This is a genomic window from Shewanella sp. AC91-MNA-CIBAN-0169 (genome assembly GCF_040310165.1).
Classification (GTDB): domain Bacteria; phylum Pseudomonadota; class Gammaproteobacteria; order Enterobacterales; family Shewanellaceae; genus Shewanella.
On sequence record NZ_JBEOPM010000017.1, the window covers coordinates 1 to 57671 of the forward strand.

48 protein-coding genes and 1 pseudogene (1 of these 49 running past the window's edge) are annotated in these 57671 nt (G+C 38.0%); 41 read left to right on the plus strand and 8 right to left on the minus strand.

Going from position 1 to position 57671, the window contains the following annotated elements; translation table 11 throughout:
• Nucleotides 1-84 precede the first annotated feature (84 nt).
• The 4 genes and pseudogenes from AAEY98_RS14675 to AAEY98_RS14690 form a co-directional block, all read right to left on the minus strand.
• Nucleotides 85-393 carry a hypothetical protein gene (locus AAEY98_RS14675; RefSeq protein WP_351017818.1) on the minus strand — a complete coding sequence of 103 codons (309 nt, stop codon included), beginning with the start codon at nucleotides 391-393 and terminating at the stop codon, nucleotides 85-87.
• 148 nt (nucleotides 394-541) lie between these two features.
• Complete coding sequence (locus AAEY98_RS14680) at nucleotides 542-1012, minus strand: diguanylate cyclase domain-containing protein (protein WP_351017938.1); 471 nt, start codon at nucleotides 1010-1012, stop codon at nucleotides 542-544.
• Nucleotides 1013-1191: 179 nt separating this feature from the next.
• Nucleotides 1192-1823: pseudogene (locus AAEY98_RS14685) on the minus strand (ISAs1 family transposase); the annotation flags it as partial.
• Nucleotides 1824-3102: 1279 nt separating this feature from the next.
• A complete protein-coding gene (locus AAEY98_RS14690) occupies nucleotides 3103-4113 on the minus strand; it encodes an acyltransferase family protein (RefSeq protein WP_351017821.1) in 1011 nt (336 codons plus the stop codon).
• Between the two features lie 94 nt (nucleotides 4114-4207).
• On the opposite strand from AAEY98_RS14690, the gene AAEY98_RS14695 reads away from it, so the two are divergent.
• From AAEY98_RS14695 to AAEY98_RS14790, 20 genes are all read left to right on the plus strand, one after another.
• The gene (locus AAEY98_RS14695) at nucleotides 4208-4882 is read left to right on the plus strand and encodes a hypothetical protein (protein WP_351017824.1); all 675 of its coding nucleotides are present in this window, start codon (nucleotides 4208-4210) and stop codon (nucleotides 4880-4882) included.
• 7 nt (nucleotides 4883-4889) lie between these two features.
• Nucleotides 4890-5420: an O-antigen ligase family protein gene (locus AAEY98_RS14700; protein WP_351017827.1), complete on the plus strand. Its 531-nt coding sequence runs from the start codon at nucleotides 4890-4892 to the stop codon at nucleotides 5418-5420.
• On the plus strand, nucleotides 5410-6381 hold the full coding sequence (locus tag AAEY98_RS14705) for an NAD-dependent epimerase/dehydratase family protein (RefSeq protein WP_351017830.1): 972 nt from the start codon (nucleotides 5410-5412) through the stop codon (nucleotides 6379-6381). Before AAEY98_RS14700 ends, AAEY98_RS14705 begins: the two co-directional genes overlap by 11 nt.
• Complete coding sequence (locus AAEY98_RS14710) at nucleotides 6381-7349, plus strand: glycosyltransferase family 2 protein (RefSeq protein ID WP_351017833.1); 969 nt, start codon at nucleotides 6381-6383, stop codon at nucleotides 7347-7349. The genes AAEY98_RS14705 and AAEY98_RS14710 overlap by 1 nt, the downstream gene beginning before the upstream one ends.
• A gap of 8 nt (nucleotides 7350-7357) precedes the next feature.
• Nucleotides 7358-8242, plus strand: coding sequence for a glycosyltransferase family 2 protein (locus AAEY98_RS14715; RefSeq protein WP_351017836.1), 885 nt, complete (start codon nucleotides 7358-7360; stop codon nucleotides 8240-8242).
• Nucleotides 8242-9174 (plus strand): glycosyltransferase family 2 protein, encoded by a 933-nt coding sequence (locus AAEY98_RS14720; protein WP_351017839.1) that lies wholly within the window; start codon nucleotides 8242-8244, stop codon nucleotides 9172-9174. Before AAEY98_RS14715 ends, AAEY98_RS14720 begins: the two co-directional genes overlap by 1 nt.
• The gene (locus tag AAEY98_RS14725) at nucleotides 9164-10600 is read left to right on the plus strand and encodes an oligosaccharide flippase family protein (RefSeq protein ID WP_351017841.1); all 1437 of its coding nucleotides are present in this window, start codon (nucleotides 9164-9166) and stop codon (nucleotides 10598-10600) included. Before AAEY98_RS14720 ends, AAEY98_RS14725 begins: the two co-directional genes overlap by 11 nt.
• Before the next feature lie 10 nt (nucleotides 10601-10610).
• A complete protein-coding gene (locus AAEY98_RS14730) occupies nucleotides 10611-11513 on the plus strand; it encodes a polysaccharide pyruvyl transferase family protein (RefSeq protein WP_351017844.1) in 903 nt (300 codons plus the stop codon).
• On the plus strand, nucleotides 11510-12496 hold the full coding sequence (locus AAEY98_RS14735) for a glycosyltransferase family A protein (RefSeq protein ID WP_351017847.1): 987 nt from the start codon (nucleotides 11510-11512) through the stop codon (nucleotides 12494-12496). Before AAEY98_RS14730 ends, AAEY98_RS14735 begins: the two co-directional genes overlap by 4 nt.
• A gap of 38 nt (nucleotides 12497-12534) precedes the next feature.
• Complete coding sequence (locus AAEY98_RS14740; RefSeq protein WP_351017850.1) at nucleotides 12535-13407, plus strand: glycosyltransferase family 2 protein; 873 nt, start codon at nucleotides 12535-12537, stop codon at nucleotides 13405-13407.
• Entirely contained in the window at nucleotides 13404-14354 is a 951-nt protein-coding gene (locus AAEY98_RS14745; RefSeq protein ID WP_351017853.1) for a glycosyltransferase family 2 protein, read from the plus strand. Before AAEY98_RS14740 ends, AAEY98_RS14745 begins: the two co-directional genes overlap by 4 nt.
• Nucleotides 14347-15747: an undecaprenyl-phosphate glucose phosphotransferase gene (locus AAEY98_RS14750; RefSeq protein WP_351017856.1), complete on the plus strand. Its 1401-nt coding sequence runs from the start codon at nucleotides 14347-14349 to the stop codon at nucleotides 15745-15747. Before AAEY98_RS14745 ends, AAEY98_RS14750 begins: the two co-directional genes overlap by 8 nt.
• Before the next feature lie 227 nt (nucleotides 15748-15974).
• Complete coding sequence (locus tag AAEY98_RS14755) at nucleotides 15975-17180, plus strand: outer membrane beta-barrel protein (protein WP_351017859.1); 1206 nt, start codon at nucleotides 15975-15977, stop codon at nucleotides 17178-17180.
• Between the two features lie 7 nt (nucleotides 17181-17187).
• Complete coding sequence (locus tag AAEY98_RS14760) at nucleotides 17188-17724, plus strand: polysaccharide biosynthesis/export family protein (RefSeq protein ID WP_502959650.1); 537 nt, start codon at nucleotides 17188-17190, stop codon at nucleotides 17722-17724.
• Nucleotides 17724-19982, plus strand: coding sequence for a GumC family protein (locus tag AAEY98_RS14765; protein ID WP_351017861.1), 2259 nt, complete (start codon nucleotides 17724-17726; stop codon nucleotides 19980-19982). Before AAEY98_RS14760 ends, AAEY98_RS14765 begins: the two co-directional genes overlap by 1 nt.
• Nucleotides 19979-20716, plus strand: coding sequence for a tyrosine-protein phosphatase (locus tag AAEY98_RS14770; RefSeq protein WP_351000103.1), 738 nt, complete (start codon nucleotides 19979-19981; stop codon nucleotides 20714-20716). The genes AAEY98_RS14765 and AAEY98_RS14770 overlap by 4 nt, the downstream gene beginning before the upstream one ends.
• A complete protein-coding gene (locus AAEY98_RS14775) occupies nucleotides 20716-21414 on the plus strand; it encodes a hypothetical protein (RefSeq protein WP_351000101.1) in 699 nt (232 codons plus the stop codon). Before AAEY98_RS14770 ends, AAEY98_RS14775 begins: the two co-directional genes overlap by 1 nt.
• Nucleotides 21414-22787 carry an O-antigen ligase family protein gene (locus AAEY98_RS14780; RefSeq protein ID WP_351000098.1) on the plus strand — a complete coding sequence of 458 codons (1374 nt, stop codon included), beginning with the start codon at nucleotides 21414-21416 and terminating at the stop codon, nucleotides 22785-22787. Before AAEY98_RS14775 ends, AAEY98_RS14780 begins: the two co-directional genes overlap by 1 nt.
• Before the next feature lie 50 nt (nucleotides 22788-22837).
• The gene (galU, locus tag AAEY98_RS14785; RefSeq protein WP_351000095.1) at nucleotides 22838-23728 is read left to right on the plus strand and encodes a UTP--glucose-1-phosphate uridylyltransferase GalU; all 891 of its coding nucleotides are present in this window, start codon (nucleotides 22838-22840) and stop codon (nucleotides 23726-23728) included.
• A gap of 466 nt (nucleotides 23729-24194) precedes the next feature.
• On the plus strand, nucleotides 24195-25289 hold the full coding sequence (locus AAEY98_RS14790; RefSeq protein WP_351017864.1) for an acyltransferase family protein: 1095 nt from the start codon (nucleotides 24195-24197) through the stop codon (nucleotides 25287-25289).
• A gap of 146 nt (nucleotides 25290-25435) precedes the next feature.
• Here the strand turns inward: AAEY98_RS14790 and mnmC1 are convergent, their stop codons facing one another.
• Complete coding sequence (gene mnmC1, locus AAEY98_RS14795) at nucleotides 25436-27529, minus strand: FAD-dependent 5-carboxymethylaminomethyl-2-thiouridine(34) oxidoreductase MnmC1 (RefSeq protein ID WP_351017867.1); 2094 nt, start codon at nucleotides 27527-27529, stop codon at nucleotides 25436-25438.
• A 132-nt stretch (nucleotides 27530-27661) separates the two neighbouring features.
• Between mnmC1 and fabB the strand changes: the two genes are divergently transcribed.
• The 9 genes from fabB (at nucleotide 27662) to purF (ending at nucleotide 40970) form a co-directional block, all read left to right on the plus strand.
• Nucleotides 27662-28876: a beta-ketoacyl-ACP synthase I gene (gene fabB / locus AAEY98_RS14800; protein WP_162024366.1), complete on the plus strand. Its 1215-nt coding sequence runs from the start codon at nucleotides 27662-27664 to the stop codon at nucleotides 28874-28876.
• Nucleotides 28877-29305: 429 nt separating this feature from the next.
• Nucleotides 29306-30442 (plus strand): 4-phosphoerythronate dehydrogenase, encoded by a 1137-nt coding sequence (locus AAEY98_RS14805; RefSeq protein ID WP_351017870.1) that lies wholly within the window; start codon nucleotides 29306-29308, stop codon nucleotides 30440-30442.
• Between the two features lie 189 nt (nucleotides 30443-30631).
• Entirely contained in the window at nucleotides 30632-31648 is a 1017-nt protein-coding gene (locus AAEY98_RS14810) for an aspartate-semialdehyde dehydrogenase (RefSeq protein WP_011636866.1), read from the plus strand.
• Between the two features lie 290 nt (nucleotides 31649-31938).
• Nucleotides 31939-35766 carry a FimV/HubP family polar landmark protein gene (locus AAEY98_RS14815; protein ID WP_351017873.1) on the plus strand — a complete coding sequence of 1276 codons (3828 nt, stop codon included), beginning with the start codon at nucleotides 31939-31941 and terminating at the stop codon, nucleotides 35764-35766.
• 129 nt (nucleotides 35767-35895) lie between these two features.
• A complete protein-coding gene (gene truA / locus AAEY98_RS14820; RefSeq protein WP_101086718.1) occupies nucleotides 35896-36681 on the plus strand; it encodes a tRNA pseudouridine(38-40) synthase TruA in 786 nt (261 codons plus the stop codon).
• 118 nt (nucleotides 36682-36799) lie between these two features.
• Entirely contained in the window at nucleotides 36800-38077 is a 1278-nt protein-coding gene (gene folC, locus AAEY98_RS14825; protein WP_351017876.1) for a bifunctional tetrahydrofolate synthase/dihydrofolate synthase, read from the plus strand.
• A 71-nt stretch (nucleotides 38078-38148) separates the two neighbouring features.
• Nucleotides 38149-38781, plus strand: a complete 633-nt coding sequence (locus AAEY98_RS14830) for an SPOR domain-containing protein (RefSeq protein ID WP_335691461.1) — start codon at nucleotides 38149-38151, stop codon at nucleotides 38779-38781.
• Nucleotides 38782-38933: 152 nt separating this feature from the next.
• Nucleotides 38934-39422 carry a CvpA family protein gene (locus tag AAEY98_RS14835; RefSeq protein WP_101086721.1) on the plus strand — a complete coding sequence of 163 codons (489 nt, stop codon included), beginning with the start codon at nucleotides 38934-38936 and terminating at the stop codon, nucleotides 39420-39422.
• 33 nt (nucleotides 39423-39455) lie between these two features.
• The gene (purF, locus tag AAEY98_RS14840) at nucleotides 39456-40970 is read left to right on the plus strand and encodes an amidophosphoribosyltransferase (RefSeq protein ID WP_011636872.1); all 1515 of its coding nucleotides are present in this window, start codon (nucleotides 39456-39458) and stop codon (nucleotides 40968-40970) included.
• Nucleotides 40971-41297: 327 nt separating this feature from the next.
• Here the strand turns inward: purF and AAEY98_RS14845 are convergent, their stop codons facing one another.
• Nucleotides 41298-41795: a helix-turn-helix transcriptional regulator gene (locus AAEY98_RS14845; protein WP_101086722.1), complete on the minus strand. Its 498-nt coding sequence runs from the start codon at nucleotides 41793-41795 to the stop codon at nucleotides 41298-41300.
• 187 nt (nucleotides 41796-41982) lie between these two features.
• Here AAEY98_RS14845 and AAEY98_RS14850 point away from each other — a divergent pair, with 187 nt between their 5' ends.
• The 5 genes from AAEY98_RS14850 to AAEY98_RS14870 all read left to right on the plus strand — a co-directional run bounded on the left by AAEY98_RS14850 (nucleotide 41983) and on the right by AAEY98_RS14870 (nucleotide 48126).
• Nucleotides 41983-43224: a metal transporter gene (locus AAEY98_RS14850; RefSeq protein ID WP_335691465.1), complete on the plus strand. Its 1242-nt coding sequence runs from the start codon at nucleotides 41983-41985 to the stop codon at nucleotides 43222-43224.
• Nucleotides 43221-44252: an efflux RND transporter periplasmic adaptor subunit gene (locus AAEY98_RS14855; RefSeq protein WP_351011007.1), complete on the plus strand. Its 1032-nt coding sequence runs from the start codon at nucleotides 43221-43223 to the stop codon at nucleotides 44250-44252. The genes AAEY98_RS14850 and AAEY98_RS14855 overlap by 4 nt, the downstream gene beginning before the upstream one ends.
• A gap of 1 nt (nucleotide 44253) precedes the next feature.
• Complete coding sequence (locus tag AAEY98_RS14860) at nucleotides 44254-47307, plus strand: efflux RND transporter permease subunit (RefSeq protein WP_101086725.1); 3054 nt, start codon at nucleotides 44254-44256, stop codon at nucleotides 47305-47307.
• A complete protein-coding gene (locus tag AAEY98_RS14865) occupies nucleotides 47304-47609 on the plus strand; it encodes a DUF3240 family protein (RefSeq protein WP_101086726.1) in 306 nt (101 codons plus the stop codon). The genes AAEY98_RS14860 and AAEY98_RS14865 overlap by 4 nt, the downstream gene beginning before the upstream one ends.
• Before the next feature lie 97 nt (nucleotides 47610-47706).
• Nucleotides 47707-48126 (plus strand): hypothetical protein, encoded by a 420-nt coding sequence (locus tag AAEY98_RS14870; RefSeq protein ID WP_101086727.1) that lies wholly within the window; start codon nucleotides 47707-47709, stop codon nucleotides 48124-48126.
• A 150-nt stretch (nucleotides 48127-48276) separates the two neighbouring features.
• Here the strand turns inward: AAEY98_RS14870 and AAEY98_RS14875 are convergent, their stop codons facing one another.
• The gene (locus AAEY98_RS14875; RefSeq protein WP_351017883.1) at nucleotides 48277-48984 is read right to left on the minus strand and encodes a tRNA (adenine(22)-N(1))-methyltransferase; all 708 of its coding nucleotides are present in this window, start codon (nucleotides 48982-48984) and stop codon (nucleotides 48277-48279) included.
• A gap of 171 nt (nucleotides 48985-49155) precedes the next feature.
• On the opposite strand from AAEY98_RS14875, the gene AAEY98_RS14880 reads away from it, so the two are divergent.
• Together AAEY98_RS14880 and msrA are read left to right on the plus strand one after the other, a co-directional pair.
• Complete coding sequence (locus AAEY98_RS14880) at nucleotides 49156-51117, plus strand: DNA topoisomerase III (RefSeq protein WP_101086729.1); 1962 nt, start codon at nucleotides 49156-49158, stop codon at nucleotides 51115-51117.
• 170 nt (nucleotides 51118-51287) lie between these two features.
• Nucleotides 51288-51881 carry a peptide-methionine (S)-S-oxide reductase MsrA gene (msrA, locus tag AAEY98_RS14885; protein WP_351017887.1) on the plus strand — a complete coding sequence of 198 codons (594 nt, stop codon included), beginning with the start codon at nucleotides 51288-51290 and terminating at the stop codon, nucleotides 51879-51881.
• Nucleotides 51882-52491: 610 nt separating this feature from the next.
• Here the strand turns inward: msrA and AAEY98_RS14890 are convergent.
• Nucleotides 52492-53427, minus strand: a complete 936-nt coding sequence (locus tag AAEY98_RS14890) for a LysR family transcriptional regulator (RefSeq protein ID WP_350979459.1) — start codon at nucleotides 53425-53427, stop codon at nucleotides 52492-52494.
• 122 nt (nucleotides 53428-53549) lie between these two features.
• On the opposite strand from AAEY98_RS14890, the gene AAEY98_RS14895 reads away from it, so the two are divergent.
• The 5 genes from AAEY98_RS14895 to AAEY98_RS14915 all read left to right on the plus strand — a co-directional run.
• Entirely contained in the window at nucleotides 53550-54575 is a 1026-nt protein-coding gene (locus AAEY98_RS14895) for a zinc-binding alcohol dehydrogenase family protein (protein WP_101086732.1), read from the plus strand.
• A gap of 79 nt (nucleotides 54576-54654) precedes the next feature.
• The gene (locus tag AAEY98_RS14900; RefSeq protein ID WP_162023430.1) at nucleotides 54655-54945 is read left to right on the plus strand and encodes a putative quinol monooxygenase; all 291 of its coding nucleotides are present in this window, start codon (nucleotides 54655-54657) and stop codon (nucleotides 54943-54945) included.
• A gap of 158 nt (nucleotides 54946-55103) precedes the next feature.
• Complete coding sequence (locus tag AAEY98_RS14905) at nucleotides 55104-56573, plus strand: ATP-binding cassette domain-containing protein (RefSeq protein ID WP_351017890.1); 1470 nt, start codon at nucleotides 55104-55106, stop codon at nucleotides 56571-56573.
• A 222-nt stretch (nucleotides 56574-56795) separates the two neighbouring features.
• Entirely contained in the window at nucleotides 56796-57341 is a 546-nt protein-coding gene (locus AAEY98_RS14910) for a thioredoxin family protein (RefSeq protein WP_351017893.1), read from the plus strand.
• Nucleotides 57342-57625: 284 nt separating this feature from the next.
• Nucleotides 57626-57671: the beginning of a nitroreductase family protein gene (locus tag AAEY98_RS14915; RefSeq protein ID WP_350979453.1), read on the plus strand. It continues 611 nt past the right edge of the window; the window shows 46 of its 657 coding nt (coding positions 1-46); its start codon is at nucleotides 57626-57628; its stop codon lies beyond the right edge, outside the window.

Sequence of the window (57671 nt, forward strand, 5' to 3'; positions counted from 1 at the left end):
TTCATGCAGAATCTCCCTGCGTATATATTACGAGAAAATTCTACTTTTGAAATCTACTATTTTTAGGGGGGATTACCATTGTTTTTACTCTATTAATAAAATGCTCTGTTGATTCAAGCGAAAGCATAGCTCCAGACTCGTTAAATTCATACAAAAGTGGTGGAAGCGTTTTATGTAATTTTTGGTAAAACCAAATAACCAATTGGTAAACATCGGATTATGCAATGCACGATTAATAATATTAATGGCTACACGGGTGTCTTCAATGTGTTGCAGCTTATAAAGAATAAAGCACACAACAGCTTGTTCAATCTCCTGAAGTAGACCTAAACGGTCTGCCTTCGCAAATACATCTACTGTCGATAGTGTTTCACAATTAACTTTAAAGCGCACGAATGACTCAATGTATAAAATTTTTTAGTATTATCAACGATCGGTTGTAACATTAAATCGAAAATTTTATCTAATGGGATACATATAATGGCAAAATTTTTGTTGTCACAATTACATACATCATTTTTAAAATATTCAGAAAATTGAGTCAAAATACCGACCCATTCTCATTCTTCACGAGTGTGATTTTTTGCATTAATAAAACTGTAACCAAGCCATTTGCATTTTCAGTATATTGATTATGCGCTAACTGATTATCTAAACGTTTAACCACTTCAGTAAAATCTTCATGATGATTTACACGAGTTAAAGCGTGTCTGGCAAAGCCATTATCAAATCGGTCATTGTTTTCAATCGATTTAATGGATGAAATTTTTAAGTCGATTTCTTTGGCTGCCTCTTCAGTCAGCAAAAATAAAAATGCAAACTCAGACCCAGAAATACGGTATAAAGTAATGCTTTGTAAATTACTTATATGTTTACTAAAAATTTGAGAACCAGATAAAATATAGTCACCACCATAGCCACAACCTTCATTGTCATTTACTTGTTTTAAAGATGTCATCGATAACAAGCCTAGGTAATAATGGTTACCATGTTGCTCATATTCGGTTTGAATTTATTCAATTTTATTAATAACGCGCGGCGACTAGGTAACCTGGTATGTGAGTCGATATAGAAATCACGCAACAAGGCTTCTGTAATTTTTTTTTTCGATAAATGATCGTTGAATATTATCAACCATGTAATTAATTGCGTTAACTACCCAGGACCACCGCATGAGTGCTTAATTTTAATCTAGGCGCTAAATCCAGCCTTTAATATAGCTTCAAGCATCGATGGATTCATCATGCATCGCTTTTGTTTTTCAACAATGCTTATCTTCGTCGACTCTGCTCGTAACATATTCAAACTGATATGGCGCATGCATGACAGGTTTTTGGCCCCGTGAGCGTTGTACATTTGACATGCATCCTCCCCCTCATACTGACATCAAGCACCCAGTGCATTGATTTTATGCCTCAATGTTCTCGAACGGCTATCGCAGCTTGTTCAGCACTTAGCGCCTTAGAGCTGATGTGATAACGGTACTCAAGCTCGATTGATTTTCCTTTTTCAAGGCGACAACTTTCAACCATAAGGATATTTTTTAGCCCTTTCCACTTTGAAAAGTCACCGGCTAAGTTTGTACTGTCAATAATATAGCACTGGCGACACTCTGTACGCCCATGACCCTGTTCAATTGTGGATTTGTCTGTATTGTAGGCTCGCAGGAAAGAGAAGGCTTTGACTATCGCTTCGCGCGGCTTTCCCTGATTACTTTTAACGGCAAGCAGATAGTCACCGCCTTGTTCCACAATGGTTTTGGCTATCTTTGTTTGACAAGCCATCGCATCGATAGTCACTAAAGCCTTTAACATTTTCAACACCATAGCGGAGTTCTACTTGTTTAAAAAAACGACAGTAAATAGGTTGTCATTTATGTTGGAAATACAAACAGCCAAAAAAAATACTGACAAGATAAGCAAATGGCGATATATGTTGCAACAAAAAAATAAGCCAAATACGTAAATCCTACTAAAAATGATGGTTAATAATAACACTGTAAATAATTAACAAAAATTTATTCAATAACGGCCCATATCAAAAACTAGTAAAACGCGAATCGACAATAAAATGACACAACTAGCTTGTTCTATGTTTGAGTATACATAAACATAGAACAAGCTGTAAAAAATACATCAAATGAATCATGTCTAATTCATAACCTAGTTTGGTTTGTTGATAGTGAATATTGTCAGCGTCAAATTGTTGGCATGGTTATTGTTATGTAATAAGTTATAAATTAATGTTGATCATTTTCATAGATAGAATGATTTTTAGTTTAGATAACGCTTGATAGTGAGGTTTAGTGTTATAACTAATAATAACAGTGTCTTACGTGTTTGATTTTTTGGTTTTTGATATGTTTCTTTAATAATGCATACACAATAAGCCTATTTTATAGGCACAAAAAAAGTGCATGATTTTATTTTTAATAATCGTTATGGTGCATGAAGTAACAATGTAAAGAGATCCTTAAAGCTTGAGTTGATTGTTAAATGAGCTATTTTACTGTTGTGCTAATGTAAAAGTAATTTGAATTTAAGCTAATACTAAAAAGTAACTTCCCAGTATTTTGATTTTTGGTTTAACATTTCGTCAAATAATCGACAAAAAGTAGGAAGTGTCAAAAAACTGTCATTAAGTTGCTGTATATCATATACTCGTAACATTATTAAAGATGAATAATACAAAATAGAAAGTAGAAATGGAAAATTTAAGCAAGGAATGAAGTCTACGAAAATAGTACTGAAACCATAAGTCCTATGATTTGTTTGATATTTTACTGGTTTTTTTCTCATTTCTATGTTTGTCCGATAGAGTCGAAAGAGATACTTTTCTACTTTTTCGCTTAATGCATAAAATGTTAACAATTTGAAATGAATCATAGCAATCTGGAAGCTGTAATCTAGTGGCGGTAGCGTGTCTTTTTTTTTAGTGTTTGCTATCGTCAACTTCAATTATAGAGCTCAGTTAAGAGAGATAATTTGAAGGACTAGATGGACAGTTCCGACTTTGATTAAAATCATTATCTTAAAGTTTTGTCATTGGAGTTTAACTTTAAATGTTTCTTTGCTCACACGGTTTACTAGGGCAGATTTGCAGTCATCTTTTACCGGTCAATAGAACTTGAGCTTTAGGAAATATGCGAAGAAAAGGTTTGTAAATCATAAGCGAGATAATAAATACTAATATTGGACTGCTGACGAAGAGTGCTACATAACTGTATGTCATTGGTTCAATATGAAGCTTCTTTGCTATAATCCATATAAAACTGATTATTAGAGTATGTGAGCAAAATGTAAAAAATATAACTGAACTATATTTACCTATGTTAAATTTTTTCGTTAAAAAACAAGCTATATTCCAAAATATTATAGCTCCAAAAACTCTAGATGTTATAGAAATTATAGTGAGTAATTCGTCCGGTAAGTTTTCTGGTTTAATAATTATTAATAAGTTTGTTGAAATAATTAACAAAATCAAACTCGTAGTGAACATTAATTTACTTTCAAAGCTTTCGATATAAAAGTTTTTGTTTTTGGCAATAATCATACCAAGGAAAAAGAAGATGATTATTTTATCATTTATAAATAAGTAATTATTTAAATCAAATATTGATAATGTTATAAGTAAGAATGTTGTAATAATTGATTTCACTCCAGATGTTAACCTTAATAAGATAAATGCTAGAGTTACACATACGAATATGTCTCTTAAAAAATATAATGGCATGATTCCTGGTGTGTCGTATATTGATAATAAATAGTTTAAAATATTTTTATCTTCTAGCGGGGATGTGCCTAACATTAAATCCTTAGTAAGCGATAAAAAATTCCATGCAACTAAAGGAACTAAAAGAGTTAGCATTTTATTTCTTAATAATCGAGTATATTTATATTTTGAAATGGAAGTTACGATAAGGTAACCACTAACAATACTTAGCAAAGGAACACTAGACCTTCCAATAAGATTGCTTACCAACATAATAAAATAATCTTCGAAATTATTTACATCTGTTATTTCGCCATATAGAGGTGGAAAATGTACATAAATCAAACTTAAAATGCAAATTACGCGAGCAGTTGAGATTTTCTTAGATAGTGAGTTTTTCATGATTTAATAACAAATTCATTATACATTTTCGTTGATACTATTTCTTTAACTAACATAATTCAAGTAAAAATTAATAATTATGAATGACTATAAGTTGTTAAGAACAGATGTTATCTTAATATTTGTTGTATTTTCTTTCTTTTTCTCATTAGTATTTAATTCAACTATTGGTTCTTTAGCTGCGTTGATGTTTATTGTTTGTGGCGGTTCTATTTTGATTAATAATATTAGTGAGAGCTATCGAATCTTGTTGAGATATAGGGCGTTATTGATTATCCCATGTCTTGCTATAGTATCATCTTTTTGGTCTGATACTTCCATGATTGCATTTAGAGGTGGAGTTCAATTATTATTAACAACTGTATTTTCAATAGTGTTGATCTGCCGCGTAGATAAAAACTTACTGCTAAACTGTTTGGTTTTTACGTTTATTATTGCAATGGGCGCAAGTCTTGCTTCCAATCGTGTTGCATTAAATGGAATGACTGGTGAAATAAGTTTAATTGGAATATTTTCAAGTAAGAATTATTTGGCTATACATACGGCTATTGGGGTTGGTGTTGGTGTTGTTATGTATTTTTATAGTGAAAAAACCAATAGATTATCACGTATTCTAGGCGGATTTTTGTTATTCCTTGCTGTATTGGTTCTATTAAAAGCAAAATCATTTGGCACCACATTATCAGTATCTATGTCGTTGTTTTTAATGTATTTATTCATGTGGTACCAAACTAAAAAATATTACATTTTATTTGAGATTAAATGTTAATTTTTTTATGGTGGCAATACTTATTTCAATTATTGGAATAGCGATTTATTCATTGACTCAAAGTTTTTTTGACGAATTTATGTATGATATCGGGAAGGATCCTACATTAACAGGAAGAACTTATATATGGGAGAGAGGTTTAGATTTGATTTCTGAAAACCCTATATTAGGTTCTGGGTATCAAAGTGTTTTCGTTATAAATAATATGGTTGCTGAAGATATCTGGGAGTACGCGAAAGTAGAGTCAGGTTCGGGATTTAACTTTCATAATATGTTTATTAATATATGGGTTGAATTAGGTTTTGTTGGTTTTTTTATCTATGTAGTAGGCCTTATTCTACTTATAAAAAAACTTTATAAAAACTATGACTTTACAAATCCATTATTGGTTTTGTCAATATTTGTTTTCTTCTTTTTCTTTACGCAATCTTTCCTTGAAGCTGTTCTGTTAAGACAATTTACATTAGCTCAGTTTCTGATTTGTTTGGCTTGGATTTCATTTAGTTCTGTAAGCAGGAGAATTGTTAATGTTGCATGATGTTGGTAAAAAAGTAATTATTTTTGGTGGTTCAGGTTTTATTGGTAACCATTTGATCTGTTCATTGGATAATACAGTAGACAGAATAATATCTATTGATATCAAACCGCCAAAAAATATTGTGAAAAATGTTGAATATATTCAGGCTGATGTACGAGATTTAGCATCTTTAGAGGTGTATAAAAATATTGATGTTATTTATAATTTAGCTGCAATCCACACTACGCCGGGACATGAACATCATGAATACTATGAAACTAATATAGTTGGTGCAATTGAAGTATGTAAATATGCTAAAAAATGCAATATAAAAGAAATTGTTTTCACGAGTTCAATTTCTGTATATGGTCCTGGTGAAGATCAAAAAGTAGAAACTACGGCCTTAAAGCCTACATCCTCTTATGGTTATTCTAAAAAGATAGCTGAAAGAATCCATCGTGATTGGCAACAATTCGATAGTAATTATAAATTGACAATTGTCAGACCTGCTGTCGTTTTTGGTCACGGGGAAGGAGGTAATTTCACTCGATTAGCTACGTTATTGTCTAAAGGTTGGTTTATTTACCCTGGACGTAAAGATACGATCAAAGCATGTATTTACGTTGGTGATTTGCTCAATGCCATCGAATTCGTCAGAGGGGCTCATAATGATGAAGTTACTTTTAATGGTGCTTACCATCATGGCTATACCTTGGAGGATATTATTAACACATTCACGAAAGAACATTTTCCAAAAGTTAACACATTTCTTGTCCCCAAGTTTATTGTGTTGGCAGCGGCTAAAGCATTCAGATTATTCAATGCATTAAATATTGGAATTCACCCAGATAGAGTGATGAAATTGGTGCAATCAACCAACATATACCCTCAGTGGCTAGTGGATAATGGTAAAACATTTGATGATGGACTTGTTAGAGCATTAGCAGAGTGGAAAAAGGACTCATCAGGAACTTTTAAGTAATGGATAAACAAAAAATTCTGATCATTATTCCTTGCTTAAACGAAGCAGAACATATCGGTCGATTATTACAACAATTTTGTAAAAATAAGAATAGTTTAATCATTGTTGCGGATGGTGGAAGTTCAGATGGTACTCAGCAGATAGTCAAAGATTATATCATTGTAAATTCTAATATTAAGTTGATTTTTAACGAAAAGAAAATTCAAAGTGCCGGTATAAACCTTGCTATTAAGCTTTTTGGGTTTGATAGTAAATATTTTATTCGTATTGATGCACATGCCGATTATCCTGATAACTTTGTAACTGAGTTAATTCAGTCGGCTGAAGTAACGGATGCAGATTCTGTGGTAATAGCAATGGATACCGTCGGTAAAACAGCTATGCAGAATATGTTTGCTATAACGCAAAACTCAAAACTAGGTAATGGCGGTTCGGCACATCGTAATATTAGCAATGAGGGGAAGTGGGTAGAACATGGTCATCATGCTTTAATGCGTGTTTCTGCTTTCACTGATGTTGGTGGTTATGATGAATTATTCGTTGCAAACGAAGATGCTGAATTAGATTTTAGATTAATTAAAGCAGGATTTAAAATTTGGCTAACATCATCAACCTTTATGACTTACTATCCTAGAAGTGATTTTATAGGTCTATTTAAACAATATTACCGCTATGGAATAGGTCGTGCTTCTAATGTTATTAAACATAAACAAATCCCAAAAATTCGACAACTTATACCACTGTCTGTTCTCCCAACATTACTACTTTGTTTATTATTTCCAATAAATATAATTTTTACATTACCATTTATAAGTTGGTTAGGCCTGTGTTTAGCTTATGGTGTTTTACTGTCAATTAAGAATAAAAAATTATTTATTGTTTTGTCTGGACCAACTGCTGCACTTATGCATTTGGGTTGGTCGGCTGGATTCTGCAGAAAATTAATTTCAAAAATTTTATATAGATAGGATTCGTTATGGAAGTATGTATTGGCATCTGTACCTATAAAAGACCTGAAATTAGGTTCACTTTAGAGTCTATTCGTGCACAAGTTATACCTAAAGATGTCACAATTACAATAGTTGTTGCTGATAATGATGAAACGGCTTGTGCAAGAGAATATATCGAAGGCTTAGCGTTAGAATTAAAGTTGACTTTAAAATATATTCATGCACCTAAGCGAAATATTTCTATTGCTAGAAATGCTTGTCTAGATCATACAACGAGCCCAATGTTTTTAACTATTGATGATGATCAGGTAGCATCAAATAATTGGCTTTCATTGATGCTGAAAAAATTAGAAACAGAAAATGCTGATGTTGTTTTTGGTCCTGTAAATGCAATTTATCAAGAGAATACACCTAAATGGATACTTAACAATGACTTTCATTCGCATAAACCGGTGTTCATTAATAATGAAATTCAGACGGGGTATACTGGGAATACTTTAATAAATTTATCCAAAGTTGATGGTTTACGTTTTAATTTAGATTATGGAAGGACTGGTGGCGAAGACACAGATTTTTTTTATAAAATGTATGAAAGTGGCGCTAAATTAGTTTTCGAACCTATGGCGATTGTTGAAGAGCCTGTTCCAGAAAATAGACTTACCAAAAAATGGATTTTGAAAAGAAAGCTTCGAATGGGTCAGTCTTTTGGACAGTTAAATTTAGATGATAATCGTGGTTTAAATCAATTTAAATGTTTTATAATATCGTTATCAAAATTAACTTATTGCTTTGCTCTTTGTTTATTACATTTTTTTAATAATGATAAATTTCACTTTTGGTTAATGCGCGGAACCTTTCATCTAGGGGTTAATTTAAAATCTTTGGGTTTAAACCATATTGAGAATTATTAATGGATAATAGTATTTCAGTTATAATTGCGGCCTATAATTGTGAAGATTCAATCGTAAAATGTATTAATTCAGCTTTAAATCAATCATTTGTCAAAAAAATATTTGTTATTGATGATTTCTCAACAGATAAAACACTTGAAATAATTAATAATACATATTTTTCAGAAGCTAAAGTTGAAGTTCTTACTAATGATAAAAATATGGGACCTTCTTTTTCAAGAAATAGAGCGCTTGAAATTTGTGATACTGAATGGGTTACTGTGTTAGATTCAGATGATTTTATGATTGAAAAACGATTTGAATCATTATTAACATATGATAATGGTTATGAAATAATTGGCGACGATCAATTTAGAACTTTTGAAAATAATCCTACAACATTATCAAAAATGTTAAATGTTGAAATCCCACTACTTGTTGATATATATTATTTTGTTGAGTCAAATATAACTAAAAAAGATGAGTATAGAAAAGAACTTGGTTTTTTGAAACCACTATTGAGACTTAGTTTTATTAAGAAGTATCAAATAAAATATAAAGAAGAGATGAGGCTTGGAGAAGACTTTGAGTTTTATTCAAGGTTACTATTACATGGAGCTCGCTTTATACTTGTCGAAGCATGTGGGTACGTTACAGTCGTGAGAGATGATTCTCTTTCAGCAACACATTCAGTTGAAGATTTAATATATTTAAGAGATTGCAACTTATCCTTAATAAATGATTTTGATTATGACACTAAGGTTCACTCATTATTTTATAAATTGTATTACTCAATAAATAAAAAAATAAAATGGATCGAATTTTATACAGCAATTAAAAATAGAAATATACTGCGTTCCATATCAGTTTTGTTTTGCCGGTTAGATGTATTTTTCTTTATTACAAGCAATTTATTGGAGCAATTTAAAATTAGGTTTTTAAATGAAAAATAAAAGCTCTATGTTTGCATTATTTATAAGTAAATTTTTTCCGCCAATTCTTAATTTTATTGTATTTGTTTACAGTGCTAGGATTTTGGACCCTGAATCCTTTGGCGAGGTGGCATTAGCATTAACATTGATTTTTCTAGTTTCTTCATTTTTACCTACAGGATGGCGAGATAATTTATTTAAGAGTGAATACATAACAAGCGAAATGATCTCTACTGTTATTTGGTTTCATGTTCTTATTTCAATTATTTTAGTTTTTTTATTATTATTATTTTTTTATTTTTTTAAATTTGATTTTTATACTGAAACTATTAACAATATGGTCATGTTACTTTTTGTAAAAGTGATATTTGATTGCTTTGTAAATGTGTATAATACTCTTTGTGTCAAATATGAATTTTATTTCCAACTAGCTATAAGAACTGTTATTTGTACTTTGTCTTCAGCTATAACGGTATACGTTATGTTGCAGTTAGATTTTGGTGTATGGGCTTTGGTATGTAGTCAAATCATTATTTCATTATTTGGTTTTATTTTTTTATACATTAAATTTAGAGATCAAACTTTATTATTTTTTAGTTTTGGAATTATTAAGGATATGTATCAGTTTTCAATGCCTGTTACATTTGTGAATGGATTTACAAATTTATTCATTCAAGCTGAATCATTTATTGTAGGGAGTTTTTTAGGTGTTAAAGAGTTAGGTTTTTTTAATTTATCAAAACGTCTATATGACATAATAGTAGATATTTTTATTAGTACGATAAATGAAGTTTCTTTAAGTAAGATCTCTAAAAATATTAATGATGTTAAAGTTGATAAAAGTAATGAATTTATAAAGCTAACGGCTGTTACTTGGTGGTTGATGTTGCCATTGATTTTTTTGGCTTATTATTTTAGCGAACCAATGTTCAATATTTTATTTACCAATAAATGGGTTGAGTCAATTAAAATATTCAATTTCTTTTGTATAATCGCATTGATTGTGTCCTTAGGTGTACCACAGAGGAATTTTATTATATTACTTGGTGGCGCTCGTCATTTATCGAAAATTCAAGTATGTGTTGCTACTATCTCTATTCCAATATATATGACTTTAGCATCATACAACATGGAATATTTCTTGTATTCTTTAGTGTTTTTTAAATTTGTTAATTATATGTCATCGTTGATATTAGTTAGGCGGTTTATTTGTTTTTCTACTAGTTCATACTTTAAAGTTTTATTTAATTCTACGTTGTCATTAATCTTGGCTAACTTTCTTTGTGAATTTTTGTTTACTGGTTTTATTCATAATATTTACATTTATATAGTTATCTACTCTTTATCGCTGATAGCCTTTTATATCGGTTTTTTAGAGTTTTTTTCTCGTCGATTTAAAATAATTCCATCGATTGGGAACTTTACTTTTTTAACAATAATTAAATAAGGATAATTTTTTGAAATTGACTTTTTTTGAATCAAACCCTCCAAACTTTGGTGATGAGTTAAACAAATATTTATGGAGTAATTTAATTGAACCTGGTTTTTTCGATGAGGACGAAAGTACTTTATTCTTAGGTGTTGGTTCAATTCTTTGGGATCATTATTCTAAAGAGGCATCAAAAATAGTGATGGGTTCCGGATATGGTGGTTATACACCCATTCCTAATGTTCATGACGGTAGTTGGGATATTACGTTTGTTAGAGGCCCAAGAACAGCTCAACAACTCAATATTGATAAATCTAAAGTGATAACTGACGCTGCTATTTTAGCTAAATTTCTCAAATTTCCATTACATATACCGTCACCTAATAGAGTTAGTCGAATTGGTTTTATGCCTCACTATCAGAGTATTCCTCGAGCATGTTGGAAAGAAGTTTGTGATGTGGCTAGCCTAGTTTACTTAGACCCTACAGAACCAAATGTAACAAACACACTTTCTATGATTAAGAGTTGTGATTTTATTATTTCTGAAGCGATGCATGGTGTAATACTTGCTGATACGTTGCGAGTTCCTTGGATTCCTATTCAACCTAAAGTAGCTATTCACCGTAATAAATGGTTCGATTGGGCTGAGTCGATGGATTTATCATTACGCTTCAATGACTGCCCAAACTCTTCTATACTAGATTTCTGGTCTTCATTTTCCGGTTTACAAGCAACTGGGAAACGCAGTAATTATGTTCAAGATAAATTAAAAATGATCAATTCAATTTTCGTTAATAATGCAGCGAAAACATTATCGAACTTTTTAATTGACGATGCTTTTTTAAGCTCTGACAGTGTTTTTGAAAGAAATTCTGCTAACGCTTTGGAAGCATTGAGTTCAAAATGCAAAATCGCTAGGGGTATCGGATGAAACATTTAGCCGTAATTATTCCATTTTATCAAAAGAAATCCGGATTATTGCGTAATTCAATAAATTCGATTATTTCACAGTCTGATATTGAGAATATAAGTATTACTATTATTATTATTGATGATGAATCTCCAATTAATGCTGAGAAAGAGTTAAAAAATTTAGAAAAAACACAAAATATAGAAATTAAAATAATTAATCAAAAAAATTCAGGCCCAGCCAAAGCTAGAAACGTTGGACTTGATTTTGCTGATTCTTTGAATGTAGATTATATTGCTTTTCTTGATTCTGATGATATTTGGCATGATGACCATATTAGCCGGGCGATTTTTTATCTTAATAAATCAAGTGATTTCTATTTCTGTGACCATCAGAGGTTTGATAATGATTATAGCTACTTTGTCGAAAATCCTTACATAAATGATTATGTCAATAAAAATAAAGTTAAGCAATCTTTAATTATTGAAATTAAAGCAAAGGTTTTCTTTATTAATTTAATTGAAACTTATTTTTGTCAAACTTCAACAATTGTTTTCTCTCGTAAAATACTTAATGGTTTACGTTTTGATGAAACATTGACCGTTGCAGGTGAAGATCATTTAATGTGGCTTCATTTAATTTCTCAATGTAACCTAGTCACTATGGATTTAAAGTCTGGTGTTGATTATGGAGAAGGTGTCAATATATTTACGTCTAGCAATGACTGGGGAACGTCATTATCAATTAAAAATAACTTTGATCAGTTCAGCTTATTTCTTAAAATGAGTAAAGAATTTATTCTTGATAATGCAGTTAAAAAATTTGTAAAATATAAAATGGATGAAAAGTTTTCTTTTTACTCGTATTTAACAGTTAAATTTGCGCTAAGGTTCGACTTCATTGGTTTTAAATTATTGTTTAATAGTGATCTTCCTAAGGTATCAACTTTTTTTAAAATTATTTATAATTTTTTCTATTTCATAATTATGAGACCATTGAAATGAGAAATGTTCTAGTTACTTGCCTTTCGGTTGGGTCTAGAATGAATAGCCTAGAAGAGTGCATTTCAAAAGTTAAATCTCTTGAAGTGAATAATTTTACTTTCGAGTTACTTATTCTAGAAAATTCTATTACAGCTTCAACAAAAATACAAAACCTAATTGGTAAATATAGATCTAATGATTTTAGTATAAATCATTGTTTAGAGAGTCGTTTAGGTATCCCATTTGCTAGAAATGCAGCTCTTAAATATGCAGTTGATAATAATTTTTCTTTTTTAGCTTTTATAGATGATGATGCTTATCCAGAAAAATTCTGGTTAAATCATCTTATGTTAACGCAAAAATCTTATAATGCTAATGCTGTTACTGGCCCACAGATCCCCATTTTTCCTCAGACGGCCAACAATTCGTTTAAATTTGCTTCTATTTTCTCTGAACGAAAGTTTACTCACAACACAACTATTTCATGGGCTGCAACTAATAATGTGCTTATGGATGTGAAATTTTTTTATAATAATAATTTATTTTTTAATGAGCAACTAACAGAAGGGGGAGAAGATAAAAACCTTTTTCTTCGGGCTACAAAGCAAGGAGCTACTCTTTATTGGGATGCGAAAGCATTAGTTTATGAAAATGTAGTTGATTCAAGAATGACAGTAACTTGGGTAATGGATAGAAGTTTTAGGCATGGTGCAACTGGCTATGCAATTGAATCTTCGACTAAGTCAAAAATCTATACTTTTCTAACATGTTTATTTAAAGGTAATGCTTATATTTTAAAATCTATTATCTGGCTTCCAGTTAATATTATTAATCCTAAAAAATCATTTCTAGATTCAATTTGTGATTTTTTTCATGGGCTTGGCTTCTTTTATGGTCTTTGGTCAAAAGGACGGTTTAAAAAATATATATGAATACCGTTATTGAAAATGATATAGATGTTTCTATTGTCATAGCTGCTTGGAACTCTGCTGATTTTATTGAAACAGCAATTTTTTCTGCTTTAAATCAAGTTGGTGTAAGTGTTGAAGTTATCGTCATTGACGATTGTTCGACTGATGATACCATTTCTGTCGTAAAAAATATTAATGATCCTCGTCTTCGGTTAATTAAAAATATAAAGAACTCTGGGCCAGGTGGAGCAAGAAACACTGGTTTTGATGCGGCAAGAGGGTTGTGGATAGCGGTACTTGATTCTGATGATGATATGTTACCTGATCGTTTATCGACTTTGCTTTCTTTAAAAAATGATAAAACTGATATTATTCTTGATAATTTTTATCAGAAACTAAATTCTAAATCGGATTTAATACCTTATTATAGTAAATCAGATCTTCCTTTAGGTGAGTTTACTCTTCAGTTTTTAATTAATACCAACCTCATATTTTCAAATGTAAAATCAACAGGTTACTTAAAACCCGTTTTTAAACGCAGTTTTATTAATAATAAAGGTATTAAGTATTGGCCTGAAGTTAGAGTTGGCGAAGATTATTATTTTTTAGCGAATTGCTTGGCAAATACTGCGAATGCTGAGGTTGTTCCTTATTCTGGTTATATTTATAATGTTCGTGGTGATTCTATTTCAAGCGTTTTAAATTTGAAACATATTAGTGTATTAATTGATTCAGATGCTAAATTTGCTAATTGTTTTAGTTTTGATAATGACACTCAAAGAGCGCAAATTACACGTACTAAAAACCTCTTGAGGTCATACAAATATCTCGAGATAGTCAGTCTATTAAAAAAACGTAATTTATTTAAAGCTTTTATTGTTGCAATTTTATTTCCTTCAAGTTCATTTCTGTTATATCAACCAATCTTAAAAAGATTAAATTTAATCATAAGAGGCTCTAATGGATAGACCATCAAAGTTTCAATTTACAGGTGTCCGATCAAATTTCTTATTGCGTATTATTGATATAGTTATTATTGCTTTTTCATTATTAATTATTATGCGCGGGTATAATATTGGTTTCGACAAAGATTATTTGTTAGTTTTAATTGGTGTTTTATTCTTTTTTAGTTATGTTGGTGAGTCATTAGGCTTATATCGATCTTGGCGCTTAAGTCGCTTCTCTACAATGTGTCGATTAATACTGCTAAATGTAACCTTCGCATTTCTATTCATGACGTTAGTTTTGTTTTTATTTAAATACAGTGATACCTATTCGAGAGTTGCCATGGGGGGGTGGTATGTTCTCTCTGTTGTATTATTAGTCAGTTGGCGTTTTTGTGTTAGAGAGATAAAACGTATTCGTAGAATAAAAGGTTATAACGTCCAAAAGATTGCTATTGTTGGATTAACACAAACAGGTAAACAATTATTTGATGAAATATTTAAACATGATGAATTAGGCTTTGAATGTGTTGGTTTTTTTGATGACAGGGAACCTAATCGAATTGAAAATCTTGATGCGTCATTATTAAAAGGTTCAATTGACGATGCCGTTCAGTTGGCTCGGGCGGGTAATATACACAAATTATATGTTTGTTTGCCTATGTTGGCTGAAAAACGTATAGCCGATATTATTCTGACACTTGGTGACAGTACTGTTGATGTGTTAATTACACCTGACTTTTTGTTGAAAAACTTAATGCATGCACGCATTGGCAGCGTTGGTGAAGTTGATACATTAAGTGTTTTTGAGTCCCCAGTTGCTGGAATGAAGCGTTTTTACAAACGTAGTTTTGACATCATTTTTAGTTTATGTGCCATCGTGGTCATATCACCTGTACTTATTACCGTCGCTATAGCTGTTTATATATCATCACCCGGGGCAATTATTTTTAAGCAAGATCGTTATGGCTTAGATGGCCGGAAAATTAAAGTATGGAAATTTCGTTCGATGACGGTAACTGAAAATACAGATAAGGTTATTCAGGCTCGGAAAGGCGATGCCCGTATTACTAATGTAGGTGCATTTATACGAAAAACATCATTAGATGAATTACCTCAATTTTTTAATGTCCTTATGGGAGATATGTCAGTAGTAGGTCCGCGTCCTCATGCAGTTTCCCATAATGAAGAATATCGTAAGTTAGTAAGTTATTATATGCTCCGACATAAAGTTCTACCGGGTATTACTGGTTGGGCTCAGGTTAATGGTTGGCGCGGTGAAACGGATACCCTTAATAAAATGGAGAAGCGAGTTGAATATGACCTTGATTATATTCGTAATTGGTCATTGTGGTGGGATATAAAGATTGTATTTTTGACTTTTTTTAAAGGTTTTGTCGGTAAAAACGTTTATTAATGATTCCGTAGGTTTTTATTCACTAGTATTTCCATTCCATTTTCGAATGAGCATTTATTAGTCTTTCGGATGATGCTTGCCCCTTTGACATTCTGGTTATGTTTTGTAGGTCAAACTTAAGGCTTATAAAGTCAAACACAGCCAATTCAAGGTTTAAAGTTTTCTCTCGGGTGTTATAACGTAAGTGTTGTTTTCTCCTCATACATTTTTCATAAGGATAGTTAGTCATGAACATACCGTTTAAATTGAGTTGCATTGTTACTGTTATTACTTCGTTCATACTTATTAACCCTATATTTGCAGCAGATGAAAAAGCTGGCATGATTCAAACTGAATCGGGTATTGATTTTATACCTGGTTTAAACAGCGGTCTTAAATATGATGATAATATCAGTAGTGCTTCAGCGGATACTCAAGACAGTTGGATTTTAACTGTTACACCTGCTGTTCATGCTCAGTTATTGGATGGTAACAGTATTCACATGTTAGAGCTCGGGTTTGAATATGGTGATTATTTTAGTAGTAGTGATGACAACTATTTAGATGCCTTACTGCGGGCTAGTTCTGAAGTTGAATTAAACCAGTCTAACCGTTTTAATTTCGAGGCTATGTACGTTGCTGGTCACGAAGATCGTGGAACTGGTTTTTTTGAGGGAAATAGCGGCTATCGTCAAGATGAACCTAATACCTATGACGTGTTTAGTGTTGGAGGGTATTATGAGTATGGTGCAAAAACAACGCCGGCGAGGGTGAGAGTCAATGCTGAACTCTATAGTAAAGAGTACAGTAATTATGAAATAATAACTCAATATCGTAATTTTGATGATACGACTTTAGGCGCTACTTTTTATTATGATACCCAGTCAGTAACCAGTATTTTTGCCGACTTTCAGAGTGTTGATACTGCCTATGATTTGATGGATCCAACTGGTGATCGTGACAGTATGACTAATACGGCAAGGTTAGGCGTCGAGTGGGAGGCTACGGCTGCTTCAGAAGGTAGTATCAAAGTCGGTTACCAGCGAAAAATTTTTGAGAATGAAGAACGTGAAGACTTTAGCGGTTTGTCATGGGAGGCTAAGGTTTCTTGGAAACCTCTTACATATTCGGTATTTGATTTTACCTCGGGTCGTACTAGCCGCGACCCTAATGGTTTCGGAGATTATGTAAAGGAAACTAGTTATGGTGTTAAGTGGAACCATGAATGGAGTGATTTATTCTCTTCAGCCATTGGTTATAGTCATTTTGATGACATTTACACTGGCGTAGATCGTGAGGATAAAAGTAAGCTTTACCTATTTTCAGTCAATTATAACGTCAGTCGTTGGTTAACTTTAGAGGCTGGAGTCAATATTTCTGAAGTTGATTCTAATGATGAACAGTATGTGTTTGACCGCAACGTGTATTTCATTAATGCAGAAATGACCTTATAGGGATCCCATGAAGAATTTATCTCATTTATGTTTTTCTGTTATGTTTTTACTGCTGTTTATACAGCCCAAGCTGGCCAGTGCTCAAACTCAGAGTTACCAATTAGGGGCTGGTGATACAATCATCATTAAAGTTTATGGTGAAGACGCATTAACACTCGAAACTAAAATCACCAATAGCGGTACTATAAACTACCCTTTTTTGGGGGCATTAAAATTGAATGGTTTAACCATTAAACAGGTAGAAAAGTTGGTTTACGATGGTTTGAAGGGTGATTATTTTATTGAGCCTAGTGTGTTTGTAGGCATGGTTGAATATCGGCCATTTTATATTCATGGTGAAGTTAAAAAGCCTGGCGGTTACCCATATCAGCCAGGAATGACTGTAAATCAAGCTATTGCTTTAGCGGGGGGCTTAACCGAACGGGCCTCGCAAGAAAAGATTTCTATTTCCCGTGAGGGAAGCAAAGTCGAGTCTGAACAGGGTACTATTAATAGTGCCATTCAAGCTGGTGATACCATTACTATTGAACAGAGATTTTTTTAATGATCTTCCAAGAAAGACGTCAAAGTGCTCCCTCAAACAATGTTATTAGCCCAGCAACAATGCAAATGGATCAACTTATCAATGTAAAAAAACTGCTTTTACCTATATTGCGTTTTAAGTGGCGAATTTTAGCATTTACAATTTTAGTTTCAGCGTTAACAGTGTTTGTTGTGTTAAGTATTACGCCAACTTATAGGGCTTCATCGACGTTATTGATCGAGTCTGAGCAGGCTAAGGCGATTAAAATTGATGAAGTCTATGGGATTAATTCTGGTCAGCAAGAATACTACTTAACTCAGTTTGAAATTATTAAGTCTCGTAGTATTGCTGAACGGGTATTTAATGATCTTGATTTAATTAATCACCCGGCATTTAACCGGCCACCAAGTTGGTTTTCTAAGCTTAAATCTCAACTAAACTTCATACCTAAAGAAGTTGCCTCGGGTGATAGCATAGTTAATCGAGACATTGCCAAACATCAATTAATAAACAGTTTCGCTCAAAGTATTAGTATTTCCCCTGTGCGTAAAACTCAGCTGGCGTATATTAGTTACGAAAGTACAGACCCAAAGCTTGCAGCACAAGTCGCAAATGCTGTCGGTGATACCTACATTATAAGTCAGTTAGAAGCAAAGCTCGGAATGACCCAGAAGGCTAATGTTTGGTTAGGGGGGCGTTTAGAAGGCTTACGCTTAAATTTGGACCAGTCTGAATATAGGTTAGAACAATTTAAGCTTGTAAATGGCTTGATAGACGTTGAAGGGGTTACGGCATTAGATGCCAAAGAATTAGAGCGTTTAAGTGATGAGATTACAGTGGCGAGATCGCGTAAAGCCGAAGCCGACAGCTTTATGGCAGTGGTCAAACGTTATGGCGACACTGACATTAGTCGTCTAGAAAGCTTACCTGAAGTGACGTCACATCAGTCAGTACAGAATGTAAAACGCGAAGTGGTTTTAGTTGAACGTAAGGTTTCTGAATTACAACAAGTTTATGGTCAAAAACACCCTAAAATGATTGCTGCACAAGCTGAACTTACTACCGTGCAGCAAAATTTACATAAGCAAATAAGCCGTTTAGTCCAAGGGATTGAAGATGAAGCGCAAACTACAGCACAAAATTTAAAAGCCCTAGAATCGCAATTCAATTCGGCTAAAACTGCGTATCAAAACTTGAGTACCAAGGATATTGACTATCAGCGTTTATTGCGTGAAGTTGACACCAACAGGCAGTTATTTGACAGCTTTTTAGCTCGTCAAAAAGAAACTGCAGTCACAGGGGATTTTGATTCACCAGTTGCACGATTTACTGACCGTGCAGTTGAACCGCTATCACCTGAAAAACCAAAGAAAAAAATGATTGTTATTTTAGCATTTATGGCAAGTTTAGGTTTTGCTATTGTATTAGTTTTAGTTTTGGATTCGTTAAATGACACAATTAAGACTAGTGATGATGTTGAAAAAATACTGTCACAAAGGTCGTTAGGTTACGTGCCTAAAGCCAAAAAAGGCACTAGTTATGAAGACATTAATTTTGCTTTTTTCGATACGAATTTACCTCTCCACGCGGAGGCTATTCGTACCATTAGGACTTCACTGTCATTGATGGCCATGGGTAATAAGTTATCGACCATTGAGGTGACATCATCCACTCCTAATGAGGGGAAAACCACGACATCAATGAATATAGCATTTGCCTATGCCACTATGGAAAAAGTATTAATTATTGATGCTGACTTACGTAAGTCTAGCTTAGGGATGCGCTTTGGTTTACCAACGTACCAGACCGGTCTTGCTAATATATTATCGGGCACAGACAGTGTGGATAATTGTATTGTAAAAGAAGTAAGACCTAATGTGGATGTTATGCCTGCAGGTGCCGTACCGTTAAATCCGCAAGAATTATTGTCCTCTAGTCAGTTTGATGAATTACTCACAATACTTAAAACCCAATACGGTAAAATTATTATAGATACACCACCTGTACATGCTGTAAGTGATGCATTAATTATAGCTTCATTATGCGATGCCACAGTGCTAGTGGTGAAAGCAGGACATACTCGCAGCGAAGCGATTAAGCTGACATTAGCTAAGCTAAATCAGGCTCGAGCTAAAGTGTTTGGCGTAGTGTTAAATCAATTCAATGTTAAAGATGCACTACAATATCAAGGAGATTATGGTTACTACCAAGCTTATGGCGCAGATTCTACAATTAAAGACTCTGTCACCAAGAAGAGTAAGGCAAATAATAAGGCATGATTGATTTACATTGCCATATCTTACCCAATATCGATGATGGGGCTAAATCTATTGATGAAGCCATTGGTCTAGTGGCGCTCGCTGTTGAGCAAGGGGTGTCACGTATGGTTGCGACACCTCATATACATTTGGGAATTTTCAACAATAATTTGCAGTCAATTAATAAGGCTTATGACCTGTTATGTGAGGCGTTGGCATTAACCAGTTTAGATGTGCAAATACGCACTGCCGCAGAGGTAAGAATTACGCCAGAAATCATGCAGTTTATTGAGCAACAACAATTGCCTTTTCTTGGCCGTTATCAGCAAAAAGATGTGTTGCTTTTAGAACTACCTAGTAGTCATATTCCTCCTGGTACAGATAAGTTGATTAGTTGGTTATTGGCAAGAAATGTACTACCTATGATTGCTCATCCTGAGCGTAACCGAGAGTTACAATCTCACCCTGAACGGATAAACTCTTTTGTTCGGTCTGGTTGTTTACTTCAGTTAACCGCAGCGTCATTAATTGGCGACATGGGGCCAGCGCCACAAAAATTGAGTGAACTTTTTATTAAACAAAAGCTTTATTCGATTATGGCTTCTGATTGTCATTCATTAAACCGTCGTCCTCCAAAGTTGATGCAAGCCAGTAATATCGTGACAGAGTTGACTAGCCAAGAATATGCATATGCGTTAACGACGTTGGTGCCAGATAATATTTCTAATGCATTATTTGCGGAGTGCGGTGATTAATGACATGGGTAAAGTTGTCTCCACGCAAGATGGTTTACGCATTAATGATATTTGCATTGTTAAGCTTACTGCCTATGTTGATGCAAAAGGGCTTAGCCAATGCATATCATTTTAAATCGCGTTTTTATGTTGACCAATGGCAACAAGGTACAAAACCTACATCGTTACAATATGCTAATGCATTATTAGCTGCTGATTATGCTTTTAGTGTTGACGACAAAAACCCTCATTATTTGTTAACGCTAGCCAAAGTGATGGAGTGGGGGGTGTTTTCGCAACAAGAAAAACCGAATATTATAGTGTTTAATCAACTCTATTTAGATGCGATCACTCTGCGACCTAACTGGCCAAATGCTTACAGCGATTATGCGTACAATTTAGCTTTTATCCAGAAAGATATCGTGCAAGCTTGGCCGTATTTAGAGCAAGCCTTGCATTATGGTCCATATGCTCCAGAAGTGTTACATCAAACTTTAGCTATTGGTTTTGCTTATTGGCCCAGTTTAACCATGGCCCAAAAGCAAAAAGTATTTAGTAGCGCTTATATTGCAGCTAGTGCTAACTGGGAAATGTTTACCGATCTTAAAACGCTGGCTTTGAAGTATAAATTAGCCCCTGTGGTCTGTACTTATTTTGCTTATGCAACACCCGTTAGTGGTGAAGTTAATAAATGGATTAAACTGGATATGTGCCGCTAATGGATAATAAAATTACCCATACGACGATGACTTTTGGGTTATTTAATCGTTCTATGTTGCTAGCATTATGTGCAGTTATTATTTGGGTGCCTATTCCATTAGGTAGTAATCGAATTTGGGCATTGGCGATTTTAGAATTTGTTATTATTACATTAGCTATTGCTCATGTAGCATATTGTTTTAAACATGATGCGTTATTACTTCGTCACGAGTGGCAAAAAAAGCTGTTGTTACCCATAGTATTAATGCAGGTCTACTTATGTATGCAATTACTTAATTGGATACCGCTAATTGATACTGTTGACCCATATCAGACGGCACAGCAATTACTTAAGACCTTTTGTTATGCCCTGTTTATTTTATTAGTTAGTCAATATTGTCAGCAAGCTAAAGCATTACGTTGGTTGTTGATTGCTATCATTATTTCAGGTTGTTTACAGGCTTTTTATGGCACTGTACTCAATTTGTTGCAGCTTGAAGTATCACCCATTTTTGGTTATCACGATGGTGATAGGGCCCGTGGATCGTTTGTGTATCAAAATCATTTTGCTAATTATCTAGCGTTATGTCTTTCTATTGCTTTTGGTTGGTTATTATCAGAATTAAAAACTACCAAAAAAGAGTTCGATTTACGTGGGATGTTAATTGATTTGTTATCGACATTATTCAGTCAAAAACTCATTTTACGTTTAGCAATAGTGATTATGATTATTGGCTTAATCTTAAGTCGGTCGCGTATGGGGAATGCTGGTTTTTTTACCGCTCTGGCCGCTGTGTCACTGTTGTCGATATTTATTTATCGTCGTCCTGCAACCTTGTTTAAGCCTTTAGTTGTAAGTATTTTTATTCTAGATTTATTGATTGTGGGTTCTATTTTTGGCGTTGAGAAAGTTAAGCAGCGCCTCAATGATACCTCTTTTGCTTCAGAAACTCGAGATGAAGTAGTCATTGATAGCCTTCCTATTATTCAAGAACACCTTTTTACTGGTACTGGTGGTGGGAGTTTTTATACTGTATTCCCACAATACCAACCACAGTTTTATTCAGGTTTTTACGGCCATGCTCATAACGAATATATACAGTTTGTCCTTGAGTATGGTCTGGTAATGACTGTGATATTAGGTTTATGGGTACTTTATTCGTTTTGGTTAGCTTGTCGAACTATGTATTTACGTCACAATAAACTTTACAAGGGCGTCGCATTTGGTTGTGCAATGGCTATAGTGCACATGTTGTTGCATATTTCTGTCGACTTTCATCTGCAGTCACCCTCAAATACTTTATTATTTTTAACCATTTTAACCTTATGTTGGTTAGTACGTTATTTACCTGCTGACATCGCGCAAACTAAGTCTGCGCTTAATCCATTTTAGTTTTTTAATTTTGTCACTTTAGTTTTAGCGTTAGCTAAATAAGGATATTTATGAAAGTTGTTATTCCTGTTGCCGGTTTGGGTACGCGTATGTTGCCCGCCACAAAAGCAATCCCAAAAGAAATGTTGCCTTTGGTGGATAAACCATTGATTCAATACATTGTCGATGAATGTGTTAGTGCAGGGATTAAAGAAATCGTTTTGGTGACTCATGCCAGTAAAAATGCTATTGAAAACCACTTTGATAAATCTTACGAGTTAGAATCGACACTTGAGAAACGTGTTAAGCGTCAGTTATTGCATGAAGTGCAGGCTATATGTCCTAAAAACGTCACTATTATGCATGTACGACAAGGAGAAGCCAAAGGTCTTGGGCATGCTATTTTATGTGCTAAGCCATGTATTGGTGATAATCCATTTGCAGTAGTGCTTCCAGATGTGATTTTAGATTCTTATTCTGCAGATCAACGCACCGAAAATTTAGCTTCGATGTTAATTCGTTATCGCGAATCTAATGCCAGCCAAATTATGGTTGCACCAGTACCAGATGATCAAGTCAATAAGTACGGCATTGCTGATTGCCGTGGCGAAACTATAAACCCGGGTGACTCGACTAAAATATTTAAAATGGTTGAAAAGCCAGAAATTGGCCAAGCACCATCTAACTTAGCCGTTGTTGGTCGTTATGTGTTGTCTGAAAAAATTTGGGATTTACTTGCGAGAACGTTACCTGGTGCAGGGGATGAAATTCAGTTAACCGATGCTATTGATATGTTGATTGAGTCTGACACTGTCGAAGCTTTTAACATGACAGGTAAGTCACACGATTGTGGTGACAAGCTAGGCTACATGAAAGCCTTTGTTGAATACGGTTTGCGCGATCCTAAATTGGGTAATGGCTTTAAGAAAGAACTCGCTGGTTTGCTAGAAGAGTATAGATAATCATTAGCTTTGCTTCTTCTCTATACCATTATTCCGAGTGTTAATTGTCCAGTAACCATAAATTTACATGTGGTAGTAAAGTTTAAGCTTTTATCCGGGCTTAAGTTTTACTTGGATGACATATCGGGTGACACTGGTGGATCCCGTCATAATATGAGGTTATCAGCGGTATGTACCCTTTTCAGTGATATTTGGGCTCAGTTGATTATCATCGAGCAGTAACACCGCAGTCATCATTAGAGTGCTAAGACTATTGATATTGTTTTTAATGAGTTAAAGCATTTTTTTGATTAAATCGTGTAATATATTGATGTCGCGCAAGATGTTGAATTTAATCATTTTTAGTGAGATAGGTTAAATCTAATAGCACCATGTATATCTATTATTTAGAAATACACAGGGACTATTTTGTAATTCCCTAGCTGCGGGCGTTATACGCTAAAGCTATCATTAGAGTATATTTCAGATGAGAAGATTAGAATTGTTAGATTATGGACGTTTTTTCGCGGCTATAATTGTTATTTTATTCCACTATACTTTTAATGGCATAGCCAATGGAAAAATTGATTCCATACACCATGTAGATTCGATTATTTATTTCACTAAATATGGGTACCTTGGCGTTGAATTGTTTTTTATGATTAGTGGTTTTGTAATATTTCATTCTGCTAGAAATAGAACACCTGCTCAGTTTGCCGTTTCTAGAGCGACGCGACTTTATCCTTCATATTGGTTTGCTGTTATTTTTACCACCTTGTTTGCATTTTATTGGGGTGGCGATTTAATGTCAGTATACCCGAGCCAAATAGTTGTTAATTTTACATTGTTACAAAATTACTTAGGTATTGACCATGTTGACGGAGTGTACTGGACTTTAGTATATGAAATAAAGTTTTACTTTCTAGTTTTCTTTATACTGATGATAGGTTTGCAAAAGTATTTAAATCTGTTATTCATGTTATGGCCTGTTGCAATGCTTGCTGCTTATATCACTGGTTATGATTACCTTCCGTATTTAGGAGGGTATTTCTCTTATTTTTCAGCAGGGGCTTTATTTGCAATGTTACAATTAAGTAAATCGTTAAAAAATATATTATCAATTATGATATCTTTTGTTTTATGTTTGTTATATTCAACAGACATAGCAGTATCAAAATCAGAGTTAATGGGGGTTGATTTTTCAGAATATATTGTAGGCTTAATTGTTATTATTTTCTTTGTTTTTTTTATTTTTCAAAACACAAAAAAAGCTCAATTATTAACACTTCCATTTTCAAAGACACTTGGTGCATTAACATATCCAGTCTATTTAATTCATGCTCACTTTGGATATATGTTCATTTCAAGATACGCCACAGAAGAAAATAAAATTTTTATTTATATTCTAACAATATCAATTGTTTTATCAGTTGCATATTTTATGCATAAAGTTATCGAAGAGCGCCTTTCTAATGTATGGAAAGCATTATTTATGAATACTCTTTATAAAGTGATAGTTAAAGTGCAGAGTATTCATGTTGGGGTGATAATTGCGTATAACAAATTGCTCAAACAAGGATAATTACACTTGACCATCGCTTCGTGACTATAGCCAATCATTGTTTTCCTTCTTTTTTGCATTGTTATTTCAATCCTTCTTTAGATGAGTGCTTATAGTGATGTAACTTTTGTTTTTGGAAATAAAAAGCTAGCTTTTATCTGTGGGCTTCACATCAACGCTTTTCCTTTAAGCAGTTTACGCAGCCACATTCTGTTGGGGCTAAGCAGTGCTTGTAGCTCTAGGCTTAATGGTGATATTTCACCGCATAGGTTTGCTGCTAAGCATTCAGCGACTAATGGGCCTGAGCTTAGGCCGCGTGAGCCTAGTCCTCCTAACACATATAATCCGTCATAAATTGGTGCTGGTGTTATTTGCCAATAACGTTGCCATAGGCTGGGTTTGTCTTTCGATTGCTGCTGAACAGCATAGCGTGTAAATAACGCTTCAACATCAGGCACGCAACCCATTACCGGGAAATGATCGCGACTGACCATCCTTACGCCGACTCTGGCATCATTGTTTGAAACATCAATATCGTTAGGCCAGTTTGAATTTGGAAAGCTTTGTTGCATTTTTAGGCTGTTTTCATGCTGCTCTATCGGGCAAAAATCAAGATGCTGTGGGTCTTTTACATAACTTGCTCCAACGCAATGTAATTGGTTATGTTGTGGCGTTAAATAACCATTGGCGCAAATAACAGTATTAAGCTGTGCCAGTTCACCTTGTGGCGGTACATGGCTAACTTGACCTCTAAAACCAGTGATTTGCAGGTTTTTTGTCTGTTTATACTGGGTAATTTGAGCTCCAGAGGCGATGACGACCTGTTCGTGGGTTGCTATAGGGGTATTATTCCCGGCACTAAACAGTTGCCACCCTGATGAGTGTGATTCAAGTGAGCTAATATCGCTATTATAAATAACGCGAACCTTGGTTAATGTTTGTGCTTTGGCAATGCTAGCTTGTGCGAATTCAAACGGACAAGCCCAGCCTCCTAATGGGTAGTAAAAGCCAGATTTATCAATCTCGACGTTAGCAAGTCGTGTGGCTTGGTTTGGACTTACTGCAAAAGCAATTTCAGTTGGCCATGCTTGGCCATCAATAATTTTATCCAATCTTGTTTGGCTACGTTGATCGAAACCTGTATGTAATACACCGCACCACTGATGTCCTATTTCATATTCATTATCAACTAATGCCTGAATTCTGCGTCGACTGTATAGGAAGGCTTGTTGGAAAAATTGGCTTAGCGATCCATTTTCTGGCGTAAGTAAGGGATAAATGGCACCTTGTTTGTTACCAGATGCGCCTTGTCCTAATGTGTCATCTTTGCAATAAATAATCACATCTTTGCCGCGCTCAGCCAGAGATAAAGCAAGACTTGCAGAAGCGATACCGCCCCCTATAATAGCTATAGGGCTGTTGTTATTAGAATGTAACGGTGGCAATGGGTTATAAGCAAACTGTTGCTGTAGTTGTTGTCTTAGTGCGTTACGTTCTGCGATAGCAATCTCATCATTGGATTTTGATGATGTGGTTGATAAAAAACCGCATAGTGCTAGTTGCTTTTTAATAGCCGGAGCGACATCGGTATCATTTGTGCTGGCAGCTAAAAATGTTGCATTATCAACACTGAGCCGACCATATTGCCAAAGTGAACTTTGATTAAAATAATGATCTGAATAAGCCTCTTGGTTCGTATGGGGTAGGGCAAACCAATGTGTTATCCTTTGTTTACTAGGCGTGGCAATGACTTTGGCTTGCGCTAGTGGCGAGCCTTGATACAGGTCTATGATAAGTTGGTTTTGAAGTAGGCCTAGCCGCTGACAACCTTCAATGGCTGCAATTTCACCATTGAGTAGTGCTTGGGTAAAATCGAATAAATGATGGTCTGAATTAAGTAGCCCTTGTTGTTGCCATTTGTATTCTAGTTGCTTACGATTTACTGGGCTTTGTTCAAATACACTGATGTGAATTCGAGTTTTTTGCTGTTTCAAAGGGTTTTGCAGGTTAGCCTCTTGCAAGGCTGCCAGTAATAGTATTATTTCGTGGCCATCGCCAAAACCGAGTTGGCCTAGCGTTAATAAATGTGGTTTAGTATTTGTGGCTGCTATTTTATCGTCACCGCTTTGCAATACTTCGGCGATATACTGCTTAAAAATATGGAGATATCGGCTATTTTGATTGACGTTGTTGCCCAGTAATTCACAAATATGCAACTCGTGTAAATTCGGGGATACAGATAATAAAGGTGTTTTATTCAAAATATTTTACTCAGGGCCGATAACTTGGCATTATTTTACCTGCGTTTATGGAAAGCTGACCACTTAATTGCTTCAAAGCAGCTATGATTGCCGCAATTAAGTACCGACATGTACCAAATGGATAGCATAAAAATGAAAAGAGTCGTGATCACCGGAATGGGTGTTGTTTCAAGTATCGGTAATAACAAGCTAGAAGTGACTGATTCACTTAAAGCGGGTCGTAGCGGTATTACTCACTCGGCACAGTTTGAAGAAATGCAATTACGTAGCAAAGTTTGGGGTGACATTAAAATGAACCCAGCTGATCATATCGATCGTAAAGCACTACGCTTTATGGGCGATGCTGCTGCATATGCTTACATTGCTATGCAGGAAGCGATTGCTGACGCTAACTTAACAGAAGAGCAATATTCTAATTTCCGTGTCGGCTTGATTGCTGGAACGGGTGGCGCATCTTCAAAAAACCAAGTTCAGGCTGCTGATACACTTCGTGAAAAAGGTGTTAAGCGTGTAGGCCCTTATATAGTGCCTCGTATTATGTCGAGTACTGCAAGTGCTTGCTTGGCGACACCATTTAAAATTAAAGGCACGAGCTATTCAATCAGTTCAGCTTGTGCCACTTCAGCTCATTGTATTGGCCATGCCGTTGAACTTATCCAAATGGGTAAGCAAGATATGGTTTTTGCTGGCGGTGCTGAAGAAGTCGATTGGACACTCACTATGGGCTTTGATGCTATGGGAGCACTATCGACTAAGTACAATGACACGCCTGAAAAAGCGTCTCGTACCTATGATGCCGATCGTGATGGTTTTGTTATTTCTGGCGGCGGCGGTATCGTTGTTGTTGAAGAATTAGAACATGCCTTAGCACGTGGTGCGAAGATTTATGCTGAGATTGTTGGTTATGGTGCCACATCTGATGGCTACGACATGGTTGCTCCGTCTGGAGAAGGTGCCGTACGTTGTATGCAGATGGCATTAGCTGATGTCGATACGCCAGTTGATTACATCAACACTCATGGTACTTCTACTCCTGTAGGTGACATGCGTGAACTTGAAGCATTGCGCGAAGTGTTTGGTGATAACATGCCTCCTATCGCATCAACTAAATCAATGACAGGTCATGCTTTAGGTGCTGCGGGTGTTCATGAAGCGATTTACAGCTTAATCATGATGGAAGACAGTTTTATTGCTCCAAGCATTAACATTGACAACCTAGATGAAAAAGCAACTGGCATGCCAGTAGTTCGTGAAATGCGCAAAGCAGAATTGAACACCATCATGAGCAATAGCTTTGGTTTTGGTGGCACTAACGCAACGTTAGTCATGCGTAAATATAAAGCATAAAACCTCATTAGTGGGGCAACCCGCGAATGATTTGAAAGCCAGCATCGGAGACGATACTGGCTTTTTTTATTGCTTTTTGCATAGAGAAAAAGCGATAACAGGCGGTAACAAGTGATTACAAGCGAACGCTGCGCTTATGGAAAGACTAAATGCCTAGATGCTAGTTCGCTTTGCGGCTAGAAGCTATAAAAGCGAAAGCGATGTAAGCGTATATCGGAGTTATTTGTCGGTTGTTTCTGATGTTAACCGCTTAGCTTTTATAACCGCGAAGCGAACTAGCAGGACGAAGTCCGCTCTAGCATCCAGGTTTAGTCAGCGATAACATTCAGCGCTATTTGCCATGACGGAGTGGGTGAGTTTGGTATAAGATACTAGTTATAAAAAAACGCGATGTGATGTCGTTAAACTCGCAGTGAATAAGATACCCAAATGAAAATAATTGCCGATGAAAACATGCCTTATGTTGATGCCTTGTTTGGCTATTTAGGCAAGATTGAATATGTAAATGGCCGAACCTTGACGGCTAAACAAGTTGAAGATGCCGATGTGTTACTGGTGCGTTCGGTGACCAAAGTGAATGCAGAGTTAATTAAGAATGCGCATAAACTTAAATTTGTGGGTAGCGCGACAATTGGTACCGATCATATCGATGTTGATTATCTTTCGTTGCGCAATATTTATTTTACTAATGCCCCAGGGTGTAACGCGACTGCAGTAGGTGAGTATGCATTTATTGCCATGCTGGAGTTAGCGCAACGTTTCGGTGAGTCTCTAGCCGGTAAAGTGGTTGGGATTGTGGGCGCGGGTAATACCGGCACCGCAGCCGCGAAGTGTATGCAAGCTTATGGGCTAAAAGTATTGTTATGCGATCCCATTAAAGCATCGCAAGGTGATACCCGAGAGTTTGTGTCGCTAGACACTATTATTGAGCAAGCCGATATTATCAGTCTGCATGTGCCTATCACTAAAGACGGTGAGCACAAAACCTGGTACTTGTTTGATGAAACTCGACTGAATAAGCTAAAGCCCAATACTTGGTTACTAAATTGCTGTCGAGGCGAGGTTATTGATAACCGAGCGCTGATCAAGTTTAAACAACAACGTGATGATGTAAAGCTGGTACTTGACGTGTGGGAAAGTGAGCCAAATCCAATGGCCGAATTAGTCGCCTTAGCAGAGTTTGCTACGCCGCATATTGCAGGTTATAGCCTTGAAGGCAAAGCCCGTGGTACGTTTATGTTGTATCAAAAGTGGTGTGAGTTACTTGATTTTCCGGTGAAAAAATCATTAGAGAGTTTATTACCGGCATTTCAATTTAACCAAATTGTAAATCGAGGTGATTTAACTGAAAGCCAATTGCTGAAATTGTCGCGTTTGGTCTATGATTTGCGTGATGATGACTTTAGTTTTAGAGGGTGTTTTTCAACAGCGACAGGTTTTGATTTAATGCGTAAAAACCACACTTATCGTCGTGAATATAGTGCTATCTCGTTAGCTCAATCTGTGGACTATTTATCTGATGGTACGATTAACCCACCGATGTTGAGTGCTTTAGGCTTTAATTAATTAGTTAAAGTATATAAGGCCGATATTGCCAATAGAACGACAGATTGAAGCTAAAAAACAGTAATTTTAGCCAGTTGAGAAAAAATCACTTCAAAGTCGGCTTTTTTAGTACATTAACCCTAGTAAAGCATAACTAAACTAGGGTAGATTGATTGTTCAAACTGGATAATATGGAGTCGAGCGTTAATTATGTCTCAGGAATTTAATGTAGTCGTTTTAGGTGCATCGGGCGCAGTGGGTCAAACAATGATTGAGATCCTCGAGCAGCGTAATTTTCCGGTTGCTAAGTTGTTTCCATTAGCGAGCAGTCGCAGTGCTGGCGAAACAGTCAGTTTTCACGGTAAACAAGTTGAAATTCTTGACGTAGAAACGTTTGATTGGACCCAAGCACAAATTGGCTTCTTTTCTGCTGGTGGCGATGTGTCTGCTAAATGGGCGCCGATTGCGGGTGATGCAGGTTGCGTCGTTATCGATAACACCTCACATTTTCGTTACGACGTAGATGTGCCACTGGTGATACCTGAAGTTAACCCAGAAGCCATTGCTGATTTCCGTAATCGCAATATCATCGCTAATCCGAATTGTTCAACGATTCAGATGTTAGTGGCTCTTAAGCCTATTTATGATGCTTTTGGTATTTCACGTATTAACGTGGCGACGTATCAGTCTGTGTCGGGAACCGGTAAAAAGGCGATTGATGAGTTAGCGGGTCAAAGTGCTAAATTATTGCAAGGATTACCGTCTGAGCCAACAGTTTATCCAAAGCAAATTGCCTTTAACGTATTGCCTCAAATTGATGTGTTTATGGAAAATGGCTACACCAAAGAAGAAATGAAAATGGTGTGGGAAACGCAGAAAATTTTTGGTGATGACGAAATTGTGGTTAATCCAACGGCTGTGCGTGTGCCTGTTTTTTATGGTCACTCTGAGGCTATTCATATTGAAACTCGTCAACCTGTTGATGCAGAAGATGTTAAAGCCGTTTTACGTGATGCACCAGGCGTAGAATTGTTTGATGATGATAGCGAATATCCAACCGCGGTAACTGAAGCTGCAGGTAATGATCCTGTTTATGTTGGTCGTGTTCGTAAAGATATTTCACACTCTCACGGTATAAATTTATGGGTTACTGCCGATAACATTCGTAAGGGTGCAGCATTAAACAGCGTACAAATTGCCGAGATTTTGATTAGAGATTACTATTAATTACGCTTTAACAATGTGTAATGACTTAATCAACAACGCGATTTAGTTTAAAAAGCCTGCAATGCGCAGGCTTTTTCCGTTTTACTGAGCCCAATAGTAGCAGGTGTGGTGAATCTAGTTTATAGTCGTAAACATATCATTTTTAACATCAATAACATCGAAATTGCCTGTAAAATTGGCTCACGATTGATGTGACTCGATACAGTTAACGACCATAATACTAACGATAAAAATTGCCTAAAGCCTGTTGCCAAATCGGTAACTCAATAGCGCTAAAAGGGAAGGATGGGATGACTTTGCGTACTTCATATATTGTGGGTTTGATTGCCTGCACAGCGGTTGGTTTAACCAGTGTACAAATTATTGAGTCTGCACAAGCAGAAACGCTCAAAATTACTGGCCCCAATGGCGAGGTTAAACAACAAGCGAAACGGCAATATGGTCCGACGACATCAAGAGATACGTTTTGGAGTATTGCGCAAAAAGTCAGACCCAGTGATAAGGTCAGTATTTATCAAGTGATGGCGGCGTTATTTGACGCGAATCCACATGCTTTTAGTGGTAATAATTACAATACATTAGAACGAGGGATGATATTACTTATTCCTTCTGTAGATGTGATAGCCGCTATACCCAATGATGTTGCTAAACGCCGTGCTGAACAAGATGACCGCCGCGCTAGCAGACAAACCCAGCCTCGTCCCGTTATTAATAAACCTATTCAATCCCCTATAGTCGAAACGCCTAAAAAGCCTACTGCTGCAAAACCACTGCAAATAGTTCAACAAACACCTGCTGTAGCGGTTCAAACCAAAGCGATTAATGAGGCTAATGCGGTTGTCGTAAATGATCTCAATAGCACCTTAGATAAAGCTAATGCAAAAACGTTGATGGTCACGGATGAGCTAGCGCGCGCGCAAGATGAATTAATGGTCAGTAATAATGACAATCAAGCGTTGAAAAACAAAATTGAACAAATGTCATTAAACATTTCCTCGCTTGAAGAAGATCTACAACTATTACGCGAGAAATATGAAGCTTTAAACTTAGAAAATAAAAAACTCGAAGATCAAACCGAAAATGCGGAACCCGCAGTAGAAGAACCCACTGACTTTTGGCGTAGCCTAATGGATAACACCATTTTGTTGATCCTTGCCGCCTCTATCCCTCTGTTAATTATCTTCGGGGTTATTTTCTGGTTGCTCAGTCGCCGAAATAAAAAGTCTCAACAATCTGAAGTGAAAACAGCAACCCAGTCTGAACAAGAGTCTGCAGCTGCAACAGGCAGTGATGGCTTAGATGACTCTGATGATATTGTGGTCCATTTAGATTCAAGTGATGAAGATTCAATTGATGATTTATTGGATTTAGACAGCGTAGATTTACAGCCTGAAATCCAAATGGAAGATGATGCCGAGATGGATATGGCGTCAGATATGTTTGTTAGTGAAACAGACATAGAAGACGAAGAAGGGACCTCATTAGACGATTTATGGGCAGAGGCTATGGAAGATCAAGATTCTGATCTTGAACCTCTTGAAGATGATGATGATCTCGATAGTCTACTTGCTGGATTAGATGATAAGCCTGCTGCAACCCTAAATTCTGCTGCACCAGAGGATGATTTAGACAGTTTGTTGGCGGGTTTAGATGAAGATACTGGAAAAGATGAAACTGATGATCTAGATGCTTCAGCAGAAAATGATATTGATTCGCTATTAGCAGAGTTTGATATGCCTGCAGAGCCAGATGATGTGGCTGCGACAGCAGTAAAATCAGCAGACACAAGCGCGGATGACGATATCGATGCATTGTTAGCTGAGTTTGATATGCCAGCAGAGTCGGATGATGTTGCCGCTGCGGCAGCAGTAAAATCAGCAGACACAAGCGCGGATGACGATATCGATGCATTGTTAGCTGAGTTTGATATGCCTGCAGAGTCGGATGATGTTGCCGCTGCCGCAGCAGTAAAATCAGCAGACACAAGTGCGGAAGATGATATCGATGCATTGTTAGCTGAGTTTGATATGCCAGCGGAGGCGAATGATGTTGCTACCGAAACACCGGTAAAATCAGCTGAAGCAAAAGCGGATGACGATATCGATGCATTGTTAGCAGACTTTGATATGCCTGCAGAGCCAGATGATGTGGCCGCCGAAACACCGGTAAAATCAACTGAAGCAAACGCGGAAGACGATATCGATGCATTGTTAGCTGAGTTTGATATGCCTGCAGAGCCAGATGATGTGGCCGCCGAAACACCGGTAAAATCAGCTGAAGCAAAAGCGGATGACGATATCGATGCATTGTTAGCTGAGTTTGATATGCCTGCAGAGCCAGTTGATGTGGCTGCCGAAACACCGGTAAAATCAGCTGAAGCAAACGCGGAAGAGGACCTTGATTTATTACTATCAGAGCCTGATTCGGAACAAACTGATGTTGATGCTCCTACTGCAACGGACGAAGATATAGATCAACTCCTAGCTGGCTTGTCTGTGACCAAGGATGAGAACGAAGAAGATAGCTCAACAGATAGCTCAACAGATGATGGGGATACAGACCTTCAGCCGCTAAACCGTGATTCAATTGACAACGATGATGACATAGCCGCGTTAATTGCAGCTGAGTTGCAAGATGATACTAACGAAGATATCCAAGATATAGAGTCGAGTGATGATGACATTGACGCATTGCTGTCTAGCTTGAATGAGCCTGTTATTGAATCAGTGTTTGACGAAAAAAGTGATGAACTATCAACCGGTGAACAGCAAACTTCCGATAGTGATGATTTAGCGGCGCAAATTGCTGCAGAGTTAAGTGATGAGGATGTCGCAGATTCTATTGATGATAATGAAACCAGTGATGATGACATCGATGCATTATTAGCGAGTCTTAACGAGCCAGTGATTGAGTCAGATGCCGACGTTCAGGAAAAGGCTGCCGTCCAAGCACAGATAGCTGCTGAATTAGATGATGATATTTCCGATGAAGAATCAATATCTGATGATGAGTCCCTCGATGATGACATTAATACTTTATTGGCAAGCTTTAAAGAAGATATAAAAGACGATACTCCATCAGAAAATGACAGTGAAAACCCACAGTATGGCAGTGCTCCGCAGGTTGACAACACTCAGCCTGACAATGAAAGCATCGACGATAACGCATTATTCGATGAGTTTGATGAATATCTTAATGATACCGATTTAACTAACACAGATGATACTGCTGATATTGAAACGAACAAGTATATTGAGCCAGAAGCGGATGCTGATAAAGCATCAGACAGCGATGACGAAGATAACAGCTGGTTAGATGCTGAACTTGAAGCCGCGTTAGCGTCAACGAGCAGTAATGATATTAAGTTAGATCATGATTCTACAGCTGCACAAGCTCCTACATCAGAAACGGATGATGGTCTTGATGCCTTGTTAGCGCAAATGGATGATGAAGAGGCTGCTTCGTCTAGTGCGAAAAGTAAAATCAATAAAGATTCAGGCTTCTTTAATGACCTAAAATCAAGTAAACCAAAGCCTGAACTTTTAGATTGGGAAAGCGATTTACTTAAAGCTGCCGAGTCAGCCGCTGACGAGAGAGAAGTCGATGAAGCAGATGTGAGTGACGATGATCTACTGGCTGCATTTTCACAATCACTCAATGATGATGACAACGATGATGACTTTACCTCAGAAGATGAGTATATCCTTAGCGATGACAACTTAACTGTTGATGAAGCATTGGCTGCACTCGATCAAAAAGAACGAAGCCAATCAACAGAATATAAAGCCAGTGACGATGACTTAATGCGTTTTGAGCGTGAAAACGGTTATATCGACATTGATAAACTGTTGAACGATGCTGATGAAGATGACGATAAAACCGATCAGTATAAAGACGTTAATGTTGATATGGGCTCTGCAAGTTCATTAATGGGCAATCCGAATATGGTTGATGTTGATGATGAAGAAAACTCCGTTAATGCAAAACTTGATTTAGCCAGGGCGTATATTGAAATTGAAGATCAAGACAGTGCCCGAGCGTTATTAAAAGAAGTGCAAATGGACGGTAATGAACGTCAGCAATTAGAAGCCAAAAATTTACTAAAAAGTGTCAGTTAAGCCGATAATTTTTTGCCTGCATAGGTAAAGAAATAGGCTTATGTTAACCACATAAAAGCAAACGGCGCAGATACATGCGCCGTTTTTTTGTGATAAACTGCGCGCCATTATTGAGTAGAGGATATAGGCATGCGGGTCGCGTTAGGTGTTGAATATGATGGTAGTGGTTTTTGTGGGTGGCAGCGCCAACTCGAGGTCGATTCAGTGCAAGCCCAGATTGAAAAAGCGTTAAGTTATGTGGCTAATGAACCTATAACCGTTTTGTGTGCCGGCAGAACAGATACTGGTGTACACGGTACCGGGCAGGTGGTTCATTTTGACACCGATGTTCAACGTCCAATGACGGCGTGGACACAGGGCGTTAATGCTAATTTACCCGACAGTGTGGCGATACGCTGGGCAAAAGAAGTCGATGACAGTTTTCATGCTCGTTACAGTGCGACAGCCAGACGTTACCGCTATGTGATTTATAATCATAAACTGCGCCCGGGTATTTTAAGTGCCGGAGTGAGCCATTATCACGGTGATATTGATGAAACCTTGATGCATAAAGCGGCACAGCTTTTTGTTGGCGAACACGATTTTACCAGTTTTAGAGCATTGCATTGTCAATCTAAAACGCCGTTTCGAAACGTGCATCAAGTCAATGTGACTCGCCAGGGTATGTATGTGATGGTCGATATTCAAGCTAATGCATTTTTACATCATATGGTGCGTAATATTGTTGGTTCATTACTGCAAATCGGCTTAGGTAATCAACCTATAGAGTGGATAACAGAATTGTTTGCTCTGAAAAATCGTAAGTTAGCGGCACCTACTGCTAAACCGAATGGATTGTATTTGGTCGATGTGACTTACCCTGAACAATATCAATTGCCTAAGTTAGCGCTGGGTCCATTGTTTATGCTCGATTAAGCCCTTTAAGCTATCTATGTTATTTAAGTTAGCTAAGTTATCTTTATTGAAATGTAAAACCCATGTTCTGTATTCGCAGCGCCGAGTAAGGTTTGAATAAGTTAAATGGTATTGAATTATGTCAATCGTGTCTGAAATTACTGTACCCAATCAACAGTCAAGCTTAGCTCAATGGCTGGATTATTTGCTGGCAATTCATCCTAGCGAAATTGACATGGGCTTAACTCGAGTCAGCGCTGTTGCCGAGAAATTAAATGTGCTTGATTTAGCGCCAGCGAAAGTCATTACCGTAGCCGGTACCAATGGCAAAGGCACAACCTGCGCTATGCTGGCTTCTATTTTACGTCAAGCTGATTTGTCTGTCGGCGTGTATAGCTCGCCTCATTTGCTGCATTACAATGAACGGGTACAAATAAATCAACAAGATGCCAGTGATGACTCCCTTATCGAAGCTTTTTGTGCGATAGAGACGGCGCGAGGTGATATTTCATTAACCTTTTTTGAATATGCCACCTTAGCAGGTTTATATTTGTTTAAAGCTGCTAAAGTCGATGTGATCATTCTTGAAGTGGGTTTAGGTGGGCGATTGGATGCAACCAATATTATCGATTCCACTGCCACTATTTTGACCTCTATCGATCTTGATCATCAAGAATATTTAGGCGATACCCGCGAACTGGTTGGCAGAGAAAAAGCTGGCGTGTTTCGCTCAGATTGTGTTGCTATTATCGGTGAGCCAGATTTACCGTTGAGCGTCACTGAATATGCTAATCAACTCCGTACAACGCTTTATCGTGTTGGGCATGAGTTTGATTACCATAAAGATCAGACTCAACCAGCATTATGGCACTTTGAATCTGCGCAGCAGTCATATACTGGCTTAACGGTGCCAAGGTTACCGTTAGCTAACGCTGCAAGTGTTGTTGCGCTGCTAAGCCATATTTGGCCGCAAATAAGCCAACAGCACATTAATCGAGGATTACAACAAGCTCAACTGGCTGGACGACTAGAGCAGGTGAGTCAGCAACCATTAGTACTATTAGATGTTGCGCATAATCCCCATGCAGCCAGATATTTAGCACAACAATTACAGGCGTACCAAGGTCGGCGTATTGTAGCCTTGTGTGGCATGCTTAAAGATAAAGACATTAAGTCAGTATTGGCGACATTAGATCAACAAATTAGCCATTGGAACTTGGTGAGTTTAGATAATCCACGAGGCGCATCAGCACAAGTATTGCGTCAAGCATTGCCCAATGACAGTAGTCGTGAGCATGTTAGTGAGTTTGCTGACATCGCTAGCGCATGGCAAGCCATACAAACTACGGTAAATGCCGATGATGTGGTTATTGTCTTCGGTTCTTTTTATACTGTTGCAGGCTTTAAATCTTTATAAACACTATTTATGTCCGACGTCGGTTGTACAAGCCATCATTAACGTCATTTGGTTAAAAAAGGGAATTAGCTTTGAATCGTCAATTTCAAAATCGTTTGGTGGGTACCATCGTATTAGTGGCCTTAGGCGTGATTTTTTTACCCGACTTATTAGACGGTAAAAAAACGCAAGTGGTTGAGGAGTTCACTGAAATTCCTTTACGTCAAACTCAGCCAAGTGCTTCCAATAAAGTTAATTCTGACAATACCGCTGAACCAGTAGAAGAATTTCAAGTGTTAACGATTGCTGAACCACAAGATCTCAGTAACGATATCGTTGCATTAGGGGGAGCTGAACCGAACAAAGAGCCGACCAAAGAAGTCAGCCAAGCTGTTAAGCCGCCAGCTCCAGCTCCAGTTACAGTGGCAGTTAAAAAGCCTGAAACCCAGGTTGCAAATAAAGTGAAATCACCTATTACTGCTGGTTTTACATTGCAGTTAGGCGGGTTTAATAATATTACCAATGTAAAAGCGTTGATTGCTCAACTGCGAAAAGCGGGGTTTAACGCTTATACACTGCCTAAATTACCCGTTGAAGGGAAACTAACCCGAGTATTTGTTGGCCCTGAAGTTTCAGAAGAAAAACTTAAAGCTCGTCAGCAACCTATATTCAAATTAACCGGATTAAAAGGCAAAATCGTAGCCTATAATCCACAGGAACAATAACCTCTTCAGACGGTATTTTGCGTGCGTGATTAATATTTACAATTTGATTGTTCTTAATCACGCAAGAATAATTTGTGCAATCAGAGGTGAGAAACATCTCTGTCTCTGTTAGAATCCCGCCGTCTTGAACCCTATACCGGATCCCCATCTCCATGGTTTGGATTGATTACGCAATAATTATTGTCATCGGGTTATCAACTATTATTAGTTTGATCCGCGGATTTGCCAAAGAAGCCATGTCTCTTGTGGTTTGGTTTGCCGCTTTCTTTATCGCTAGCCAGTTTTATCTTGATCTTGCAGCTCATTTAACCCAAATGCAGGACGAGTTAGTTAGAAATGGTGTGGCGATTGCTATTCTTTTTATCATTACCCTGATCATAGGGGCACTCGTTAATTATTTATTAGGCCAGTTAGTGGCTAAAACCGGATTATCGGGCACAGACCGTGTTTTAGGCCTGTGTTTTGGTGCCATTCGTGGCGCGTTAATCGTTAGTGCATTACTGTTTTTTATGGATGCTTTTACGGCATTCCCTGACACTAAATGGTGGCAGGACTCTGTTCTTGTACCTGAATTTGGCGTGGTTATTCAGTGGTTTTTTAACTACCTTGAAAATACCTCTAGCTTTGTACCCAAAATATAAACATAAAACACTTTACAGTGAGGAACCTTACCCATGTGTGGTATCGTCGGAATAGTAGGAAAATCAACAGTTAATCAGACCATTTATGATGCGCTGACTGTGCTCCAACATCGTGGTCAAGACGCAGCAGGTATTGTGACGGTTGACATGAATGCGTTTCGTTTACGTAAAGCAAACGGCTTAGTCAAAGATGTGTTTGAACCTAAACATATGCAGCGTTTACAAGGCAATGCCGGTATTGGACATGTTCGTTATCCTACCGCTGGCAGCTCGAGTGCATCAGAGGCACAACCGTTTTATGTTAACTCGCCATTTGGTATTTCGTTAGCACATAACGGTAACTTGACTAATACGATTGAACTGGCTGCAAGCTTGGTCACAAAGCGTCGTCATGTTAACACCACCTCAGACTCAGAAATCTTGTTAAATCTGTTAGCCGATGAGTTACAAGAAACGCGCAGTTTAACCTTAAGTGCCGATGAAGTGTTTGATGCAGTTGCTAAAGTGCATGCGCAAACTCGTGGTGCTTACGCGGTAGTTGCGATGATTATTGGCCAAGGTTTAGTGGCCTTTCGCGACCCATTTGGTATTCGTCCTTTGGTATTGGGTAAACACGAAACTGCAACGGGTACTGAGTACATGGTTGCTTCTGAAAGTGTTGCTTTAGACGCTGTTGGTTTTGAAGTGATGCGTGACGTAGCACCTGGTGAGGCTGTTTATATTTCACTTGATGGACAATTGTTTACCCGTCAATGTGCAGCAGACCCAAGCTATGCGCCATGTATTTTCGAATTCGTGTATTTTGCACGTCCAGATTCGAGCATTGATAAAGTGTCTGTTTATGCAAGCCGTGTAAACATGGGCGCTAAGTTAGGCGAAAAAATTAAGAAAGAATGGGAAGATCACGACATTGATGTTGTTATTCCTATTCCTGAGACCTCGTGTGATATCGCATTAGAAATTGCACGTTGCATGGATTTACCGTACCGCCAAGGTTTTGTGAAAAATCGTTATATTGGTCGTACATTTATTATGCCTGGTCAGCTAGAGCGTAAAAAATCTGTACGTCGTAAACTGAATGCGATTAATACCGAGTTTAAAGGTAAAAACGTATTATTGGTTGATGATTCGATTGTTCGTGGTACTACGTCTGAACAGATCATTGAAATGGCGCGTGAAGCCGGTGCAAAGAAAGTGTATTTTGCTTCAGCGGCACCTGAAATTCGTTTCCCGAATGTGTATGGTATTGATATGCCGACGTCTAATGAGCTTATCGCTCATGGTCGTGATGCTGACGAAATTGCCAAAATCATTGGTGCCGATGGTATTATTTTCCAAGACTTAAGCGACTTAATTGAAGCGGTAAGAATGGAAAATCCAGAGATTAAGCGTTTCGAAACATCAGTATTCGACGGTCATTATATTACCAACGACGTTGACCAAGCTTACTTGGATCATTTAACGCAATTACGTAATGATGATGCTAAAGCCAATCGCTCAAAAGACATTGGTACTAACTTAGAAATGCACAACGAGTGTCATCCATAAGTTAACCGGCCTTGTTAGCAATATTTGTTAACAACAAAAAACCAGCATGAAAATGCTGGTTTTTTTATGGGTTTAAATCATTAAATCATTAAATCATTAAATCATTAAATCATTAAATCATTAAATCATTAAATCATTAAATCATTAAGTCAAAAGTCAAAAGTCAAAAATGGATCCCTCCCAATAAGGCATTTAAGCCGGGATCTAAGCATGTGCGGATAATGAAGACAAAGGGCAAAAGCTAAAATAATGATGCTGACTACTACGTTATTCACCCTGTAATATTTTTTAAGCAGGGACCTATATATTTTTTGGGCTTAGTGAGTATTACTCTTGAATAAAATCTTCCATAAACCAGGCGCACAGGGTGTGGCGGCCGTCAACTTGTGCTTTGCTGTAAATTGTTGATGCTTGTTGGCGGACCGTTTTTTCTTTGGTGAGTCGTACCTCGGCAATTTCTTTAAAGCTGAGGCCTTTCAACAGTAATAAAGCGACTTGTTGTTCACTTTTTGTAAACTGCCATGCATCGAATTGTGTTGCGATTGTTATGCTATATTCTTGTCTTGCAGATCGCATTTGTGCTGACATGTGATCGATTTCTTTATCCGCTTTTTTAAGTTTCGATTTGAGTGCTTTGACTTGGCGAGAACTGCGGATCAGGTCATAACCTAAAAAAATACTCGCTGCAATCGTTAACAATACCAGCATGGCTTCTTGGGCAATGTGCCAAGCGGGAATGTCCAGTTGAAAATCGGCAAATATGTCGAACAACTTAAACAAGGTGATTAGCAGTAGCAGTATAATAATGAATACATCTTTTCTCATGACAGCGGTCCAAAAATGAGTGTGTTACGTAAATAAAACTAAAAAGGGTAAGTGATTACGCATTAAAATCATGAGTTTACATTATGGTACATATGTACCATAGCGACATTTATGATACATACTCCCCATGTGTTCTCTACCTAAAGATAATAGTCTAACTATATCTTTTGGGTTAGTGAAATCACATATGTCTGCCGTGAAGTTTAGTATCAAAATATGTCTTATTATTGCGTTAGCGATTAGCTCTTATAGCTATGGCGCTACAAGCAATGACCTGTCACCACTGTTGCAGTTAAGTCAAACGCGATTAAACAAGACCACCTTTAATGCCATGCCACTCAACGATAACCGCTCAGTACAATTGAGCAGTTCGACTTGGTTGACAGGCTTACCGAGCATTAGTTTAAGTTACCTAGGCGATCTGGATAATAGTAACATTTATGAACAAGAAGTATCACTTAACTTACCCATTAAATCTTTTAGTTTGCACCAAAGCGATAACAAATTAAAACGGTTAACAAGCTCTCTGCTTGAGCAACAGGTGGCACTTCAAAAATTATATTTATCTGGTTTGCTTAGACAAAGCATGTGGGATTTCCGCATCGCTTTAGTTAAGTCTAACCAACTGCAACGTAAAGCATCACTATTAGAACAGTTACATGTGCAGCAAAAACAACTGTCTGCAGCGGGTGAGTTTCCTAAAGTCAATTTATTGCTATTAGATCGTGAACGCGTGGATATTGATTTAGCGCAGATTGAACTAAAACAGCAACAAGATGAAGCAATGGCATTATTTCAATCACTCACAGGTTTGAGTGAGATCCCCGAAAATATAGAAGAAAGTGGCCATAATATGGCTGAATTAGACGTGCAATCTATTCATGGTGCTGATGTGGTATTGATGCAGCATCCTTTGTGGCAATTACAGTCGCTGCAACAACAGTTTCAAGACGTCATGATGACAAGCCAGCAAGCGGGTGAACAAGATCCGTGGACTGTGTCATTAACCGCAAAGGAAACGGCTGGTGATCTCTCTAACGACCAGCATTTAGGTGTTGGGATCAGTATTCCACTCGGTTTTGGCTCTGCTTTATCTCAACGTGAGCTGTCGGTTTGGCAGAAAGATTATCAAGATCAACGCATCAATAGCGAAAGACTTTATCTGGAACTCAAAAATCAATCACAAAAGCTGTTATTACAGCAGCATAATCTCAGAAAACAGCAGGCCTTGTTACAACGAGGGGTATCACTGAGTCGCACCATCACTGAAGATTTGGCCAAGGTAAAAGACCAAAACCAAATGGGTTATGAAATTTGGTTACGCCGCTACATGGATGCATTGGATACTGAATCACGTTTAGCACTTAACCAAGTGGCCCAGCAACAACTTCATTCTCAGCAACTGCAAGCTTTAGGGATTTCATTATGATGGCCAAATTTGGCACCAGCCTTTTATGTATCACAATCGGTTTATCATCGGCGTTTGTTCGTGCTGAAACCATATCTCTTAGCGAGTTAGGTCACTTAGACGTGAGTTATATGTCGCCTAAAAAAGTGGCCAGTTATGAAGGTAGTCCTCTTCCTGCACAAATAGCCCGTTTACCCGGTAACGATTATTGGGTTATGACGCCTGAAAATATTCAGCAAGTGACGTTTTTAGTGGGGCAGGGGCAAGTTGTCACCAAAGACCAAGCCATTGTCAGATTAACTGGACCAGAAGTGTTTCATTTTTTAGCTCAAATAGAGGCGGCCAAAAGCCTATACGACCTAGCTAAACAGCGTTATGACCGTAATCTGCCTTTATTAAAAAATGGCAGCATTGGCTCAGATAAGTGGCGCGAGATCAGCCAAGATTACTTTAGTGCTCACCTTGAATACGAACACATGCAGCACTTTATGGAGATGGTGCAAAGCATTGATGCAAATACTGAATCGCTGGTGGTCATGGCTCCTGTGGCGGGCATTGTTAATCTTAATTATCTCAATAGCCCCTACAGTGCTGGGGTGCAATTATTCTCGCTTATTCCTACCGATAGTATTCGGGTGAAAGTCAGTGTGCCTATGAGTCAGTCAACCTCGTTATCTGCGGTGAACATTAATCAATGTCATATTGCCATTGATGAAGTGTCTGCAATTGCTGATGGGGTATTTTTAACTGCTTGGTCTACCCCTGTACCACAAACGTGCAATTTACTCTTAGGGCAACAAATTACTGTGATACCTGAATATCAAAAAGCCGTGTATTTGGTGCCTAAAATTAGTGTGTTCACTTGGCAACAAGATAGCCAGATTTTTACCCAAAAAGACCAAACATTGTCTTCATTGAGTATCGATGTATTAGGCTCTACTGCAGATGATTATATTGTCGCGAGTGATCAAGATTTGAGTCAAATTAAAGTGTTGTCTCAATCTGTCGCGGCAGTGAAAGGTATACTGCTTGGTTTAGGAGGCGAATAATATGCTCGCTTCTGTGATTCGTTTTTCACTAACTCAGCGCTTGTTTGTGTTGATCGTAGCGTTGATTTTAATGTTAGCGGGTACTCGTGCCTGGTTTAATATTCCTCTTGATGCCTTTCCTGATATTTCGCCTACGCAAGTGAAGATTATTTTAAAAGCACCGGGTATGACGCCTGAAGAAATTGAAGCGCAAATTACTGTACCGGTTGAAACAGAGCTTTTAGGGATCCCAAATCAAGCCATTTTACGCTCCACTACTAAGTATGCCATTAGTGATATTACCTTAGATTTTACTGAAGGAACTGATATCTATTGGGCTAGGCAGCAGGTCAGCGAGCGACTAGCGGCGGTATGGGACAGTTTTCCTGAAGGTGTCTCTGGTGGTGTGGCACCGATGAGTACGCCGTTAAGTGAAATCTTTATGTTTACACTTGAAAACCCTAACTTATCGTTAATGGAACGTCGGCAGTTGCTGGAATGGGAAGTCAGGCCCTTGCTGCGTACCGTTGCTGGTGTGGCTGATGTGAATATTTTAGGCGGCTACGCCAAAAGTTTTAGTATTAGTCCTAATCCTTCTGCCATGGCTGCCGCTGGCGTCAGTTTTGCAGATTTGCAACAGGCGATTACGGACAATAATCATAATGAAGGTGCCGGTAAATTAACCATTGGTACTGATACCATTATTGTGCGTTCAGAAGGGCGAGTCGATGATATAGATGAACTAAAACAGTTAGTGATTAAGGCGGATGATGCGCAAGTTTATCGCTTGATAGATTTAGCTGACGTACAGATTGGCCATTTAGCCCGCTATGGCGCGGTATCAAAAGACGGTGAAGAGGCGGCTGAAGCCTTAATTATTGCACTTAAAGATGCCAATACTGCCCAAGTAGTCACCAATATTAAAGCAAAGTTAGCGCAAATTAATACTTCGTTGCCTGAAGGCAGCGAGCTTAACGTTTTTTATGATCGTGCTAATTTAATTAATACCGCGATTGATACCATTTCAAGTGCGTTATTTGAAGCCGTGTTGTTAGTGATTGTATTACTAGCGCTGTTTTTAGGTAATGTCAGGGCCGCTTTAGTTGTGTCATTGTCTTTGCCTCTTGCGGCATTAATGACGTTTTTGATGATGGATTTATTTAATCTGTCAGCAAATTTAATGAGTCTAGGTGGCTTAGTCATCGCGATTGGTATGTTGGTTGATTCATCTGTGGTAGTGGTTGAGAACATGGTCAATCTTATTGCGACTAAGCAACGTTTGCCGCGTTTACACCTTATTTATCGTGCGACTAAAGATGTGGCTATTCCAGTTGTATCTGGCACTGTCATTGTGATGATTGTGTTTTCTCCCTTACTGACATTAACCGGCTTAGAGGGCAAATTATTTACGCCCGTGGCTGTTACGATTGTCTTTGCCATGTTATCGGCATTGGTGTTGTCGCTTACGGTTATTCCAGTCATTGCATCTTATCTGGTTAACGAAAAGTCTGCACAAGAGCCTAAAGCGATAGAGAAACTAAAAGCGGCTTATTTGAGCAGTTTAAAAAAGACGTTTACCTATAAAAAGCCGTTTATCATCGTGTCGTTTACGCTGTTAGTGGTGAGTTTAGGGCTATTTAGTCTTGTAGGTAAAACCTTTATGCCGACATTGGATGAAGGCGATATTATTTTACAGCTAGAAAAATCACCTTCTATTTCGCTTGAAGCGTCGATTGCTATCGACAAGCAAATTCAAATTACCTTGCTTGATAAGGTGCCAGAAATTAAACAAATGGTTGCGCGGACCGGTTCTGATGAAATTGGTTTAGATCCTATGGGGCTAAATGAAACCGATGTATTTTTGGAACTCGCACCGCGAGACGAGTGGCGCTTTGCTGACAAGACGCAACTGATTGATGCTATTCGCACTGAACTGCTTAATTTTCCTGGAGTAAATTTTAATTTTACTCAACCTATTCAGATGCGCGTCTCTGAAATGCTTACTGGCAGTATTGGTGATGTGGCCATCAAAGTCTTTGGCACCGATATTGATACACTTGGGCAATTAACGGCCCAAATTGAGCAGCTTGTCAGTGACACCAGTGGCAGTATCGATGTAAAAATGGCCATGATTGAGGGCAGTCCATTTATTAACTTAACCCTAGATAATGAGCTGGCACGTGGCTTTGGCATGAGCACCATGGAGTTTTCGCGGTATTTAAAAAGCCAACTTGAAGGTGTTGTTGTGACCGAAGTGCTGCAAGGTAAAAAGCGTACCCCAGTATTGATCGCCAATAATCAAGGCGGGTTGAGTAGTATTAATGAGCTGCAGAATCAGTTGTTGGTGATGCCTGATCATTCATTAAAACGTCTTACCGATATCGCTAAATTAACCTACAAAGAAGGCCCTATTTTAATTGAACGCGAACAAGGTGATCGTTTCTCGGTGATTACGACCAACGTGCAGGGCCGAGACATAGTCAGTTTTGTTGAAGAACTCAACGCGAAAATTGACGCTGAGGTTAAGTTACCTAGCGGTTACAGTGTCAGTTTTGGTGGCGAGTTTGAAAATCAACAACGTGCCACTAATAACCTATTACTGGTTATTCCCGTCGCCATTGCGCTTATTACTCTCATTTTGTTTACCACTTTTGGTTCGCTTGCTAAAGCGGGCTTGATTTTGGCTAACGTCCCCTTTGCTATGATGGGCGGGATCGTGAGCTTGTATGTTTCGGGCGAGTATTTATCTGTGCCTGCTTCGGTTGGTTTTATTGCATTACTCGGCGTAGCGGTACTTAACGGTGTGGTGATGGTGAGTTATTACGAGCAGACCAAACATGTCTTTAGCAGTTTATTGGCGCGAGTCGAGCAAGGTGCAGCAAGACGTTTACGACCTATTTTGATGACCGCCACGACAGCCATGTTTGGCTTGATGCCATTGGTGTTTGCATCGGGCCCTGGTGCTGAAATCCAAAAGCCATTGGCCATTGTTGTTATTGGCGGTTTGCTGACATCAACCATTACAACCCTTTATTTGTTACCAATCCTTTATTACTGGCTGGAGAAACGTCAATGATCACGGAGCAATTGTTAGTGCTGATCGCCCAAAATGATATTAAGGACGACATCGTTGATACCTTGATTGAGCTTGAGTTTTTATCTGGTTTTAGCCTAGGTAATATTTGCGGTTTTAGCCGCGAACACAGCCATTTTAATATCAAAGAGCAAGTTGAAGGCTACAGGGAATTTTGTAAGTTTGAAATTATGCATCCTGTGGATCATCAAGATGCGTTATTAGGTGCCTTGTCTGCGGTTTGTAAACATAATCCGTGTCGATATTGGATTACACCCATCATTCATACAGGCACTTTGTGCTAGCCGCAAAAGAAAAGTACTAAGTCGATAAAGGAAATCGTTGCTGTGTTTGGACCATGCGGTCAGCTCATTAAATTTAGTTATAAGAAAGGATATTGAAATGAGAGTTTATCGTTGCCTAACCATGATCTTTTTCGCTTTGCTGGTATCAAATAATATATATGCTAGTGAGCTTTCTGCGAATAATAGCGATGTGACGATTGAGTTTACTATCGAGCCTACGCGATCTTTGAAGGTAACGTTTGAAAGTAGTGTGACTTTGCATTCAATAGTCATTAGAAATAATGATGGTTATTTACTTAACTTAGATGTTCAAGTGCCAAAAGATCCTGGGACTATTTTTTATTTTAATCTTCCTAAGTTACCTCCAGCTAAGTATCTTGTTAGATGGAAAAGTCAGCTTAATGGTGGCCCAATAAGCCTTGGTGAAGCAACGTTAACCTTAAATGATGACACCTATCCACGGCCTTCTACTAAAAAACCAAAGTACGATATTTTACATAGAAAACTACATGGGTAGTCATACTGCAATTACGTCATTCCTGAGATGCAGCTGATCGGGAATCCAGCTCTTTATTGCAGGACGAAGTCCGTCCTTGTCATTTACGGCGTAGCGTCCTTGATACTTTATATACCCAGAAATGGACTGCCAATTGAAGCGTTTTAGGCATTATTTTAAAGCGATGTTTACCTGTTGATACTCTTTTAGTGCTTGAGAGGTGTTTCCTGAACGAGATTGATTGATGCGACTGTAGTGCGCAATCGTTTTAGCTAAATAACGCATAGCAATGTCTTGCTGTACAGCATCACTCGCTTGCCAAATTACACTGCCTATAGGGTCAATGTCTGTAAGCGGATCATTAGCAACATTCGCGGGGAGTTTGGGATCACGTCTGATATAAAGGATTTCGTAGAAACGACGGTTTTCTTCAATCAGTTTTTCGTCAATTAATTCACAATCAAGCTTGATAAGTTGTTGGCGTAACTCATATTGATGATGAACTGGACACAAGATAAAATCGATTTTTCGGTTCGAATATTGCTGGCAAAGTGACCTAACAAACTCGATCATCAAATCTCCACCCACTCCGGCAATAATCACTAAGGGTGTATGCTCATCTTGATCCAAAGGGATCGCTGACACATCAACACAATGTACCTGCCATTTTGGTTGGTTTTGCTGTGGGTAAAAACGTTCGAGCTTGGCGGTTAACTGCTGCATCAATGCTGGCACAATGTCGACGAAATGGATCATGGCTGCATGTCTGTCTAGCAACGCGGCGCCGAGTAATCCATGGTCGCAACAGCAATCCCAAATATGAGTGTAACCATTGGGGATCATCATGTTGATATGTGCTAAGCGGTGGCCGAGTTTCATCTGTTTGTCGTGTTTGGAAGTGAACCTGCGCATTGTAATGATTTAAGTGACTAAGTGGTTAATTATTTCATATTTGCAGCTTGGCGTATTTAACGCTAATCTATACTGTAAATTTATACAGTTAAGTGGCGCGGTTCATTTCATTGAATATTAGCGACCCAACAGTGGATTATGATTTTATATATTGCTGAAAAACCCAGTTTAGGTCGTGCTATTGCCGATGTTCTGCCAAAACCACATAAAAAAGGTGATGGCTTTATCACTGCTGCTAATGGTGATTGCGTGTCATGGTGTATTGGCCATTTGCTCGAACAAGCAGAACCGGACGCCTATGACGATGCATTTAAGTCATGGAAACTCGAACACCTTCCCATCGTGCCACAAACGTGGAAACTACAGCCAAAACCTAAAACACGCAGTCAACTTACGGTGTTACGAAAATTGGTCAAGCAAGCATCATCGATCATTAATGCTGGCGATCCAGACCGCGAAGGGCAGTTGCTGGTCGATGAAGTGATTTCTTATCTGGGTGTAAAAGGAGACAAGCTGAGTCAAGTTCAGCGCTTGTTAATCAGTGACTTAAACCCACAAGCGGTAAAACGTGCATTAGGGCAATTACGCAGTAACCGAGAGTTTATTCCATTATCGACCTCTGCATTGGCCCGCAGCCGTGCTGATTGGCTATATGGCATGAACATGACCCGAGCCTACACGATTCAAGGCCGTAAAGTCGGCTATCAAGGCGTGTTGTCGGTTGGTCGAGTACAAACACCGTTACTCGGGTTAGTGGTACGCCGCGATGATGAAATCGCTGATTTTACCCCTAAAGCATTTTACGAAGTATTAGCCCATTTATTGACAGACCAACAACAAGCATTCACCGCAAAATGGCAACCTAGCGAAGCATGTCAGCCATATATGGATGAAGACGGACGAGTATTAGCTAAAGGTTTAGCCGAAAATGTCGTTGCCCGTATCAATGGGAAACCAGCGGAAGTCACTAAAATTGAGGCTAAAGATAAGCGCCAAAACCCACCATTACCTTACAGCTTATCGGCACTGCAAATAGATGCAGCTAAACGTTTTGGCCTGTCAGCGAAAGAGGTACTGGATACTTGCCAAAGTTTGTATGAGCGCCACAAATTGATTACTTATCCGCGCTCAGACAGTCGCTATTTACCTAAAGATCAGCATGCTTTGGCGCCAAAAGTATTGGACGCCGTGCTCAAAGGCGCTTCAGGCTTAATTGAGGGTTGTGAGTCTCCTAATAGTAAACTTAAATCTAAAGCGTGGGATGACACTAAAGTAGATGCTCACCATGCGATAGTGCCAACTGAAAAGGTGGCTAATTTATCGACATTATCAAGCAACGAAGCTAAGTTATATCAACATGTGGCAAGGCAATATTTAGCCCAGTTCTATCCCGCTTATATCTATGCAGAAACCGCAGTTGAAGTGACCATTGCCGGTGGATTATTTACCACTAAAGCACGTCAAGATAAAACCTTAGGCTGGAAACAACTGTTTAAACGTTCTGCCACTGCAAATCAATCTAGTTCTAATTCAACTAGCAGCGACGACGACAATGAAGACGCGGTACAGTCTTTACCGCCACTGGTTAAAGGTCAAATTTTGCATTGTCAGCGTGGTGAATTACTACAGAAAATGACCCAAGCGCCGAAGCATTTTACCGATGCGACATTATTGGGCGCGATGACGGGTATTAGCCGTTATGTGACAAACAGCGAGATTAAAAAAATCCTTAAAGAAACCGATGGTTTAGGTACAGAGGCCACACGTGCAGGAATTATTGAATTGCTGTTTAAACGCGGTTATTTAATTCGCCAGGGTAAATCGATATTGGCCACCCCTGTGGGTACTGGCTTAATCCGCAGTTTACCCGAATCAGCAACCACGCCCGACATGACCGCATTATGGGAAAATAGCTTGGATGCTATCAGCCAAAAACGTTTAAAGTATGATGCTTTTATGCAGCCATTGTTGAGCCAATTAGATGGCCTCATCACTCAAGCATCGAGTCAATTACCCTCAGCATTACAAGGTGTTGCCAGTAGCGCGCCAAAGCGCAGTTTTAAAAAAACGTATAAAAAGAAGGCTAAAGCGAAAAGCTAAATTGGCAAGAGTTACTTGCATTACAGTCTAGGTATTTCGGAAATATAACTGTGTTAACTCACCATTAGGAACTTTGTAAATGTCATTGTGAACTTTTAAACCATTAAGTTCATATAGTAGATATTTACAGACAAACATACTAATAACCTAGGAAAATAAAGGAGAGTGTTATGAAAAGCACACTAGTGTTAACGATATTTGCAGCAAGTTTATTGTCTTATGCATCTAATGCCACAGCAGATAAAACCATTTTAGCTGGTGGATGTTTTTGGTGTATGGAATCAGATTTTGAAAAGCTTGATGGCGTAACCGATGTGGTCTCAGGATTTACTGGCGGAAACATCAAAGACCCTACCTATAATGGTAACCACAGTGGTCATTATGAAGCGGTTGAAATAACATACGATCCTAGCAAAGTGAGTTACACCGAGCTGTTAGAACATTACTGGGTGAACATTGACCCTTTTGATGCAAGCGGACAGTTTTGCGATAAAGGTTCTAGCTATTTAAGCGCGATTTTCGTGGCAAATGACACCGAACGACAAATTGCACAACAGTCTAAAAGTGACATTGAAAAGCAATTTCCTAATAGTAAAGTTGTGACGCCTATTTTAAATGCTTCAATTTTTTATCCTATAAAAGGCGATGAAAGTTATCATCAGGATTACTATAAGAACAACCCAATTCGCTATAATGCTTATCGCTGGAATTGTGGCAGAGACAAAAGATTAAATGAAATTTGGGGTGATAAAGCGACACATTAGGCTTAATTTATGGCAGCCGCTACTTGTATTTTGGCGCTTCAGGTACCCCCCATACAAAAGCAAAGGGGTATGAAGGTTGCGAAGAATTTGATTGTGAAAAAGAATGTGAGTGTGAAAAAAAGTTAGAGTGTGAAAAAGAGTTAAACCCTTTAGAAAAAGCACTTTTTGAATTAATCGTTTTTTAGGGTTATGTTGGCGTATAACAACATAACAAAAATATTATTTGCAGGCAGGCAGGCAGGCAGGCTTAGGCACCGACTTGCCGCAGCTACTTGTATTATCACTATTCAATTGAATTATGATTTTATACTGAATCAAATAAAACAAGGAATAGAATTAATGAAAGATTCAAGGAATGAAATAGCGAAATACGGCATAACCTTTGGAACAGCGTTATCTATCGCTATTTCATGGAGTGTAAACAAGTCTGTTTTATGGGCGATTTTTCATGGTTTTTTATCTTGGTTTTATGTCATCTGGCACGTCGTTACGCGATAGTCTTTTGCTTCTTCAACGCTGGAGTTAGCGAACGTTAAAACGTTAATGCCGTAGGCCAGAATTGAATAAGGTTATCGGAATAATAATGAATAAGATGTCATAGTTAGTATTGTCAATCCAACACGCTTTTATCGAGTATGCCTTTCTCTATTAGTTGCAGTAAAATACTGCGAGTTTTGTCTTTAAGCATGTCACGCAGTAATCGCGCTGCGGGTGTAATAGATTGTCTGCTAGGAAATACCAACCAGAGTTCAGTGGATTTAACGGGATAGTCCGCCATTATCCTCACTAGGTTATTGGTCAGTAAGTCATGTGACATGTCTAAGCATGACTTAGCTGATATTCCTTTGCCATTAACGCACCAACGTCTAACTAAGTCTGCATCATTGGCAACCCGGTCACCGGATACTTTTACTTTAATACTGTTGTCAGCTTTGGTGAACTCCCAGATGTCGTGAGTTAAGTTTTGTAATTGATATAGCAGGGCATTATGTTCTGCCAATTCTTGTGGATGTGTTGGGGTGCCAAATTTATCAAGGTAAGTTTGTGATGCACAAATTAGCCTTGGCACATTACAAATTTTAAAGCCGTATAAATTAGCATCATTAGGTGAACCATAACGTAAAGCTAAATCGACAGCGTCGCGATAAAAGTCAACGTTGGCATCACTAATGCTGACTCTCAAACTCACTTTTGAATGAGTATCCATAAATTCATCAAGCCAAGGGATTACAATATTACGCCCCAGATCCGATGATATGGCTAAGCGTAAGTCACCATCAATAATGTCCAGCTCACCTTTCATGTTTTGCTTTGCTTGCTCCAGCATTAACATGGCTTGCTCACACTGCGGTATATACTTTTCGCCAGCGCTCGATAAACGAAGTTGCCGGGTGGTGCGAATAAAAAGTTCAACGCCTAAACTGGCTTCAACGCGTTTTAATGCAGCACTAGCGGTGGCGGTGCGCATGTCTAGATTGGTTGCCGCGGCAGTGATGCTGCGAAACTCTGCGACTTTAAGCACCACATAAAGGTCTTCTAATAACATGATTATCCATTTTTAATTGATAATGTTTCAATTATTATGCTGTTTATGGGAGATAAAACAAGCGCTAATATAGCCTCATCAAGTTTGAGCAACCTTATTTTATATATCACAGGAACAATCTTATGAAAGCTATTGGATATAAACAGTCTCTTGAAATTTCGAACCCAGAATCATTAATCGATGTGACATTGGATCAACCCATTGCAACAGGCCGTGATTTATTGATTAAAGTGAGTGCCATTGCAGTTAACCCTGCCGATTATAAAGTGCGCTTAAACATGCCACCGGCAGACGGTGAAGTAAAAGTGATTGGTTGGGACGCGGTTGGCGAAGTCATTGCAACGGGTGATAAGGCAAGTCAATTTAAACCGGGTGATGTGGTGTACTATGCTGGTGATATTACTCGCACAGGAAGTAACGCTGAATATCAGTTAGTAGATGAACGCTTAGTGGGCATGAAGCCTAAGAGTTTATCGAATGCAGAAGCTGCTGCACTACCTTTAACGGCGATAACAGCATGGGAATTGTTGTTTGAACATTTATCGATTAAGCAGCAAAGCCCTGGCGCTGTAGAGAAATCAAACGAAGTGATTTTGGTTGTTGGCGCAGCGGGTGGTGTGGGTTCTATATTTGTACAATTGGCTAAAGCCATTACGGGTGCAACCATTATTGGTACCGCATCACGTGCCAGCTCAAGTGAGTGGGTTAAGAAATTGGGTGCGGACTATGTTGTCGACCACACTAAACCGCTTGTTGCGCAAATAGCGGCATTAAACATTGGCCCTGTTACTCATGTTGCGAGTCTAAACAGCACCGATACTTATTTTGACAGTTACACAGAGTTATTAGCACCGTTTGGTAAGATTGCGATGATTGACGATCCAGTTGCGCTTGATGTGACTAAATTAAAGCTAAAGAGTTTGTCATTACATTGGGAGTTTATGTTTGCTCGTTCGATGTTTAACGCAGTCGATATGGATGAGCAGGGACGTTTACTTAACCGAGTAGCGGATCTTGTCGACCAAGGTTTTATTCAAACTACGTTAGGCCAGCACATGGGCGCAATAAATGCTGCAAATCTTCGTGCTGCACATGAGGCGTTAGAAGCTGGCCGTGCGATTGGTAAAATTGTGTTAGAAGGGTTTTAATTAAGACCTTAAATTATATTATTGAGTAATGTTAAATACTTATATTATCGAACACTTATATTATCGAACAGGAATCAACATGTCACATTTAACGATTGTAGCCAATATTAAAGCCAAAGCGGACAAAATTGAATTGGTGAAAACTGAGTTACTGAAGCTGATTGACGTTACACGCGCTGAACAAGGGTGTATTAGCTATGAATTACACCGAGACAATGACAACTCTGCTCACTTTATGTTTTATGAGACTTGGCAGACCCGTGAATTATGGCGTGTGCATATGGAAAATCAGCATTTAGCCGATTTTGTGGCTGCAACTCAAGGCGCTGTTGATGAATTTACGTTGAATGAAATGACCGTTATCGACTAGTTTTATTCAAGTTGGCGATTCAATTGAATGACATCCAAAAGCAGAACATAAAATGTTCTGCTTTTTTGTCGATTTTTTTTAGTCTCTTATGAGACACTCAAGTGATAAATCGACTTGATTAAACCTAGTTCAGGTTAAATATTAGGATAAGTGGCAAGATGGAAATCAGATTTACGCAGTTGCAGTGTTGTTCATCGAGTGTCACAGTCGATATTGATGATTGGGTGATTGAATCACAACAATCTTGGGGGGTATTTAGCACCGAAGGTGATGTCGGTGCATTACTTGGTCAGTTATTAACCCAGCAAGTTGATGCACAAACCTTAACGTATAGTGGCGATATTACCGGTGTCACGCCAGCTTGTGTGGCATTAGTGTCATTGCTTGAGCAACAATCACTGCTTGAAGCTATTTTAGAGCAAGATGACAGCGAGTCACTGGGATATACCGATCCTAAAACGACCGTGTTTGGGGTTGTTTTTAATCAATGCCATGACAATGACTTAACCCATCAATTGCTGCAGCAATTAGATTTAACGCATTTAAGCTTAAGTCCTTTTGCTCAATTGTCTACCGGTGAAGGGCGCAGAGTCATGCTTGCCCGTGCAGTAGCAACCCAAGTGCCTTTTTTAGTGCTCGACGAGCCTTATGCAGGTCTTGATGTTGCGCACAGACAGACCCTGACAGAATATTTACAACAATTATCTCAAACCAAACAAATACTGGTCGTGGTGTCGCGTGAAGAAGATATGCCAGATTGGATTGAACATGTTGCTATGTTTAGTCATGGTAAATTAGACACTATGATGACCAAATCACAGTGGGATAACCATCCTGTTATTGCCCAGTTAACGGCGCAAGCGGGTCAACAAAGCGATGATATGTTAGCGCTTATTCGTCGTCACAGACACAAGCCATTATTTGCTAACCCGGTTTTTCAGTTAAACAATGGACGAGTGGCTTACAGCGATAAAGTGATTTTCTCGGGTGTGAACTGGCGTATTGATAATGGCGTGCATTGGCAGGTCAAAGGGCCTAATGGCTGTGGTAAGAGTACTTTGCTTGGGCTTATTTTTGGTGACCATCCACAATGTTACAGTAATGACATTGATATTTTTGGTAACAAAAGAGGTTCTGGCGAAAGTATTTGGGAAATTAAAAAACACATCGGTATGGTGTCTTCGGCATTACATCTTCAATACCGGGTTAATTGCAGTGCACTGGATGTGATTGTTTCTGGCTTTTATGATTCTATTGGTTTGTACCAAAAACCGACGGCACAACAAATATCTGTCGCTACAGAATGGTTGGCCATTTTACACATGGGCCATTTAAGTAAATCGTCATTTAGGCAATTAGAATATGGCCAACAACGCTTATTACTCATTGCTCGCGCCATAGTGAAACAACCCACCTTATTGATCCTCGATGAGCCTTATCAAGGTTTGGATTATTTGGGACGCCGACTGATTAAAAATGCCCTTGAACTCATTGCCAAAGAACACTTAAGTCAATTGTTGTATGTCTCGCATTATCAAGAAGATAGCCTAGACAGTATTCAGCATTATATTGAGTTTGTGCAAGATGAAAACCAAGATGGTTATCGGGCGGTGGTTTCTCAGGGGTAATTCCATCGTGTTTAAAGAGTCTCTAAATAGCTAACTTAGGTTGGCTATTTTTGTTTGTGAGTTTATTTTCTAATAATAATTGATAATGTTTCAATTATTATGCTGTATATGGCGATTAAACTTTTGTATATCATAACCACATTAACGCCGATAGCCTTGAATATTGAGTGAATTGAGCTGTAATAGGGCTATAGACATACAGCGACACGCTTAAGGAAACTGATGCTACTTGATACACCCATTTGCGATTATGGCTGGAAAGCCCCAGATTTCACCTTGAAAGATGCCAATGGTAATGCTTTTACCATGAGTGAGCACTTAGGAGAAAAGGGCTTATTAATTATGTTTATTTGTAATCATTGTCCTTATGTTAAAGCCGTTGCGACGCGTTTAGCTGCGGATACAAAGCAATTAATGGCTGAAGGCATCAGTGTGTTAGCGGTTATGTCTAATGATTATCATGATGTTGAGGCCGACTCGCCACAAAATATGCTGCGTTTTGCCAAGCAACATGGTTTTGAATTTGCTTATTTAGTGGATGAAGATCAGCAAGTGGCTAAGCAATATGGTGCAGTGTGCACTCCTGACTTTTTTGGTTTTAATCATCTCGGTGAATTGCAATATCGTGGCCGCTTAGATGATGCCCGTTTGCAAGATGCGCCGAACAGAGAACCTGAACTACTACAAGCCATGCAAATGATTGCTGCAATAGGCAAAGGGCCTAAACAACAAACAGCCAGCATGGGTTGCTCTATTAAATGGCGATAAGCCATTTTTGTTAGCGATAAATTTAATGAGCTATAAACCTTGAAAAATTGTTTTTAAGCACAATAATAATGCAAAGAAAGTTTTAAGTTAACTGTGTTGTTAACTAATTGTATTTATTGTTAATTTGTATTTTGTTTTTTCTGTGTTTAGTTTGAATTTTAGATGTTATTTACAACAAATAGTTGTGACTAACAAGGCTAGTTACTCGATGATATTAATCAACAGCATTAATCAATGTCGTTAACTGCCAGTCCTTTTAATAATTATTAAAATCGAGATATCACATGACCAATGCCATTATTGCTGATTTAGAAAAACGCTACACCGCCA

Coding starts and splice junctions, on each gene's coding strand:
- fabB (WP_162024366.1), top strand. CDS start 27,662: ATGAAAAGAGTCGTGATCACCGGAATGGGTGTTGTTTCAAGTATCGGT.
- AAEY98_RS14755 (WP_351017859.1), top strand. CDS start 15,975: ATGAACATACCGTTTAAATTGAGTTGCATTGTTACTGTTATTACTTCG.
- folC (WP_351017876.1), top strand. CDS start 36,800: ATGTCAATCGTGTCTGAAATTACTGTACCCAATCAACAGTCAAGCTTA.
- AAEY98_RS14765 (WP_351017861.1), top strand. CDS start 17,724: ATGATCTTCCAAGAAAGACGTCAAAGTGCTCCCTCAAACAATGTTATT.
- AAEY98_RS14810 (WP_011636866.1), top strand. CDS start 30,632: ATGTCTCAGGAATTTAATGTAGTCGTTTTAGGTGCATCGGGCGCAGTG.
- AAEY98_RS14705 (WP_351017830.1), top strand. CDS start 5,410: ATGTTGCATGATGTTGGTAAAAAAGTAATTATTTTTGGTGGTTCAGGT.
- AAEY98_RS14870 (WP_101086727.1), top strand. CDS start 47,707: ATGAGAGTTTATCGTTGCCTAACCATGATCTTTTTCGCTTTGCTGGTA.
- AAEY98_RS14790 (WP_351017864.1), top strand. CDS start 24,195: ATGAGAAGATTAGAATTGTTAGATTATGGACGTTTTTTCGCGGCTATA.
- AAEY98_RS14900 (WP_162023430.1), top strand. CDS start 54,655: ATGTCACATTTAACGATTGTAGCCAATATTAAAGCCAAAGCGGACAAA.
- AAEY98_RS14855 (WP_351011007.1), top strand. CDS start 43,221: ATGATGGCCAAATTTGGCACCAGCCTTTTATGTATCACAATCGGTTTA.
- AAEY98_RS14815 (WP_351017873.1), top strand. CDS start 31,939: ATGACTTTGCGTACTTCATATATTGTGGGTTTGATTGCCTGCACAGCG.
- truA (WP_101086718.1), top strand. CDS start 35,896: ATGCGGGTCGCGTTAGGTGTTGAATATGATGGTAGTGGTTTTTGTGGG.
- AAEY98_RS14740 (WP_351017850.1), top strand. CDS start 12,535: ATGAATAGCCTAGAAGAGTGCATTTCAAAAGTTAAATCTCTTGAAGTG.
- AAEY98_RS14850 (WP_335691465.1), top strand. CDS start 41,983: ATGTCTGCCGTGAAGTTTAGTATCAAAATATGTCTTATTATTGCGTTA.
- AAEY98_RS14880 (WP_101086729.1), top strand. CDS start 49,156: ATGATTTTATATATTGCTGAAAAACCCAGTTTAGGTCGTGCTATTGCC.
- AAEY98_RS14770 (WP_351000103.1), top strand. CDS start 19,979: ATGATTGATTTACATTGCCATATCTTACCCAATATCGATGATGGGGCT.
- AAEY98_RS14720 (WP_351017839.1), top strand. CDS start 8,242: ATGGATAATAGTATTTCAGTTATAATTGCGGCCTATAATTGTGAAGAT.
- AAEY98_RS14745 (WP_351017853.1), top strand. CDS start 13,404: ATGAATACCGTTATTGAAAATGATATAGATGTTTCTATTGTCATAGCT.
- AAEY98_RS14865 (WP_101086726.1), top strand. CDS start 47,304: ATGATCACGGAGCAATTGTTAGTGCTGATCGCCCAAAATGATATTAAG.
- purF (WP_011636872.1), top strand. CDS start 39,456: ATGTGTGGTATCGTCGGAATAGTAGGAAAATCAACAGTTAATCAGACC.
- AAEY98_RS14895 (WP_101086732.1), top strand. CDS start 53,550: ATGAAAGCTATTGGATATAAACAGTCTCTTGAAATTTCGAACCCAGAA.
- AAEY98_RS14760 (WP_502959650.1), top strand. CDS start 17,188: ATGAAGAATTTATCTCATTTATGTTTTTCTGTTATGTTTTTACTGCTG.
- AAEY98_RS14750 (WP_351017856.1), top strand. CDS start 14,347: ATGGATAGACCATCAAAGTTTCAATTTACAGGTGTCCGATCAAATTTC.
- galU (WP_351000095.1), top strand. CDS start 22,838: ATGAAAGTTGTTATTCCTGTTGCCGGTTTGGGTACGCGTATGTTGCCC.
- AAEY98_RS14835 (WP_101086721.1), top strand. CDS start 38,934: ATGGTTTGGATTGATTACGCAATAATTATTGTCATCGGGTTATCAACT.
- AAEY98_RS14735 (WP_351017847.1), top strand. CDS start 11,510: ATGAAACATTTAGCCGTAATTATTCCATTTTATCAAAAGAAATCCGGA.
- AAEY98_RS14910 (WP_351017893.1), top strand. CDS start 56,796: ATGCTACTTGATACACCCATTTGCGATTATGGCTGGAAAGCCCCAGAT.
- AAEY98_RS14775 (WP_351000101.1), top strand. CDS start 20,716: ATGACATGGGTAAAGTTGTCTCCACGCAAGATGGTTTACGCATTAATG.
- AAEY98_RS14905 (WP_351017890.1), top strand. CDS start 55,104: ATGGAAATCAGATTTACGCAGTTGCAGTGTTGTTCATCGAGTGTCACA.
- msrA (WP_351017887.1), top strand. CDS start 51,288: ATGAAAAGCACACTAGTGTTAACGATATTTGCAGCAAGTTTATTGTCT.
- AAEY98_RS14710 (WP_351017833.1), top strand. CDS start 6,381: ATGGATAAACAAAAAATTCTGATCATTATTCCTTGCTTAAACGAAGCA.
- AAEY98_RS14890 (WP_350979459.1), bottom strand. CDS start 53,427: ATGTTATTAGAAGACCTTTATGTGGTGCTTAAAGTCGCAGAGTTTCGC.
- AAEY98_RS14725 (WP_351017841.1), top strand. CDS start 9,164: ATGAAAAATAAAAGCTCTATGTTTGCATTATTTATAAGTAAATTTTTT.
- AAEY98_RS14715 (WP_351017836.1), top strand. CDS start 7,358: ATGGAAGTATGTATTGGCATCTGTACCTATAAAAGACCTGAAATTAGG.
- AAEY98_RS14700 (WP_351017827.1), top strand. CDS start 4,890: ATGGTGGCAATACTTATTTCAATTATTGGAATAGCGATTTATTCATTG.
- AAEY98_RS14845 (WP_101086722.1), bottom strand. CDS start 41,795: ATGAGAAAAGATGTATTCATTATTATACTGCTACTGCTAATCACCTTG.
- AAEY98_RS14690 (WP_351017821.1), bottom strand. CDS start 4,113: ATGAAAAACTCACTATCTAAGAAAATCTCAACTGCTCGCGTAATTTGC.
- AAEY98_RS14860 (WP_101086725.1), top strand. CDS start 44,254: ATGCTCGCTTCTGTGATTCGTTTTTCACTAACTCAGCGCTTGTTTGTG.
- AAEY98_RS14805 (WP_351017870.1), top strand. CDS start 29,306: ATGAAAATAATTGCCGATGAAAACATGCCTTATGTTGATGCCTTGTTT.
- AAEY98_RS14875 (WP_351017883.1), bottom strand. CDS start 48,984: ATGAAACTCGGCCACCGCTTAGCACATATCAACATGATGATCCCCAAT.
- AAEY98_RS14780 (WP_351000098.1), top strand. CDS start 21,414: ATGGATAATAAAATTACCCATACGACGATGACTTTTGGGTTATTTAAT.